Raw genomic sequence first — 57,671 nt, 5'->3', positions numbered from 1 at the left:
ACGCATGGTTCAAGAAGACGTTTCTTCTTTAAGCAAAGTATTCTTTAAACCGAAATGTCTGAGTGAATAGAAAAATATCGTGGTATGCGCAGAAGCTACGCATACCACGATATTTTTGTAAGCCGATGAGCCAAACGTATATAAGAGTTCGCCTCATTGTGAGGATCTCGGGCAAACCTCAGATATCCATGTATGTTCTTTTTTAGGATGCGTTTATGCGGTACATCTTCGATTCATAAGGACGTAATGTTTGACGCATATCGTCCTCATAGTTTGAAAGTACTAATTCGCCTTGATCTAGTAGCTCATATTCACGAGTGAGCTGTTGATCGGTGAAATTCGAGATAACAAGTAGCTTAGAACCATCTTGTGCATGACGCTCATAGGCATAAACCTGAGCATCCTCAACATCAAGAGGAATAAAATCTGCATACACAAGAAGGTCTTTGAGCTCACCACGACGTAGCTGAATGAGCTTTTGATAGTGATAGAACAGAGAATCACTATCAGCAAGAGCTTCTGCTGCGTTAATGTTCTGGTAATTAGGGTTAAGTTTAATCCACGGTTCTACGGCGCTAAAGCCTGCGTTATCGCTTGCATCCCATTGCACGGGGGTTCTCGCGTTATCTCGTCCTTTAGCGTAGATGAGTTCCATACACGCGTCGTGACTAAGGTTGCCACGTTCTACGACCATATCTTCGTAGAGATTCAACGAATCGAGATCTCGATAGTCGTTAATCTCTTCAAATTGGACGTTTGTCATACCGAACTCTTCCCCCTGATAGATATAGGGGGTGCCCTGCATACCGTGAAGAGTTGTCGCTAACATTTTGCCTGAGAGCACACGCCACTGTGGTGAATCATCACCGAAGCGAGAAATCAGTCGAGGCTGGTCATGGTTATTCCAGTACAATGATCCCCAAGCTCGTCCTTGTAATGTGGTCTGCCACGTATTAAGAACTTCTTTAAGGTCAACGAGATCGTAGGGTTTGATAGACCACTTGCCCATACCGGTGGCGGGGTCTGTATCTACACCCATATGCTCAAAATGGAAAATCATGTTGAGCTCTTCAGTATCAAATCCCGCAAATTGTACGGCGTCTTCTGCTGAGGTTTGAGACATCTCTCCGACGGTCATTACATCATAGTTCGCTGCGGTTTTGAGATTAAGTTCGTGCATCCACTGGTGCACTTTGGTACCGTTTTTGACCACGAACGGGATAGATGAACCATGCTTATCGAAGTCAATATTGGGGTCATCTGGTAGCCCCTCTGGTTTAGAGATGATGTTGATAGCGTCGAGGCGGAAACCGTCGAGTCCTTTATCGAGCCACCAGTTAATCATGGTGTAGATTTCTTCACGAACCTTTTCATTCTCCCAGTTCAAGTCGGGCTGTTTCTTGGAGAAGATGTGTAGATACCATTGATCGGTGTGTTCATCGTATTCCCAAGCGCGCCCCCCAAATTCTGAGCCCCAGTTGTTTGGAGGTAGTGGGTTGCCGTCTTCGTCAACACCTGAAGAGTCACGCCAATAGTAGTAATCACGGTAGGGGTTCTCTCGGCTAGAGCGAGATTGCTTAAACCACTCGTGTTCATCGGAGGTGTGGTTGACGACAATATCTAAGAGAATCTTAATACCGAGGCTATGGGCGGTCTCAACGAGAGTATCAAAATCTTCCATCGTGCCAAACTCATCCATAATGCCCTGATAATCGGAGATGTCATACCCCATGTCATCGTTGGGGGAAGAAAATATCGGGCAAAGCCAGATGACGTTAATTCCTAGTTGTGCAAGGTATGGAAGGCGTTGTGTGATACCGGGAAGATCGCCGATACCGTCATGATTAGAGTCTTGGAAAGAACGTGGCCAAATCTGGTATACGACAGCTTCTTTCCACCAAGTACGTGCTGCTGAACTCATGGAGAACTCCTTAAGAATAAGTGGGTGATGGTTGGGGGACTATGGAACATGTTGAATGTTAGAGAGCTATCTCTACGAGAACTCCAGAATGATCAGAGATAGCTTCTGGAGTGTTATCGGCAAAGACTACTCGGTGGCGTAATACTGGAGCGTTCAATCCCTTGGTCAGGATGAAATCAATACGTTTAGCCTCCGTCGAATTTTCCCATCCTGCAATATTTTTATGAACGGTGTATTCTCCGTCAACGTGTTTTGCCTGAGTGTAAGTATCGGCCCACCCCGCCTCGAGCATTTGTGCGTATCCTTCTGCGGGGATACCTGCATCATTATTAAAATCTCCGGCGAGGATGATGGGGCTATGATGGGCTAAGGCTTGAAGTTGTTGGTTAAGTGCATCAAAATCGTGGCGGAAGAGCTGTTTTCCTTCTCTTTCCCACCAATTCATGTGTGTACTAGCGAACCAGAAGTCTTGTTGATTGATATTGATACATGCTGCTAGAGCGCAACGACGGTACACATTTTTATAGTCGTATTGCGGGTCGCTCATGTGCACGGTGTGCAGTGTATTGAAGGGGTGTTTGCTCAGGAGCGCTACACCTTCGTCGTAGATTCCCCATCCTTCGTGGGACTCTGCCCAGCTCCAGTAATAGGTTCTTCCGTCTTCTTGGAGGAATTGTGCCAGCAAGAGTGCAAAATTATCAAAGGTGATAGGGCGTTCTGTGAGTGGGCGATATAAATGGTCTGTCTCAACAAAAGGTGCTTTGATGAGCTGGTTGACCTCTTGTAACGCGATAATGTCGATATCTTCTGACAAGATGAAGTCTGCGAGGACTCGTATCTTGTGGAGTTGATGAAGTTCTAGCCAGCTATGTGTATTAAGCGTCAAAATCTTCAAGAGCTAAAACCTTTGGTGTGTTTGGGTACGGTCTTATGAAAAATCCTAAAAGTACTTTTGACGAAAAGCGATAGTTTTTATAACTCAGCGAGAGGAACTTTTTCCATCTCATGGAATTTCTTTCCAGTTTCTGAAAAACGTACCAGAAGTGCTTCTTCTCTCAAAGAAGTATGTTTTTAGCGTACTAATACACATATAGTGTGGTGTAAAACAAACACATCCATTACATATACATTCAATTACGGTGAAAGGGATTCTCTAATGATGGAGAAAATCCAGAGGTTCGGCTCGGCAATGCTTGCCCCCGTCCTCCTCTTTGCTTTTGCTGGTCTTGTCGTTGGCATCGCAATTATCTGCAAGAATGAGCAACTTCTTGGCTCAATCGCTGCTGAAGGCACTGGCTGGTACAACTTCTGGTCTGTATGGGAGTCTGGCGCATGGACCGTCTTCAACCAGATGGAACTACTCTTCGTCTTGGGTCTGCCCATCGCATTAGCAAAGACCGCTAATGCTCGTGCAGTACTTGAAGCTGCGATGGTATACCTGACCTTCAATTACTTCATCGCAACAATTCTTTCTATTTGGGGCCCTGCGTTCAACGTTGATTATGATGTTGATCTTTCCCAAGGTGCAGCTGGCACTGGATTGAAGATGATTGCCGGTATTAAGACTCTCGATACTGGTATCTTCGGCGCTATTATCATTTCTGCTATTGTCGTGTGGCTTCACAACCGTTATTTCGACACTAAGCTCCCCGACTTCCTCGGTATTTTCCAAGGAACACAATGGGTATATGCTCTTGGCTTCTTCTTGATGATGCCGGTAGCCTTAGTGTTCTGCCTTATCTGGCCTTCCGTTCAGCATGCAATTGGTTCTATGCAAGGGTTCTTCCTGAGCACCGGCGTCTTTGGTGTTTGGCTATACACCTTCCTTGAGCGTATCTTGATTCCTACGGGCTTGCACCACTTCATTTATACCCCCTTTATTTTTGGCCCAGCAGTGGTTCCTGACGGAATTATCAAGCACTGGGTAGCCCACCTTAACGAGTACTCCCAGTCTTCTGCACCGTTGAATGAACTTTTCCCCGGTGGCGGATTTGCACTTCACGGTAACTCGAAAGTCTTTGCTCCTATCGGTATTGCTGCCGCATTCTACGTCACAGCACGTAAAGAGAAGAGAAAAGAACTCATGACGCTATTGGTTCCTGTCTGCCTCACCGCGATGCTTATCGGCATTACAGAGCCTCTAGAATTTACCTTCTTGTTCCTTGCTCCTCCTCTGTTCTTGGTACACGCAATTCTTGCGGCGACCATGTCTGCAACCATGTACTTCTTCGGACTATCCGGCAACATGGGCGGCGGCTTAATCGACTTTGTCTTCCAGAACTGGGTTCCCTTGTGGGCAAATCACTGGCCAACCTATGTTGCTCAAATCGTGATTGGTCTGTGCTTCACCGCGTTGTACTTCTTCATCTTCCGTTTCTTGATTATCAAGTTCAATTTCAAGACTCCTGGCCGTGAAGAAGACGGAAAAGAAGCTAAGTTGTATTCTAAAGCTGAGTACCGCCAAGCGAAGAAAGAAGGAACTCTTAAAGCTTCTGCTGAAGAATCAACGGTAGCTGTTACTACTGATTCTTATACTCAACGTGCAACAGACTTCTTAGCACTCTTAGGCGGGGCTTCAAACATCACTTCCGTCAACAACTGTGCTACGCGTCTGCGCGTTTCGGTAGAGAACCCAGAACTTGTAGGTTCTGAAGCAGATTTCAAATCTGCTGGTGCCCTTGGCCTTGTCAATAAGGGTAAAGCCTTACAGGTTATTGTTGGGATGGATGTCCCACAGGTTCGAGACCGTTTCGAAACCATGGTGAACGAACCATCATAAAGAGAACACGTCATATGACATTCTCTTGAGATGAGGAAGGCTCCTGAACCGAATACACATGTATTATCTAGAGATAGGTACATCATCTTTCGGCTCAGGAGCCTTCGTGGATCTTCAGACAATAGTTAACGCGCATCAGCATCACCTCAGCAATACTGAACGTGAAATTCTTGCCTTCATGTTAACGCATGAAGAATTTGTTGCAGAGTCGACTATTAACTCTTTAGCGCATCGTACGTATACGTCTACTTCGAGTATTATTCGGCTGACCAAAAAACTGAACTTCTCAGGTTTTACAGAGCTAAAGTATTTCATCAAAAACTCGTTGAATACGGCCTCTGAACGTCCTGTAGACTTTGTGAGCTCCGGCGTTGAAGACATTATGAAGACTCTTGAAACACTTCAAAACACCGATTTAGAAGATATTTTGAGCCATATTCATCGTGCCCGTACCGTGTATTGTTTTGGTACCGGATACGCTCAACGAAACGCTATTCAAGAGTTTTCTAAATCTTTATTAGTATGCGGAAAATTTGCGCATGTTATTCCTGCTAAAAATGAATTTGCTGGAAGTATTTCGAGTATGACCACCGACGACCTCGTCATTGTGGTATCGCTCTCTGGTAATACGGAATCTGTACAAGAAACAATCAATGCTCTTTCCTCACGCAAGATTCCGATGCTTGCAATTACAGCTCAAAGTCTGAACTACATTTCATCTCATGCAACCTATTCTTTGCGCTATGAAGCAACTCCCACTCATATTGGTGACCATAGCAAACACCCCTATCATTCTTTTGTTGCGTTGAGCGTTCTACTAGACTATATCGTTCGGCAATACATGAATTTCTTAGACACAGAGGATCAATAGTGAATAGTATTCTGTACCGGCTTAACGACCCCGACTCCACCAAAAAATACTTATTTTGGTATTGGATTATTTCTCCACTGTGCTATTTTCTATACACTTTTTTACTCAGCTCCCAAACTCAATTACCGTTAGAAGAAGTTCTTAACGCGCCGTTGATTGCGGTAACTTTTCTTATCGCCTGTATGACTATCCTCTTAGCAGGCCTCCTTAACCTCATCAAAGATGAGGGGGACTATGTTGAACGTAACTTTGGTATTTTTGCAATGGTTCAGCAACTTCTCGTAGGAAACCTCTTGGGTGTTTTCTTAGCATTTTTCTTCACTCGTTCTCGTTGGGGTGCTCTTCCTGCAGCATGTTCTACACCTCAACGATGGATTCTTTGGGCAGGCATGGCATTGATTTCTGTTTTGACAGTTTTGGTGATGATTTCTTATTGGAACTTGTCGATGGCTTAACTCCTGAGGGCCTTGACCCGTATGATGGATAACTAGAGTAAAACCGCACCCTAAACAGTATCGAAAGAGCTTTCATTCGTGAACGAACAATCAGCTACCCCTCAACCGGCTCAATCTTGGGAATCTGCCGGTAGTAGCGCCTTAGGAACCTCTGCACCCTCAGTGAGTGAACAACTTGAGAACGTCGTAGAGATTCTCGACTATGAAAAAGGGTTAGAAACGTGGAACCGCCAAATGGACCTTTACACCGGTCCAGATGCACTCCTTGACTTTAATCAGATTGATTATGTCCATATCGACATTACTGATGCTAACCCCTCAGGCTTAGCTCAGCTGATGATGGGGCGTAAAACACGACTTTCTACGATTATTCGTGATAAAAACAAACGTGAATCTGCTATGCGTGCAGCTCAAGCTTTACGTAGTAAAATCTTTGAGCTTGAAAACCAGCACGGGCTTTCTGCTGGTTATTTTGCTGCAGGTACTGCTTCCTGGCTTTCTCGAGATGTTCACCATGCTCAAGGTGCACCAGAAAAACGTTTTATTGCGCCAGTTCTTTTGACTCCTATTGTCATCACACCTCACCCAACCAGTGAAGATTTTGAAATCCGTCTATCGGGATCAGCGAAATTAAACCCTGCTATGGTGCGTCAAATCCATAAAGAATACGGTATTGACCTTGGTTCTATGGATGTTGCGCAATTAGCAAACTCTATGTCAAAACTTGACCCGGAACCTGTGATTGACCGTATGCGCACCAGCACCGGCCACGTTCCTGGAATGTTGATTGAGTCAAAATATCTTATTTCTACATTTGCTGACATCAAGGAAAATGCGGCAGAACTTCCGGAAGACTCTTTCACACCTCTTGTTCGTAAACTGGCAAAACTTGCGTTAGAGCCTGAAGACACTACACGCCCAGAAGTCTTTGTTAACAATTCTGCAGCTCCCCTTGATCAGAGAGCACCCCATAGCGAGATGTTAGCTTTTGACGCTGATTCCTCGGCCCAAGAAATTATTGACTTGGCGCGTTCTGGACATTCTCTGGTTGTTACAGCACCATCTGGTACCGAGCCGCTACAGATGGCAACCAATATTGCTACAACTCTTATCCACGACGGTAAATCTGTTCTAGTTGTGGGGGAGCGTAGTTCAACCGTTGAAAACTTTGCGTCACTTCTGAAAAATATTGGCCTTGACCAATTCACTTTTGATCTTTTGAAGGAACATTCTTCAGAAGAGTTGCGAGAACTTCTGGTACAAGCCATTATTCGCAATGAGAACGCAGCTTGCCCGAATATGAGCGATGTGTACGAGCGACTCGTTTCCTCTCGCAATAAACTTATTTCTCACACAAACTCCCTCAAATTTACGGAATCACGTTGGGGTTGTTCAGTGTACGATGCGTTGCAGACCCTTGCCGCTTTAATGACGCAAAATCCTGCACCTACTACGACGGTTCGCTTCAACCGTCACGTCATGGATGCACTCTCTCATCGCGCAAAAATTACGGAGAAAATAGAACGTTTTGCGCAACTACGCGCGTTCCGTCCTTCTACTTTGCTGTCTTCTTGGCATCGGGCAAAACTCTATGATCAAGAAGAATGTAAAGCTGCGCACCGTCTCGTAAAATCTTTGATAGATTCTCTGCAATCAATGCACGCGAAGATGAGCCAGCTAAGCGAACAAACCGGTTTGCGCATGGGAGAAAGCTACCATGAATGGGACGCTCAACTTCAACTCCTAGAACGCATTCGTCAGACTCTTACAAAGTTTCGTGTAGATGTTTATGACCGCCCAGTGACTGACCTTATTGCTGCTACCGCAAGCAGCGCATGGCGTCGTGAACACGGTATAGAAATGAGCAGTATTCAACGCTCTCGTCTTCGCAAAGCGGCGAAAGAATATATTGTTCCTGGCGTGCATATTAACGACCTACACGAGAATCTTCTCATCGTTCAACAAGAACGAGAAGAATGGATTGCACGTGCTGTTTCTCCTCGTGAACCACAGGTTCCTGCGAACCTAACACGTTTACAAGAACAACTTGCGGAGTTAGCAGATGAGTTCTCGGGTCTTGCCATCGTTCTAGAAGACCACCCCGACGGAAATGACTTTTTAAACACTGAATATAGTGTTCTTCTTGAACGTCTGACCATGCTAGACGCCGACGAGGAGCTACTATATACCTTGCCTGAACGCGAAGAAATTCGCCGTGAACTCTACGAACTGGGCCTAGAAGAATTTCTTGCAGACCTCCTCAAACGCCAAGTTCCAGCAGAACATGTTAGTGCAGAACTTGAACTTGCTTGGTGGCAGAGCGCTCTTGAAAAAATGTTGGATAGCGATGAGATTGAAATTCTTGATGGCGATAGCTTGAGAATTCTTGAAGAAGAGTTCCGTACCGCTGATCAAGCTCATATTGCGGCAACTCCGGCGCGACTAGGTTCTTCTATCCGAGATATTTGGAATAATCGTATTGCTGCAGATCCTGATGCTGCAGCGTATCTGAAGAGCCAGCTTCGTGGACATCACTTTGATTTTGATGCGGTTCTCAAACATTCCAGTACGCTCGTTCATGCCCTGTACCCATTATGGACGTCGAGCCCGTTTGCACTGACTCGCAGACTTGCTAATACGGTGCGTTTTGATGCGGTGATTCTTCTTGACGCAGAATCGACCCCATTAGCAGCAAACCTTCCGGCTATCATTAGGACCGAACAGGTTATTGCTATTGGGGACCCCCACAGCGGTTTCCCTGCACCGTTCATGGTTTCTGCTGTGGCAAAGAATGCTCCCTTGGAGAAGAACCCAAAAATTGAGAGTACTTATAATGCGCTTTCGAAGATTCTCCCTGCACGGACTTTAGCTCTTCTTTCTGAGCGGACTGTTGATCCGGCAGTATTCAGCTACTTGAATGATAATTTTTATTCTGGTGCTTTGAACTTCTACCCTTGGGGTGAAGAAATATCTGAGGACATTCCTGCCTTCATCGCTGAGTATATTGACGCTACTGGAAAGATTAGTGATAACTCAAATCTTGATTCTCCTGCTGTTGAGGTTGATAGCGTCGCTAAACGTGTCCTTGAACATGCGTATAAGAACCCTAATCAGTCTTTGGCAGTGGTGACAGCGAGTACTCGTCATGCGCGTCGTATTGCCGAAGCTGTGCGTTCTTTGCTCGTTCAATATCCGCAGATGCTACCTTTCTTCAACAACGCCCAGCACGGTGAACCATTCCGTGTTGTAGATTTGTCGAGAGCTTCAGGACTTGAACGTGACGTTGTTATTTTCTCTCTCGGTACGGGCAAAGGTCATAACGGGGTTGTGAACCATAAACTTGGTCAGCTTTCTGAACCTCATGGTCGTGAATATTTTGTACTAGGGATGACTCGTGCACGTCACCTGACCCGTTTAATGTCCTGCGTTTCTATCGAAGATCTCGATCCGGCATTGCTTGAGTATGGGGCTTTAGATCTCTATAAGATGTTGCGGGAGCACGAAAACTGGCAGAAGATTCGTCACGAAGAGCAGACTGCAACTATTACCGATAGAATCCCTCAGAATGAGTTTCTCCGTAACGCCGATATTGAGGCAATTGATATGGGGGACTGGTTACTGAATGATATGGTACGTCGTTTAGGAAACCGTGGTGTACATTTGCGTGAGCATGGAACGCAAGGTATTTCGTTGGTTGCTTATTCTGAGCATGAGTCGTTGATGGCAGGTTCTACACCTAGCCCTCGCCGCCGTAAGAGCGGAAACTCTCAAGAGGCTGTTGCGTTGAATTTTCCTCTTGCTGCTTGTTCTGATGGTTCTGACGAGTTTGCTAGCATGAGCGTTCGAGAACGAACTCGTCTTCTGCCAGATCGTTTAGCTCGTACTGGATGGAACTATATGACGTTGTGGACTATAGAAGTTTTCTCAGACCCTCATGCGGTGGCTGAACGGATGTGCCGGTATCTTGGTGTAGAGGACGAATAATATTTTTATGGCGGAGCAGTATTCTTCAACTCCTAAAAAACGGCGTGGGCACCGTCGGGTGGTCTCTGGTGACCCTTCGTACGGTGAAGAGCCCACAATATTAGGTGTTCTGAAATCGGCTGAGGAAACCCAGGATGTTTCTTCTGAAGAAGATTCTCGTGCCCAGTGGTTGAAAGAACAACGTCCTCCTCACCACGATTTTAGGTCGTCTATCTAAGATGTGGGGAGAGACAACGCTCACATCACGTTGTCCCTCCCCACATCTTATATTTTTAGGAACTGCTCTTATCGTTAGTATAAAAACCTGAGCCTTTGAAGACTACTCCTACTGTTCCATATTTTTTCCGTAGCTGTTCAGCCTTGCATTGAGGGCAGGTCGTGAGTGGTTTGTCTGTGAACGATTGGTGTTCTTCAAAAAGGTATTCGCAGTTTTTGCACTGGTATTGATAAACCGGCATGGGGTTCTCCTCAAAATAGTCTATGTGTCGTGGAATATTCTACTGCACGGATAATTTGTGAAGACCATTTTCGGTGAGGGCATGGAACAACTTTGCGTCCCATGGCTCTGCTGGGACAGAGGGGAGTATCTCCCAAGAATAGGTTGTTCCGTAGTTCTTTTCTGGTGTGGGGTCCTGTTCTAGGAGCCTGTCATAGTATCCTCCACCTTGTCCGAGGCGACGCCCGTCTGCTCCTATAGCTAGCGCAGGTATAAGTCGTAGCTGTGCATCATAGAAAGCCTGTGATGTTTGATATGGAGGAGATGGCTCTGATATTCCTAAAGCATTGGTGCGTAGGGTGCTTTGAGGTGTCCACGGAGCCCATAGGAGAGCTTTCTGTGGTGTTGTTATCGGGACAATAATAGTGTGCCCGCGGTTATTTAGGGTTTTTAAACCTTGAATGATAGGTGGTTCTGTGGGCAAAGGTAAAAAAGCTGCAATGATTGAGTTTTGTGGTAAGGCCAAACTTTCAACGAGTTTGTTGAGATGATGATCTAATTTTTTTTGAGCTTCGTGACGTGTCGAAAAATTTCGGCGTTGTTCCCTGAGTTTTGAGCGTAGTTCTGCTTTGTGTGCAGCTAAGTGGTGTTGTTGAAAAGGCATATTCATAATGTGAAGAAAGAACAAATGATAGAAAATATCTATCCCATCATAAAGATATTCTTGTCCTCATTGTTAGGTTCATGTGATGAAATAGTTTTAACGTTTTGTCGCCATTTTTTCTCTCGTCATTTTCTGCAAGAGACGACGGTCTTAGAGTATTGTTGTATTTATGACTGACCCGAAAAAAACTATCACAAAGGCAGTAATACCTGCAGCCGGTCTAGGCACTCGCTTCCTTCCCGCAACTAAAGCAACTCCTAAGGAGATGCTTCCTGTAGTAGATCGCCCTGCAATTCAATATGTTGTTGAAGAGGCTGTTAAAGCTGGGCTTAACGATGTTTTGATGATTACAGGACGTAACAAGCGAGCGTTAGAGGACCATTTTGACCGTGTTCCGACCCTTGAAATTCAGCTCGCTGAGCAAGGCAAGGATAGCTTGCTGAAAACTGTTCTTGATTCTAATGACCTTGGAGAATTGCACTATGTTCGCCAAGGCGATCCGAAAGGCCTAGGGCATGCAGTGTTGCGTGCTAAAGTCCACGTCGGAGACGAACCTTTTGCAGTTCTTCTGGGTGATGACCTCATCGACGAAAAAGAAGATTTACTATCTGAAATGGTTCGAGTGCAGCAGAAGACTGGGGGATCTGTTGTTGCACTAATGGAAGTTCCACGTGAACAGATTTCTGCATATGGTGCTGCCGCTATTGAGCAGGTAGAAGGCGAAGATTTCTTCAAGGTTTCTGAACTTGTTGAGAAACCTTCTGCCGAAGACGCACCCTCAAACTATGCTGTCATTGGTCGGTATGTTCTAAGCCCTAAGGTGTTTGAAGTTCTTGAGAATACTGCACCTGGTCGTGGCAACGAAATTCAGCTTACCGATGCTTTGCAGACTCTCGCTGCAGATGAATCTGAAGGCGTCTACGGTGTTGTCTTCAAAGGACGTCGTTTCGATACTGGCGATAAGCTCAGCTATCTTAAAGCGAATGTTATTCTTGCTTCCGAACGTGAAGACCTCGGTGCAGATCTTCTCGGCTGGCTCAAAGACTTCGTCAAAAATAAATAAAAATACATTTTAGTGCTGTTGGGGAACGTGTATTACACGTTCCCCAGCGGTTATATAACGTATTCTTAGTATCTACGTAAAAAGTTTTAGAACCATTTATCTCGTCGGTGTAACACGTGATAGCTGGTCTGTTGAGGTGGACTATGGAGCTTAGTGGTTTGGGCGCAACCAGCGCCTTAGTCATTCTTGCAGTACTGCTTATTTTTGCGGTGCCTCGTATGCTGAACAGAAAAGCTCTGACAACGATGATTTCTGCAGAACGCTATGCTCACGATGTATGCCTTGATGCAACCTCACAGCCGTCTCCAACATTAACTTCTGCACCTCGGACCCCAACTGAAAGTGCATCAACCTACACTTTGCGTTATGGGCGCATTATCATTTTTGTGATGGCTGTAGCTTTCTTCCTCTTTTCTCTAGGAGAAGCCCTTCTCGCCCTCCTGGGAAGTGGATCGTGGCTCATCGGAGGAATCTCCTTCTTCTGTTCTTTGAGCTGTATCTCAACGTTGAGATTCTTCGCCATACGAGACGCTCAAAAACGTAGAAAACAACGTACACAATCTTCGGCAGTTAGCTCTCCTGTTATTTTGGAGAAGAGAAAACCTGCTGTTTCTCCTGCGGCAAAGTGCAGTTCTTCTACACCGGCAGCAACAGCTGCTTCACCGTCACCACGACGGGTAAAGCCTGTCTCTCGTCAAGGCCAAAAACCTAGCGTGTACGCTGCGAAATCTTTACGTTATCTACGCACTCAAGACACCTCGAAACGTCCTCAGCTTGAGGGCACTGCACACGGTATTTTGGTTGATAAAGAAAAACTAGACCCACCTTTTGAACCAGCGGTTTCTTCGTGGGAGCCAACACCAACACCCATTCCTACGTACTTGCAAGTTCCTGTTGTCCAACGGGAACAGCCACAACCGTTCAAGAAACCTTCATATCCTAAAAGCCAGACACAGTCCTTGGCACGAGCTCAGCAACTGCGCGGAGCTACAGAGACCTTAGACGAGATTCTTAAACGGCGTAGAGCCTAATATTTTGAACCAACACCCGCTATGATTTTGATAGTGGGTGTTGTCCGTTATAGACAAGAAAATAACGGTGCTATTCCTTACTTTTAACTTCCCCTGACTCAGGAGTCTATGATCCGATGGCAACTCATCATTTAGAAGTAGAACGTAAATATGAGCTGGCTGACCCCCAAGCAGATATTGCTCCTATCGATTGGAATGTTCTGGAAAATCTTGAGGTCTCTGAAAGTATCACCGAGCACCTCGAAGCAACATATTTTGACACTCAAGACGCTGACTTAGGTCGTAATATGGTCGCTTTACGTCGCCGTCTTGGCGGATACGACCAGGGATGGCATATTAAATTTGACGACCGTGCTGGAGCCCGCCACGAAATAGGGTTCTCACTACTGGCAGACCACCAGCGTATGCCTGCCGCTGTCAATAAGTTTGTGCGTGCCGTGACATTGGGTGATGACTTATACGAGACAGTCTCTCTTGCGACAGAACGTGAACGTACAGTATTGGTGGACGCTGAGGGAACTAAAGTTGCCGAAATCTGCAAAGACAAAGTCCGTGCACTAGATTTTTCGACGGATATTGAACGTTCTTGGACAGAATGGGAAGTTGAACTACTTGATTCGGGGCTTGTCAGCCCCGCAGATATTTTTACTGCTTGTGAAGTTATCTTCACCAATCTAGGTATCACTCTTTCAAAATCTACTGCAAAGATTGCTCGTGCACTGGGTAAAGATGAATGTTTTGAAGCGAGACGTCAAGGTCTAGAAGGTTGTGCCTCTACAAAGAACACGACAGCCTCTTCTGCAGCGAAGAAGAAGTCTAAGAAGAAAACGTCTCGGCCGAAGAGTTCTCAGAAATTTTTACGTCAGATTCTTCACTCTTTAACCTCAGACTTGATGATTTGGGAAATGAAACTGCGTTCTGATGCACCTGATGCAGTGCACGGTATGAGAAAGAGTGCTCGCCAAGTTGAGGCGATTTTGCGCTATGCAGTGTTGCCCTATATCAGTGATGATACGTCTTGCCAAAAAGTTCAAGACGATATTCGTTATCTGAAGCATCTGATGGGAGGTCTTGCCTCTGCGCGGGATATTGAGATTTTGACAACCTTTATGTGGTCTGTTGACACTCGCCCGGGGCTTATTAGTGAGACCGCACGTCGGGAGCTTGACGAATACCTGAGCTCCGATAGCGAGGTTGCGTCAAAGGCTTTAATTCGTGTTCTTGACTCTCCAGAGTATCTTCAGCTGAGAAAAGATTTAGTGTACTTGATGAATAATCTCAAAGCTCTTGTGCAGCTTCCTGAAGATTCTGACGAATATACTCGTAAAGTTGCTCAGCACTTGCGGAAAGCTCTTCGTGCATATGTCGGTAAAGAGTATCGTCATATATGGAAGCCTTCAGTAGATGAGGTGGTTTCTGCTGAGCAGAGCGATACGTTACTTTTCAAGATTCGACGTGCTGGTCAAGGAGCAAAGTACTGTTTGGATGCTTTTGAATCTGCTGGGATGCCACTCAATACTTCTGAGCAGAAATTATGGCGCATGTGTGATGGCTTCTATGATTCTTTGTCGATTCTTTCTGATGAAAAAGTCATTGCAACGTGGCTAGAGGTTGCTTTGCGTCGTGCGACTCGTCGTCAGAATGATCGTCTTGCTATCGGGTATTTATTAGGTGGCTGTGATGCTCGTATTGTTCAGCTTCGTGCAAAGGAACTTTCTCGTATTCCTGAGTTGATGTTGGAGCTGAAGAAACTGAAATTTAAGAAGAAGTCCTGATTTTTCTTCCTCCTATCGGGAGGGGGGGGAGGTTCTTCACCCTGTGAGCCGTTGAAAAACTACCTGATGCGTATATTTTCTGGTGTTGTTTTCAACGGCTCATTTTGCATGTTAAGACAGTTAAAAAAGAAGTGCCTAGTCAAGTATTTCTACTTGACTAGGCACTTGCATCACACACAGGAAGAAAAGTCTTCGAAACCATATTGTTGATTGCTTCCCACAAGCTCTCAACTATTTGGTAATAAAAATATAACCTAATTGAATAGTGCTTGGCTAGTCTTTTGAAGAAAAAATTTATATTACCTAAAAAAGAACAAAGGCTACCCTAAGTTTTGAGGGTAAAAATGCGCTCAAAGGGCAAGAAACTAGTGAGCTACTGAGAAAATCCTCATAGTCATATGATGTTCGAACGCGGTACCCTCAAAACCGGATAAACTAATAGCCGTGATTGAATGGATACAAAGCCTACAATGGCACTGGGCGCTCCTCTTCTTCTGGATTGTGGGGATTATTCGAACGAGCCTAGTTTTCATGCTTGGCTGGATTACCTCCGCCGGTAGTGCTAAGTTGGCACGTATCCGGCACCTGATGCAAACCCCAATGTACCTTCGTGCGCAACACTTCATCAACCGTTGGGGAGTACTTGCCGTTCCCTTATGCTTCTTAACTCTTGGTTTTCAAACTGCCGTCATTCTCACCACGGGCTTTACTCGCATGAGCTTGAAACGATGGATTCCTGCCATGCTCGTAGGAACTTTAATGTGGGCTTGTATCTATTCCACCGTTGGTATGGCTGTCATCTGGGCTTGGATTCAACAACCAACTGTTCTTATCACAGCAATCATTCTTTTGATAGCTCTCTCACTGTTCATCTATCTTGGTAAGCGTACTCTTCATAACCGCTCAAGACATGCTAATTTGTAAGCTATGACAGCCCACACTAGCGAGAACCACACAGAAACTGGTTCATACGCTCATGAACAGCAACTCGAACTGCTCGCTCACCTCAAAGACCAAGAACACCCTCTAGAGCTCAAAGACGAAGGGCAAGAGCTTCGTATCGGGTACGTACCAGGAATTATGCCTGGCAAGTGGTTTTCTCGATGGCAAGAACGATACGGAAAACTCTGCCCTCTCAAAGAACTTGCGCTAAAGGAAGACGCTACACGGGAAAGCCTAGAAGGTGAGCCTCCATTGGCTCATATGGTGTTGACGCGCGTAGCAGCTCACCAAAACCCCTTCGAAAAAGACCAATTCCATGCCATCACACTCTACTGCGAAAAAAACGTGGTAGTTCTTCCCACTGACCATGTTTTGACCCTGTTGGAAGAAATCCCCATTGCAGAACTTGCAGAAGAAACTCTCCTACAACAGGCACACACCGTCCCTGAATGGGAAGAAATCTCTGAACCTTATCGGCCGCAGACAGAACAAAAACTACCATTGATGAGAAACACCTCCGATGCGATTGAACTCGTTGCAGCAGGGCTTGGACTTCTCATCGTCCCCATGAGTATTGCGCGTCTGCACCATCGTAAAGACCTCACCTACCGTGTGATTCCAGATATCAAAGAAACACCTGTACAACTAGTCTGGAAACGCTACAACCGCGAAGACCACGAAGAACAAATTATCCAAGACTTTGTGGGAATTACACGAGGACGAAAAGAAAACTCTGCTCGCAGTAGCCAAAGCGTGGCTGCTCAAGCAGAACAAAAACGACGTGAAAAAGCCCGTGAAAAACACAAAAAACGTGTAGCAAATGCTAAAAGAGAACAACAAGACCGTAAAAAACGACGCCAACGACGCAGACCATAACCAACCTGATACGTCGTGAGAATATGAAAATCACTCGTTGTTTCGCGGCACTGATTAGAAGATGGGGTTGAACAGAAAACTTTCTGCTCAACCCCATCATGATTCTTGTGACAACCTAAAACAAAGAACGACACTACTCTTGAGGAGATACCTCGCCCACTGCTGAATCCTGTGCAGGGGAGGTGCTATGTACCACTGAATGCTGAGGCAGAGGAATCTGCGCACCATATTCGTCAAGAGCCTTCTTCAACTCAAGACGCAAAATACGTCCAACACGCCACTGCTCACCCGGAGCTGTCTTCATCGAAAAACGCAAGGTCAAAGCTTCACCGCTGAGAGATTCCACACCCAAAAATTGAAGACTGCCAAGAACACTCTCCGATACCTCGTCCGAAGATAATGCCGTTTGCACCCGAGACACTAGGAACGTACTGAGTTCCTCAACATCAGCAGTATAAGGAACGGGGACATCAATATTTGTCTGAGCCCATCCCTGAGAAGAATTCCCGACGCGAAGAATCTCACCATTACGAACATGCCATAGCACTCCGCTGGTATCACGAACTGACGTAACTCGTAAACCTACAGACTCCACGGTGCCAGAGGCCTCACCTAAATCAACCCAATCACCAATCCCGAGCTGATCTTCAGCGACGATAAAAATACCTGACAAATAATCCTTCACCAAAGACTGTGCCCCAAAGGATAATGCCACACCGACCACACCGGCAGAGGCAAGCACTGGCGCAATATTAAAACCTAGTTCAGCAATAATCATCACGAGCGCAACAGCACAAATCACAATAGAAGACACCGAACGCAGTACCGAACCAACTGTTTGAGCACGCTGGCGTTGACGTGAACGAGCAATAGAATCGTCCTCTTCCCAACGTAATGTGGGAAGAGCGACCTTTGCACTCTTCTCATGCTCAGTGCGGATAACCCGTACTCGTGTACCTCGGGCAAGAGAACGAGTCAGCTGACGAATCAACAACTCCAAAACACTACGGACTACAACTGCAAAAAGAATAATCAACAAAATCCGTAAAGGATGACTCAACCAAAACTCTACAGAACCGATAGAATCCCACCACACTAAAGAAAACAGCCATATAAACATCACTGCACCACTCCTCTCGTCATCTACAACAAAATCATCTCTTCTCTACCCTAACTGAGGAAGAAACCAAGAAAAAATGTCTTGTCACACAACCAACCAGATAGGATAGAAACTATGCCTATCGTCATGGAAACTCGACCAGCAGCATACGCTGTCATCATTGAACAAGGAAAAATTCTGCTCACCAGATTCCTCCCAGAAAACGCGCCCGAACGTGCCGCGTGGACACTGCCAGGCGGTGGAATGGAACCAGCAGAACAACCCGAACACACCGTACGTCGAGAAGTCCTTGAAGAAACCGGATACCTCATCGAAACCGATACAATACTAGGCGTCCATGCACTCCACCTTCCCCTCGAAAAACACCAGAAAATGCCTTTTTGTGCATTGAGAACGGTCTACCGTGCACACATTATCTCAGGAGAGCTAACACACGAAACCAACGGCAGCAGCGACCAAGCTCGTTGGATACCCATCGAAGAACTCGATAACATTCCCAAACTCTCCCTCCTCGAAGACGTCGCCCGTATGATGGGATACCGTAATATCACAGATTGGGTACAACAGCACCAAACCAAAACCCAACTTTCTGACGAAAGGAGCACCGCACATGAAAGCTAAAGCCCCGTGGCTAGCCACACTCGCCACCTGCGCTATCGCCTTAAGCGGGTGTTCAACCCCTACAAAAATTACGGCAGACCCCTCCGCACCAACCTACGGAAAAATCCGTATCTCTACTGGAATCTCAGAAGAAACCGCACTCATCGCCACCATATATTCTCAAGCACTACAAGAAGCTGGGTACACAACTGAACTTGTAGACACCGGTACTGACAGAGCCGGATACCTCAAAGCGATGGAACAAGAACAGACCCCAGAACCAACACCAGAAAACAACGAAGACATCCCCTATAACGACCCCAGCACCGTAGACATCACACCGGACTACTCAGGAAACTTACTCCTCTACCTCACTAACGACGGAAAATTTAGCCCCGCCTATATCCAGCAAGAACGCCAAAAAATATCAGAAGAAAACCCCAACGCCATGTACACCTACGGTTGGGGCGAAAATGATCAAGCTGCCGGAGAAGAATCTGTACCCACCGCACAAGAATACGACCCGAACCTTGACCAACTCACACCACAAAACAACGAGACACCATCCCAAAGCACCCCAACACCAACACCTACCCCCACAGGACTCAACGCTAAAGGGCTAAGCGATAACGAAATCATCAACGCCATCAAACAAGTGTTACCATTCGGGCTGAGCACCCTCAAACCTGCCTCAGCTCAAAACCGTGACGCCCTCGTCATCACCAAAGCAACCGCCGCAAAATACCAACTCAAATCCCTAGCTGACATCGCTCAACACTGCAAAGAGCTCACCCTCGGAGCACCAGAAAGCTTTAAACACCGCTCCTACGGTCTGCAGGCGCTAGAACGCTACTACCACTGCGTTCCTAAAAACTTCCGACCCATCAACAGCCAAGAAAAACTCTCAGAAGAACTCGCATCAGATAACGTCCATATTGCAGACATATTCTCCGCCTCAGCAACAATTGAAGACAACGCCTACACCGTTTTAGAAGACCCTGCTGGTATCTTTATCTCACAACAGATAGTTCCTATTGTTAGAGCAGAAGAACTACCTCAAAGCGCACGAGAAGCAATTGATTCAGTGTCATCTCGACTTAGCTCCACAGATCTCACAGAATTCAACCGACTCACTTCCGGACAAGGCGCAATCAGCAACGAAGACGTTGCAAAATTCTGGTTAAAAACATCAAGAGAGTAATCTAAGCAACATGAAAACTTATCAACAATCTCAAAAACTCAATAACGTCCTATACGACATCCGCGGCCCCCTCCTCGAAGAAGCAACAGCCATGGAAGCTGAAGGACACCGAATCCTCAAACTCAACATCGGCAACCCCGCACCCTTCGGATTCGAAGCACCCGACGCCATCATGCGTGACATTATTCAACACCTACCCGTCACCCAAGGATACTCCGACTCACGAGGCCTCTACTCAGCACGAACCGCCATCGTCCAGTACTACCAAAACGAAGGAATCCTCAACCTAGACCCCGACGACGTCTACCTCGGCAATGGCGTCTCCGAACTCATCCCCATGACGCTACAAGCACTTTGTAATGATGGAGACGAAATTCTTATTCCTTCGCCGGACTACCCACTATGGACAGCATCCACTGCGCTCGCAGGAGGAACCCCTCGACATTACCTTTGCGATGAACAAAATGGTTGGGAACCAGATATTGAAGATATCCGCTCAAAAATTACAGAAAAAACTCGCGGTATCGTCGTCATCAACCCGAATAACCCCACCGGTGCCGTGTACTCCGAAAATGTTCTATCCCAAATTGTTGATATTGCCCGCGAGTACGGTCTTGTTATTTTTGCTGATGAAATTTACGAGAAAATTATCTACGATGACGCAAAAATGGTGCACATGGCGTCCCTCACCAAAGACGATGTTCTCTGCCTGACATTCTCCGGCTTATCAAAAGCCTATCGCGTAGCGGGGTATCGTTCTGGGTGGGTTGCGATTACCGGACCCAAATGGGCTGCAGAAAGCTACCTTGAAGGTATTAAACTTCTGGCTTCAATGCGTCTATGCGCTAACGTGCCTGCACAGCACGCTGTACAAACAGCATTAGGCGGGTACCAATCTATTAATGATTTGATACTTCCAGGTGGCAGACTCAAAGAACAACGTGACCTCTCATACCGTCTGCTCAACGACATGGATGGGGTGAGCTGTCAACCTGCTCAAGGCGCTCTCTATCTATTCCCCAAACTAGATATCGAGAAATTCAATATTTCTAATGACGAAAAATTTGCTCTTGACCTGCTTAAAGAGTCAAAGATTCTTATTAGTCAGGGAACAGCTTTTAACTGGTCTAAACCAGATCATTTCCGTTTAGTGTTCTTACCTGATACGCAAACACTAGCAACAGCGTTGGAGAAACTCGGAAACTTCTTAGCAGATTACCGACAGTAGAAAATACTAGGTAAGAGAACTATCAGGTGGTGGGGTGCAGAACGCTAGGTTCTGTACCCCACCACCTGATGTTTATATCCCAAAGTGCGTTGATTTATGATTCGGAAGAACTCTGTTCTAAGCGTTCTTGTCGTGCAGCGTTAAGGCGTTGATGTGCTCCGTCTAACCATGCTTCACAACGGTTTGCAAGCTCTTCTCCTCGCTCCCATAGCGCAATGATTTCTTCAAGGCTAGAAGTTCCAGATTCCATCGCCGTCACGACGTTCATTAATTCTGAACGAGCTTGCTCATACGAAAGGTCTTCTACCGGGACGTTGGAAATAGATGATGTAAATGTAATGTTTTCTGAAGATTTAGGGGTCATGATGTTCTCCTTCGAGAGAGTCAAAATATGGGAGTTTTATCGGCTAATTATTTTTTTGAGTTAGCGTCACCGAGAATTTGTGATTGGACAGAACCTTGTGCAAAGCGAAGGGTGACGATATCTGCCTCGTGTAGGTCTTGTGCGTTCGTCACAAGTTTCCCCGAAGAGTTTTGAACCAAAGCGTATCCACGTTCAAGCGTCTGCTGTGGAGATAACGCTTGAACACGTGAACGCAATTGTGAAAGAACCTCACGCGAACGTAATAACAGCGAGTGAGTTGTTGTAAAACTCCGATTACGTAGGTGCTGTAGTTCCTCCTCATAACGTAGAAGAGTGGTTTGGGGAGATACTAAGACGGGGCGTGAACGCACCTGCGCCAGATGATATTTTTCTGTCTCAATCTTTTGGTACGCCATCCGCATTAACGACGCTTGAAGCTGCGTAATATAGAGACGTTCTTGAGTCATATCAGGAACAATACGTTTCGCGGCATCCGTCGGTGTAGATGCACGAAGGTCCGCGACTTCATCAAGAATAGGGTTATCCGCTTCATGCCCGATAGCGGAGACAACTGGTGTTTGTGCCCGATAGACGGCTCGAATCAGAGCTTCTTCAGAAAACGGTAAGAGGTCTTCCATCGCGCCACCACCACGAGCAATGACGATCACATCCACATCTTCTAAAGCATCAAGTTCTTCAAGTGCTTGTGTGACTTGGTGTAGTGCTTGTGCTCCTTGTACCGCGACTTCTCGTATCTCGAATTGTACTGCCGGCCACCGTAAACGAGCATTACGTATCACGTCTTTGCAAGCGTCAGAGTCTCGTCCCGTAATGAGACCAACACGTTGAGGCAGAAAAGGTAGGGGCTTTTTGTGCGCAGGGTCGAAAAGACCCTCGTCCGCCAAAGACTTTCGCAGATTTTCTAACTGCTCAAGAAGCGTTCCTCTGCCCACTGTGCGAATATCACTAGCGCGCATGGACAGGCGCCCTGTCTTCTCCCAGAAGCTAGGCTCTAAACGAACGACTACTCGCTGTCCGTGCTTGAGCGGTGAAGATAACCCTGTAAGTACTGAAGAATACAACAATACTGGAATAGATTTTTCCTGTTCCACATCGCGTAACGTCAAATAGGTGACTCGACCGCGGGGATTCAGCTCGATGATTTGTCCTTCAACCCATGTTGCTGGGCACCGATGAATATAACCGGCAAGTTTTTGGGAATAATGATGTACCGGCCAAGGGTTATACTCATCAGTTTGAGCGCCGTATTCTGGAAGTGGGCGGTTCTTCGTACGTTCCTCAGCAGCCGGAATCAGCTGCGGAGTTAAAGAAATATCCATATAGGTAGTCTCCCACGAGTTGAGAGTCTTCTTCTAGTCCACCAAATATTTTCTTGCTCAACGGCACCGCAGTATAGTGATGAGAAAGAATGTAGAAGGGGCACCTATGAGAAATCATCAATACCAGCACACATCTAACGGTGAAGACGACGCTACTATACAACTCATAGGGGATGACGCTCCGACGCAAAAACTTGTGTTGGATGAGACTGCCCAAGACTACGGAAAATCTGTCGATGGTAATTGGCATATTTCGGGTTCACCGTCTGCATCTGCTGATCATCAGACACCTTACCTTGAGGATAATAGCTACAGCTGGTGGTTGATGGTTCGTCGTACTATCGCAGTACTTTGTGCACTATGTTCTATCGTTCTAGGCGCTGCTGGCGGTGTTGGATATTGGGCAGAACAAAACATTATTTCAGAGCAAGGGTTTAGTTCTTTAGCGAGTCCATTAGGGCAAGACTCGTCCTTTCAAAAAGCGCTATCTGACGCTGTTGTTGCGGACATTATGAAAGACCAGACCGTCAAAAATTATCTTGGAGAAGGTCAAGAAGAAGGTTTTTTCGGCTCCATCAAAAACTGGTTGCGTGAACGCGTCAAAGAGAATATCCAAAAGGCTGCTCAGTCGGTGACTTCGCAAGAATCCTACCAACATATGTGGAACGATATTGTCACTCGTACCCACCGTTATAACGTAGGGGAAGAACATCAGAATATTGCCCTTGATATTGACCCCGTCTATGAGCAGGTCAACAGCCAACTAGTCCAATTCTTAGGCGATAAACTCAGTATTTTTCACCCCGGCGAGCACCTAATTGTTCTTGATAGCTCCCACTCACAAACCGCAGAATACCTCCACCAGATAAAACACTTTGCCCAGCAATGGAAACTATATTGCGGGCTTAGCGCCTTGTCGTTGCTTGTAGGAGTTATCCTCTGGGGTAGGAACCGAAGCATCTACGCGGGGTGCATCTTTTTAACACTGAGCGCAATATCTTGGTGCTCGAGCATATTTTTAGGCACAAAACCTCTAGCGCAGGCAGATGAAGCAGTTTCTTCCGAAGTAGGTAAAATTTTTGTGCAAAGGTTCAGCAGCATCATAACTGACTCTGCTACGAACTATGTGAACTCGTTAACTATTCCTCTGATGGTCATCGGAATAGTACTAATTTTGCTGGGTGTGGCATTTTCCATAGTTTCGCTAGGTGCGAGAGAGCGCACAGCAGGTGTCAGAATATAGTGGAAACACGTAACATAGTATCTATGTCCACAACACAGGTTGATTCAACAGTTTCTCTCGGGTTGCCTCAAATGCCCCGTACCCGCCGAACTCGTGAAGAGATAGAGGCTGCAGCACCTATCAAAGGGGAGAAGAAAGTTCTTCTTGCTGCACCCCGCGGGTATTGCGCAGGCGTCGATCGTGCCGTCATCGCGGTCGAAAAAGCTCTCGACCATTACGGTGCCCCCGTCTATGTTCGTAAACAAATCGTACATAACCGTCACGTAGTGGAAACACTCGAAGAACAAGGCGCAATCTTCGTAGACGACGTGGACGAAGTACCCGAAGGAGCCGTCACCGTATTCTCTGCCCACGGTGTGTCCCCAGCAGTCGTCAACGCCGCCGCAGAACGTGAACTAAACACCATCGACGCCACCTGCCCCCTCGTCAACAAAGTACACCGTGAAGCAATACGCTTTGCAAAACAAGACTACGATATTCTGCTCATCGGACATACCGGACACGAAGAAGTCGAAGGCACCGCCGGCGAAGCACCTGAACACATCCAGATTGTGAACTCACCCGACGAAGTCGATAAAGTCACTGTCCGAGACCCCAATAAAGTTGTGTGGCTATCACAAACAACACTATCGGTTGACGAAACGTTAGAGACCGTAGCACGTTTACGTGAGCGCTTCCCCTCCTTACAAGACCCACCATCCGACGACATTTGCTACGCAACCTCAAACCGTCAAGGCGCCATTAAAGAAATTGCACCCCAAGCCGACCTCGTTATTGTGGTTGGTAGTGCAAACTCGTCAAACTCCGTTCGACTCAAAGAAGTAGCACTAGAATACGGTGCAAAAAAAGCTGAACGCGTTGATTTCGCCCATCAAGTAGACGAAAGCTGGTTTGAAGGCGTGGCAACCATTGGACTAACTTCCGGCGCATCCGTCCCAGAAGTCCTCGTGCGAGAAGTCCTCGCCCTCTTACAAGACTACGGTTATCACAAAGTCGAAGAAATCGAGACAGCTAAAGAAGACATTCTTTTCTCCTTGCCCAAAGAACTTCGTGCCGCACTAAAAAATGACGAGAACGCTGGGCGACAACTTGGCGGACGTGGAGCTAAACCCACCCGCTAAACCTACCAACCCCATTAGCGGGATTTTCAAACCCCTCAGACGCTTTTAGCTATTCCACGAATCATAGTCAAAAGGCTCATCTGAGGGGTTTGTGCGTTGCGGGAAAACACGAGAAGAAGCATTCGGCGTCATATTGCGTGGGGTAGGGCGTTCAATCATCACAGCCGGCGAATCATCTTCATCCTCAGCAGAAGAAGCTTCCCACGAGGAGTCATGCCCTACAAATTCTGGTGCGCCAAGAGGCTTGGCAAAAGAATCTAAAGGGTCATTGCGCAGAGAAGATGAAATAGACGACGAATCTAAATCAGCAATTTTACGGGCCGTCACAAAAACGCGGGTCTCTAAAGAACCAACCAAAGAATTATACGATTCAACAGCCTTATTCAACGACCTGCCCATACCCTGTAGATGTGCGCTCGCGGTGCCAAGACGTTCATAAAGTTCTTGAGAGAGCGATAGAAGTTCTTTGGCATTGTCGGTCAGAGTTTCTTGACGCCACGAGAAAGAAATAGCTTTTAGACAAGATAACAACGATACGGGGGAGACCAGAGCAATATTTTTTGCGTAAGCGTCATCTAATAGTGAACTATCTGCTTGTAACGCGGCAGATAGCGCAGACTCTAACGGGATGAAACAGAGCACAAGCTCCGGAGAAGACGAAAAGCCTGTCCAATACTTCTTACGAGCAAGAGTGTCGATATGGGCACGAACTTCTTTGACGTGTTGAGCAAGAGCCTGCTGTGCAAGGTTCTCATCGTCACCGGCTTCTTGAGCTTTAAGATAAGCATTAAGCGGGGTCTTCGCATCTAAGATAATAATCTTTTCCCCGGGAAGATGAATTAACATATCAGGCCGGATGACGCGTTCTTGTTCATGAGAAGGCGTAATCGTTGCGCTCACTTGCTCTTGAAAAGAAACATGTCTAGTCATACCAGCGGCTTCAACAACTCGACGGAGCTGCGTCTCACCCCAAACGCCGCGTGCGCTAGATGAACGTAACGCACTAGATAGCCCCTGTGTGACGGTGCGTAGATTCTCTTGTACTTGGGCTGAGGCTTTGAGCGCTTCAGACACTGCACCGTATTGTTCTGAACGTTGTGACTCCATCGCTCGAACAGAACGTTCCATCGTGGCAAGTTGCACTTTGACCGGTGCTAGAGCTTGAAGGACATCAGCGTCTTCTCGTGAACGTTCTTGTAGCGCCTGAACTTGTTGAGTGAGGTATTGTTGCGTTTTTTCTGAGGCTGTGAGCTGGGCGTTAAGACGGGCATTATGCTCTCGCAACGATGAGATAGACCCTGATTTGAGGTATCCAAGATACCAGCCTAAGAAAAGTCCAAGGATAAAAACAAGGGTAAGAGCAAGAGGGAACGTCGCATCAGTCATAACTACTAGTCTAGTGTTTTTCTATCGACGTTAGCTATTGGTGATGGACGTTCCCGTACGCTGTGTTTATGTGTAGTGTGTGGTAATCCACCCGCGTTCTTGTGCCATCTGAGAGGCTTGGTGTCGGTTAGCTGCCCCAAGTTTTGCAATAGCAGAAGACAGATGATTGCGGGTGGTACCTTCGCTGAGGTGAACTATTGCGGCAATAGCCTGAATAGAATCACCGCGATGAGCGACGCTGAGTACCTCTTGTTCGCGTGATGTCAACGGGTTATTGCCGACGATACAAGACTGCGCAGCAAGATGAGGGTCGATAATCTTTTCTCCAGCGTGCACGGCACGAATGTGCTGTGCCAATTTTTCAGCTGGAGTGTCTTTGACGATGAACCCGCGCGCATCATTCTCTAACGCCCTTTGTAAATATCCGGGGCGAGAGAACGTCGTAATGATGAGGGACTTTGTAGAACTATGGCCCTGTGCAAGTTTTTCGAGTACATCAAACCCGCTGCTACGCGGCATCTCAAGGTCAAGTAGAAGAACATCAGGTTGCTCCTCTTCTACTAGAGTCAGCGCTTCAAAACCATCAGATGCTAACCCGACAACCGTCAAATCATCATGTAATTCTAGAAGTGTGCGCAGCGCTTCACGGATGAGCTGTTGATCGTCAGCAATAACAATTCGTATCATCACGCTCTCCTTAGAACAGATACTGGGCAGTGCATCTAGTTTGATGCACCAGACATATCAACAAATACGCGTGTACCAGGGCGCAGCGGATAATCGGTGGCATTGGTAATAGATACTACGCCACCGGATTCTGCTACACGCTCTTTGATACCCAGTATTCCATGACCATCGGTAGCCTTCGCAATACCGACCCCGTCATCAATAATTTCTAGGGTCTTCTCCGTGACACGAACTGTCACTGTAGAAGCCTTGGCATGACGCAAAATATTGGTTGAGGCTTCTCTGAGCACCCACCCGAAGAGTATGTCATAACGCTGGTCTGCCGTAGATTTTTCGGGTAACTGAAGCTGAATATCACAATGAGAGAACAAAACTTTGAGATCTTCTAACTCTCCAGATAGCCCAGGGGTTTTAAGACGAGTAACCGTTGACCGTAATTGCGCTAGAGCGGTGCTGGTGAGCTCTTTAATATTTTCGAGTTCTTCACGGGCCTTTTGGGTGTCGTTATTGAGGAAGGCTGATATGAGTTGTGTTTTGAGATTAATCGTGGTGAGAGTCTGCCCTAACGAATCGTGTAAGTCTCGGGCGATACGAGATTGCTCTTTCTCAACGGTCAGTTGAGTTTTTCGTTCTTGATGCTTTGTCCCTACGACATCGGCAATCCCAGCACAATAGATAGCAAAAACACCAATCATCGGGCCAATTGCTACAGGCCAAGAATCAGGGGAAACCATGATGATGAGTCCAACAAAAAATACGCTAAGGACTAACGAGACACCCATTGCAACCGTTAACGGAGCCAAAAACATCCACAATGCAACAAAATAAGGGAAGCTCGTGAACATCTCAACACCAAATATCCACGCCAAGGCGCTAATAGGCAGAAAAAGTAAAAGCGAACCATAAATGAGGGGAACGATGGTGGTCGATGAACGCTTTGGATGTTTACCGATAACCACAAAATTGCCAAGATAGATTCCGGCAAAAATCAGGAGCAAACCCCATCCAATAATATGTTCAAAAGGGGTAGACGCTATATGAAAAAGGACGGCTATCGGAAAACCTAGAAAAATAAGGCTAGGAAGAGGCGTTAAAATTTTTTGAGTAATTTTTTGTGTTTTCATGCAATTATCATCTCGTTTTAGGGCGGCACTCAACCAGTGTCATACCACCGAAGTATTCCATGACAAATGTCAGGGTGAGAGACCCTACCTCGAACTTTCGGCTCTCATGGCAGGCTATTGCTACACTGGAAAAGATTTTACGCTCAACGTCTTACTCATAACCCTTATTGAAGGACAATTCCATGCCCTACCTCTTTCTCTTTCTTGCCATTGGTGCCGAACTCATCGCAACCTCACTGCTCAAAACTACCGAAGGATTTACTCGCCTACTGCCCACATTAGGGTGCTTGAGCTTATACGGACTATCATTCTTTGGGCTATCACACGCGGTCAAAGATATCCCTGTAGGTGTTGCCTACGCAATGTGGAGCGGGCTAGGCACAGCTGCCATCGTTGGTATCGGTGCAGTGTTCCTCGGTGAGCCTCTGAGCGTCGTTAAAGTTATTGGTGTTGGGCTCATTATTGCTGGTGTGCTGATTCTTAACCTCTCAGGTGCTGCCAGCCACTAACAAGGAACGCTAAAGAGCGAGTAGACTTATGAGCAAGACTCCAACAATTTTCACAAGATAAAGGTATTAGTGTGGCTTTAACTATTGGCATCGTAGGTTTGCCCAACGTCGGCAAATCAACTCTTTTCAACGCGCTCACCAAGAACACTGTTCTTGCAGCGAACTACCCCTTTGCAACTATCGAACCAAACATCGGTGTTGTTAACCTTCCCGACCCCCGCCTGAACCGTCTAGCCGAAATTTTTGGTTCAGAACGTATCCTGCCCGCAACCGTATCCTTTGTGGACATTGCCGGTATTGTGCGTGGTGCATCTGAAGGCGAAGGTCTCGGTAACCAGTTCCTTGCCAATATTCGTGACGCACAGGCTATTGCACAAGTTGTGCGCGCCTTCGACGACCCCGACGTCATTCACGTAGACGGTAAAGTTGACCCAGCCTCCGATATGGAAACGATTAACACTGAGCTGATTCTTGCTGATTTGCAGACCCTCGAAAACGCGATTCCACGTTTGGAAAAAGCCGTCAAAATTAAAAAAGGCGACCCCGCCCAGCTCGAAGAATACCGTAAAGCTCAAAAAGTTCTTGAAGCGGGGGAGACCGTCATCTCTCAAGCAAAAACCGCAGGTATTGAACTGTCCTACCTCAAAGAACTCAACCTTCTGACCACTAAACCCTTCATCTACGTCTTTAACTCTGATGATGGTATCTTGCAATCAGCTGAGAAACAGCAAGAACTGCGTGACCTTGTTGCACCAGCTGAAGCAGTATTCTTGGACGCAAAACTCGAAGCTGACATGGTAGAGCTTGACGAAGAAGAAGCCCGCGAAATGCTCGAGATGAGCGGACAAGACGAATCTGGTCTCGACAAACTCGCTCGTGTCGGTTTCTCCACCCTTGGGTTACAAACATACCTTACTGCTGGCCCGAAAGAAGCCCGTGCGTGGACCATTAACCAAGGCGACACCGCACCACAGGCTGCCGGCGTCATTCACACTGACTTTGAACGCGGATTCATCAAAGCTGAAGTTGTATCTTTTGCTGACCTCGATGCAGCCGGCTCAATGCAAGAAGCCAAATCTCGTGGACAGGTACGTATGGAAGGCAAAGAATACGTGATGCACGATGGTGACGTTGTGGAGTTTAGGTTTAACGTCTAAGCCTGCAAAAATGTTGTTGTATGTCGTGGTGGCATTTTTGTTACTGTTCAAGGGTGGTACCAGTATGTGCTGGTACCACCCTTGAGCGATTAGACAGCGTCAGCCAGAGAAAAAGTTATAACCGCTATGTGAGCGCCTTATCCTTGGCAGGGACAACTCACAAAAATTATTAGCAAAATTTCGCTAGCTCTATCTGCTTTTCACAGAGCTGGGATACAAGGCACTTGTTATAGGTGCTGTGTGTCATGAAGAACATCATCACGTAAGTCAACTGATGCGGAGACTATCTCTAATCCTAGAAGATACCCATCGTTATCAACATCAATCGTTACTTGCGTTTGCACATTTGGTGTTTTGATGAGGGAAACTTATTGAACTGATTCTCTTGGCTAGTTCTCGTGTACGACGTATTCCGTTGAAGGTACGGTTTCGGTTTCCTAATTGGCAGTGGGCGTTGTATGTCTCCCATATATAGATCTTGGTATTTTGCGGTCTCGAACAGATGCAATGATGAGCGTCAACCCAGCCCTAGAGTAACTCAGTTTGAGGTGGTGTCCTCCAGGCTCTCAACGGTGGACTTCCGAACGTGGGTCTGCGTATGCGGAAAAGTAGGTGAAGGTTCTGGTGCGCCTGTTGATTACGGCTGTGGTGCCGAAAGAGAAAATTGATGGGCCTTTCAATGCTATCGACCGCGTTGCGAAAACCTCTGAACGGTGTACTTGCCCTTGTCTGGTTTGGTTTGAGCTAGCGCAGAACCAGCCACGGGCTTTGTCCGTGCAGAGGTATGAGCAATCGCGCAGAAGTTTCGATGCCTTGGCTGAGATGTTTGCTTCGTGTTTTGTTCGCCCATATCTTTTTCCTTTTATCTATGTTTGTCACAACGCGACTGTGTATTTGTGCAGTTGAACATTCCGAGAGTGAAATGAGACTGTAAAATCAAAATCGTTGTTCGTTTTGTTCTTGTACTTCCATGTGCAACGAATCTGTGAGTGAGTAAAGTGGTGGGCAACCTACTAAACAATTATAGAGGTGAAAAATGCCGAGCAGAATGAGTTCAATAATCTGGTTGGCTTGCATTGCCTGATGTTGAAAGGTTCCGACGATTTTGGTGAATTTATTGCGTCTATCATCATTTTTTGGGGAGGCTTGTGCAAGAACCTGACGCCGGAAATAAACGGATAACTATTAGCTTGTGCTCTATCGATGAATGGTCCAGATATGTTTTAGAGACTCGTGTTCGATTAGGCCGAATCTCGCTGATGAGTTGCTGATAGGTGGTATGCGGAAGAATTCTCCTCAAAGCTGTTGGCGAGCCTCCAAAACGGGTTCTTAACAACTTTGTCGACAAGCTCCGTTATACCGACCGAGGGAATAATAAAGGCAAGATTGGGCTTGGTTTAGGTAGCGTTATTTATGAAATCTTTATCTTTGTCAGCGATATCACCCTAGAGCGTTTGAAATTCCATTCAAACCACCCAAACTTACACCACCGTCGAGTATTCTGTATATTGATGAGACAATCAACCGGCTAGCCTTGTCTGGCTTTCTAGTCAGATGTTAAGACCTCGGACAGGCGAGTATCGTTGACAACATAAAAATACATGCCTGATATAACCGAACTGCAATCCCGCTGCAACCCAATCTGCTTTACTAAACAAGAAAGTCACGGCCGCTACGGCTTCCTTGAAAGCAACCATAACGAGGACATCATTGACATGGAGGAACCCTATGCCCAAGAATGCTACTATCAGCTACACCCCCCTGTGGAAACTACTTATCGACCGTGGCATAACCGAAACCCAATTCCAAGAATACGTAGGGCTCAGCACAGTAGCCATTGCCAAACTCGGATAAACTGGAAACATCGCTACCGGCGTCCTAACCCGAATCTGTAACGTACTCAACCGCGACATCGCCGACATTTGCGAGGTCGTCCCGAACGAACAGGAGATCGCACAATGATCCGAGATGCACGTGAACACAACGAAACCGTCACTCCGAACGACTTTGAGATCGAACGACTCCGCGCAGCGTTGCCCGAGTACTTCGATAGAGACGGGGCCTTCATGCTCGACCGGCTCCAAGAGAGCCTCAAGGAAGGCGATATCAGCATAACCAAAGAAGGCTACGAGCTGAAGTTCCTCGGCAAATCATATGCCAAGTACCTGACCTCCACCGAAACCGAGACCGTTGTCGTCCCAGACCTTGACCACAACAGCCAGCTGGAGAACAAGGACTCGGAGAACCTCTACATCGTCGGTGACAACCTCGATGCACTCAAGCATCTTCTCGGCTCATACGCAGGCCAGGTCAAATGCATCTATATCGATCCGCCCTACAACACGGGATCTGACGGGTTCGTCTACAACGACGACTTCGGATTCACCCCCGCGCAGCTCGTCGATAAGATCGGGCTCAGCGAAGATGAAGCGGAACGAGTCCTCGATCTCCAAGGAAAGGCCTCGCACTCGGCATGGCTCACCTTCATGTACCCGAGACTCCAACTGGCGAAAGAACTGCTCGCAGACGACGGTGTTATCTTCATCAGCATCGACGAGAACGAACAGCCAAACTTGAGCTTGATCGCTGATGAAGTTTTCGGCGAAATGAATTCGGTAGGGACGCTCGTATGGCGTTCAACTCCGGGTTCAAATACCGGAAATGATTTGAAGACCGTTACTGAGTATGTTGTTGTGTACAGTAAAAATAAATCTCTAAGCATGTTTCGTGGCGTATCTCCAGATGCCTCCGAATACAGACTCACCGATGACTACTATGCAGAACGTGGGGGCTACAAAGAAAATAAATTGGATCGACGAATGACGGGGAGCCACTACTCTGAAGCACTTAACTACCCAATTACAATGCCTGACGGGAGCCAGCTTTGGCCGGGCAATGGCGGTTCAAGGCAAGAACACTGGAACTGGCGGTGGAGTCGCGAAAAAGTCTCCTGGGGATTTGAGCACGACTTTCTTATTTGTAAGAAGCAGAAAAACGGCTGGTCCGTTTATTTCAAACAGTATCTGCTCGTAGATAACACCGACACTCCTATCGAGCGTTCCGTTCCCCCTCAGAATCTGATTGAGATTAATGGATTAACGGTTCAACATCTCGACGGAGTCAGTTCTGCCAGAGGCAATGCGGACGCAATGTCTGTAATGGGTGATAAATTCTTTGATTACCCAAAACCAGTCAACTTGATTAGACACTTAATGTCACTAGTGCAGCCTGATGGGCTCTTCTTGGATTTTTTCTCCGGGTCTGGAACTTCTGCTGAGGCTGTAATGCGTAACAATGCGTTTGATCATTCGACAAATAACTGGATTCTGGTTCAGCTACCAGAGAGAGTCACGCCCGACTCAAAGTCGAGTGCGTCACGATCAGCCTATGAAGCTGGATTTACAACTATTGATGGCATAGCGCGTGAACGTATTCATCGTGCGGCCGCGAAAATCAAGGAAGAGACTGGCGCGGATATTGATTATGGGTTCCGCCTGTATCGTTTGGAGGAACCATCTGGTAAGGTTTTGGATCAGCTTGAGCGTTTCGACCCAGCGGTTTCGGATGCGTTATTTGCTGGGGACTATGTGTCGAAGTTCGATCTGAAGGGGACACCTGGCCATGATACCGTCTTGGCAACATGGCTGGTGAAGGACGGCTACGGCTTAACGGCCTCCGCTAAGAAGGTGACACTGACCGACTATTCCCTCGACGTGTGTGGCGATTCTGGCTACGTCATTGACACTGGGCTAACGAGCGATGACGTGGTGACTCTCGTCCGCCTACTGGAGACTGGCGAACTGGGTTTGTCTCGGGTAGTGGTGTTCGGTTATTCGGTTGAGTTCTCGGTGATGCACGAGCTGAAGAAGAATTTGGCTGTGTTGAAGTCGGGCAAAAGCATTGACGTGATTGAGAGGTTCTAACTGATGCAGATTAGGCTTCAAACTCTTGACCATCAGCAGCGCGCGTTGGACGCAGCGACTGGGGTTTTCGCGGATGTTAATTTAAGTTTCGCATCTCCTTCAGAGGCGAATCCAATCTTCGACGTTGGTGATCCGCAGATCACGCATAATATCGCCCAACTACAGGCTGGGGCTGTTGATGGTGTGGCGGCTGTGCCGAAAGCGTGGTGTACCCGCACGGATGATGGCGTGCTAGGTGTAGATATCAAGATGGAAACCGGTACCGGTAAGACCTTGGTGTACACGCAGTTGATGTTCGAGTTGAATCGGCTGTACGGGTTCCACAAGTTCATCATTTTGGTGCCATCAACTCCGATTAAGGAAGGTACCCGCGCTTTTATCAAAGCCGATTATGCTCGCCAGTATTTCGACGACACGTATGGTGCTCGTTTCAAGCTGGATCTTGAGGTGCTTAATCCGCAGAAGTGTTCGAAGGGCCGCAAAATGTTTCCATCGGCAATATCGAATTTTGTGCAAGCCTCTCGGCTAGCTAAAGGCCGCATTAGCGCGTTGTTGATGACCGATGGCATGTTGCAGTCGAAAGCAACGATGGCGACGATTTATGACCAGTCGGTGCTGGGAATGTCGAGTCAGCCCTATGAGGCGCTGGCGATGACCCGCCCGGTTGTCATTATTGATGAGCCTCACAGATTCCGGCGTGAGAACAAGGCCTACCAAGTCCTACTTGAGCAGATTCAGCCTCAAGCAATTTTCCGGTTCGGTGCAACGTTCCCGAAGCTCGATAAGTCTGGAGCAACCGATTACAACAATCTCGTGTTCAACCTTGGATCGGTTGAGGCGTTTAATGAACAGCTTGTTAAGGGCGTGGCAATCCAATACCCGCAAGATGACGGTAGTGAGTCCGTACGTTTGAAGCTCACTGGAATGTCGCGCTCTAAACCTAAGAGCGCTACGTTCAACAACCTCGACACGGGCAGGTCCATCACACTAAGGGTTGGTGAATCTCTGGGTGATATCGATGGAGATTTCGCTGGGGTCACCGTTGAAGGTGTGGGAAAGACTGAGAACGCGCTGATCAAATCCGGTGTCATGTTATCGAACGGGCAGATTCTTGCCGCAGGTGATATTTTGGTTAGCCGCGTGTATTCAGAGACTTATCAGAGCTTGATGATGAAGCAAGCACTCGATAATCACTTCGAAGCCGAGTGGGAGAATTTCCGCCGCTCTACCAAAGTCAAAACTCTTACCTTGTTTTTCATCGACTCGATTGAGTCCTACCGTGGTGAAGACGGGCCAGGGCATCTACGTGAACGCTTCCACGAACTGCTCACCACCAAGCTGTCCGAGCAAATCGACAAGCATAAGAACGACACATCCACGGTCGGTAAAGAGTATGTCGCCTACCTGCGTGCGTCAGTAACGAACGTGACGGCGACGAACGGCGGTTATTTCTCGGCAGATAATTCTTCAAACGATGAGGCGATTCAAACCGAGGTCAATCAGATTCTGCGCGACAAGCAGTCATTACTGTCATTCACACATCCGGACGGCACGCCCAATACGATGCGGTTCATTTTCTCGAAGTGGACGCTACGCGAAGGCTGGGATAACCCGAATGTCTTCCAGATTGTGAAACTACGTTCCTCAGGCTCAGATATATCGAAGTTGCAAGAAGTCGGACGCGGCCTGCGCCTGCCAGTGGACGTGGACGGCACTCGCCTCGCACACGAGCAGTTCTACCTCACGTATTTAATCGATTACACCGAGGAGTCGTTTGCTAACTCGCTGATCGGTGAGATCAACTCCGACGTTTCCACGGCAACCCCGTCTGTGAAGGACCTCTTGCCCAAGGTCGCTGCAGAACTCAAAATTGCCGAAACAGACCTGTTTATTCTCTTGCTACAGGCAGGGTTTGTCGATACCGACAAGAACATCATTGAAGGTAAAGAATCTAAATTATTGGAAGCGTACCCGCAGTTTAATGTGGGCAAGCTCAAGCCCGATAAGGTCGTTACGAACAAGTCCAAAACCAAGGTGGGTATCCGCCCCGGACGCTATGCCGAGCTCAAAGACCTCTGGGAGGCTGTCAACGCCAAGTACTACCTGCGGCTCGAAGACCTCACCGAGGATGAAATCGCAGCCTGTATCGACGGCATTTTAGACTCGGGTATCTACACGGCACAAACCGGTCGGTTCACGCAAGAGACAATCGAGCGTAACGACGATGGTGAACTGATTGCAAAAATATCAACCAAGGCTGTGTTCTCCATCGATGACACACTCACCTACGGCGACTGGCTTAAAGGTGTCTATCTGCAAACCTATCTGCCACTCCAAGCAATCAATGCTGGACTTGTGCGCTACCACGCGAAGCATCCGCTACCGGAAGGATTCTTCAACAAGGCCACGCTGGCTAGGTTCGTCACCCAGTTCCACGAATGGATGCAACACGAGTTCATCAACCGATTCTCCTACACACGCATCGACGCGCCACTGGGAGCCACAGCACTGACCGAGCCGGATGGACAACCGCTGCGAGACATAGTTCAAGGCAACATCGGTATCTACCGTGACGCCAGTGCGAACGTGCCAGATAAGTTCCTCTACGACACGTTCGTCTACGATTCACCGAAAGAAAAAGACAACATCCAAGACTCCGACGCGCTCGACGAAGTCATCGTCTACGGCAAGATTCCCAGGCGGTCCATTCGCGTGCCTGTCTATTTCGGTGGCACCACAAGCCCAGACTTCATGTACGTACTCAAAGGTACAGACGGCAATCTGTCGCTAAACTTTGTCATCGAAACCAAGGACGTCAACGCCCAATCCGACCTACGCGAGTCAGAGAAACTCCGGTTCAAGGCAGCCAAGAAGTTCTTCGAATCCATCAGCGACGAGAACATCAATGTCCAATTCGCATCACAGCTCAAGCACGACGACATCGTCGCGCTTATCAAACATGTGGTGGCGTCGTGATTACGAAAGTTCATATTCGAGGCTACCGAAAGTTCAAAGAGCTAACTCTCAACCCCCACCAGGAAATGAACATCATTGTGGGTGCAAATGAAGCGGGCAAGTCCACTCTTCTTGAAGCTATCACGATGGCACTCACTGGCAAGTTCGAAGGTGTGGCCGCAAGTGAGGCGCTCAACCCCTACTGGTTCAACATGGAACTTGTCGATGCTTTCTTCAACGCACTCTCGAATACGAAGGCTGGAGATTCGCTTCCTGCGATTCCAGAGTTCCGTATCGATATACATCTTGAGGTTCCAGATGGGGAATTCCAGAAGATGCGAGGCATTCACAACCTGCTAAAGGAAGATAGCGTCGGTCTCTCCATTCACGCATATCCTGACCCCGATTATTCGGAAGAGATCGAGCAGTATTTTCGAGAAGAGAATTGTCCCCATATCCTCCCAGTTGAGTACTACCGTCTCGATTGGCGAGATTTTGCCGACCAAGTTGTCTATCGACGTCCCAAGGAACTAGGGGTTGCTGTTATCGACCCGCGCACGATTCGCTCAAATCGGGGCATGGACTATTACACGCGTCAGATTGTCGAAGAACGTCTTGATCCTAAAGTGCGCAACCACGTCTCAGTTGAACACCGTAAGATGAGGGCTTCTCTGGGCGATGGTTTGTTAACAGTGCTTGACGGAGCATTGGGCACGAACTTTTCCGCATTGCGCCACTTAAAGCTTGGTATTCAAGTTGACCAGTCGCGCTCATCATCATGGGCAAACACCCTGGTACCTGCGATAGACAAGGTTCCATTTTCTCAGTCTGGAAAAGGAACGCAGGCTATAGCCAAAACGGTTCTTGCGATGGGAAAGTCGTCTGAGTCTTCCGCTTATCTACTGGTAGAAGAACCGGAGAACCACCTCAGCCATACAAGCTTGCGTGAACTGCTTTCTTACATTTCAGCAGCACGTAAGGGACGGCAGGTACTCGTTACCACACACAGCTCATACGTCCTCAACCGCCTTGGCCTAGACCAGCTCGTTCTCCTACACGAGGGCACTGCGCACGCATTCCAAGAACTGAGTGACGGCACATCAGAGTACTTCAAGAAACTTTCTGGATTCGATACGTTACGACTCGTCCTAGCGAAAAAGGCCGTACTGGTTGAAGGACCTTCCGACGAGATCGTTTTCAACAGATTCTTTCTTGATAAATACGGAGCTGAACCTCTCGACTACGGAGTGGACGTCATATCAATCGGTGGGGTCTCGTTCCGTCGAGGATTTGAACTAGCTTCAGTACTGAATCGGACACTCGTAGCGCTACGCGACAACGATGGCAAGACCCCGGAACACTGGCAGGATAAGATTAAGGACTTCACGAAGCCCAACGAACGCGAGCTCTTTGTTGGCCAACCCAATTTGGGGAAGACGCTCGAGCATCAGATTATGTCGGCGAATAGTAAAGATACTCTTCGAACGGTCCTTGGACTGGACAACAACACAGACCTATTGGATTGGATGTCAACGAACAAGACAGCTACAGCGCTCAAAATTGCGACTTCGCCGGAAAAGCTGAATCCTCCAAAATACATCGTAGATGCAATCAACTCGCTTCAAAGCATCGTGATCAGGACAAGAGAATTATCATGATTCATAACTTCGTTCACGCTTGTGCTGGAGCAGGGAAAACAGAGCTCATCGTCCGAAGATGCGCTAATATGGCGAATCAAAAGAGACGACTGGTCATCACACTCACCGACTCGGGGCAAGAAGAACTCGTTTCGCGACTTTCCGTCGCGTGTAGCCAGTCTCAAATGCCAGACGTCATGGGTTGGTACGCATTCATGATCAGACACTACGTCCGACCATATCTCCCCATCCTATTCCCGGGCGTACGCCCTACGGGATTTATTTTCGACCGTGATATGCACCCCAAAGACCACTTCAAATTAGGAGGGATTCGGCGCTATTTCTCCTCGAGTGGGTCGATATACAAAGAAACATTACCCGAGCTTGCAGTCAATGTCGCCGAAGCTATGCAAGGTGCAGTCGAAAAACGGCTAGGCCGCATCTACGACGAAATAATCATTGACGAAGTGCAAGACATCAGCCGAAAAAGCCTCGACGTCATCAAGCGATTCCTGAAACAAGCGACACCGCACCTAATCTTGGTCGGTGATGTCAGGCAGTCCCTGCTTGATAGCGATCAAACATCATCGAAAAACCGAAACGCGGATCGTCTTGGACTCATCAACTGGTACCGGAAGTACGAATCGGCGGGTCTCCTTGAATTCAAAGAGCTATGTAACACATGGCGATCAAACCAGAGAATTGCTGACTTCTCAGACCGTATTTTTCCCACTGAACTAGGGTTCGCACGAACGAACTCCCAAAACTTGGCGGTAACTGGACATGATGGTGTCTTTCTCGTGCACGAACAACACCTTGCAGCCTATCTCGAAAATTATCATCCGATGCCTCTGCGCAGTAGTAAAGCATCTGGCAAACACCTCACTGATCTGGAATTCAAGAACATAGGAACAGTTAAGGGGCTCACCTACGAACGGGTAATCATCGTTCCGACCAAGCCCATGCTCAAACTGATTGCAGACGGCACGCCTTTGGCAGACAAGAGCGCTTGCCTCTTCTACGTTGGAGTTACAAGAGCAAGAGCATCGGTCGCCATAATCGTCAACGACAAAACTCTGATGCGAAGGCTACGAGAAAATCCATTCATTCCAATTAGCACCTGGAATCCTGAATCCTCCGAGCAATAGTTGATGTAACAATTCGACGCTTTCCCATACCTTTTGAAGCTCTTCACTTGACACAGAAAGATGGGTGCACAAACTCGTCCGATTACCGCCCAATACACACCGCCAAAGCAAGTCGTGGAAGGGCGACTCATATGACCGCGAGTGCCGCACCATCGCTGACTGAGTGTTTCGCGTGTTACCGCGCTATTTCAACTCGCAAGTGCGTACTCGCGCATACTATTGATTTTGTATCAAGGTCTTATCCAACGTTTTTGATAGCACCACGTCCACGAATAATGGGTGATATTCCCCTATGCTAGGGTCAATCATTGGCCAATCTGCATCAAGAGAATCACCTTCACGAGTGATGATGTTAGCTAGACGAATACCCCGCATAATCAAGTCCATACGGGGGAGGGGGAGCGCATAAGCCGTTTTCTGTAATTCTTGCGTAATACTGGACTGAGTCAGAATCACCATTACGGTGAGTAACCGCCTCACCAATGTGTCACAAGAGGGAGGCATATTCTCTGGCGGGATCATACACCTGAATACCATCATGTCCAGCCAAATGATAACCTACGATTTCAGCCATCACCGATGCCGCCTGGTGAGGGCTATAAAACTCGCCAGCTGACTTGCCAGCGTTCGCCGCGAAATGAGAAATCAAATATTCGTGGACATAACCAAGCACATCATAGTTTTGGTGACCATCTGTAGGAATCTCTCACGATACGGATAAGCTCACGCAGCTTTTTATCCTGAGTATTTGCATCCGTGCCCAACTTTGGTACAGTGGCTGCTAAAGGCGAGAAAATCTCATGGAAAATAGACCTGTAAGCTGGGTGAACTTGGCTATCAAAAGCCTGTTCGGTGTCGACGACCCAAGAAGGCTTCAAATCATTAAGGTTTTCTTCTCAGATGGAAGATAATTCGAGATAGGCGATGAAATACCCTAGTTCTTCTTGAGACTCTGAGTAATGCGCCTCCCCTTATCCCCAGATAGCTGCACCTCAAGCGATTCACGGCTAAGCCCGTTATTCACAAAAAGCTCAACCTCACGACCAGAGAGGAACTTGTAAAACGTCAGACTAAGAATCAAGTCCTTGTAATCGTTAGCGTCTAAGGACCCGCTCATCTTATTAGCGGCTTTCCAAATTTGTGAAGCGAGTTGCTGCTTATCCATATGAATAATTCCTTTATTCTTTATGCGGTGGTGCTCAATCAGGATGTACCATCCAAGAACTCTAGCGTAGCTGCCGATCAAAAGTGCTCAGATGAGATGGTGTTGTTCTAGAGAATAGTGGCGTGTTGAGGGGTTTGTTCTGAGTGATTTTTAGTTGATGAAGAAAATTTATTTACTTTTTATCACAACTAAATATGTTTAGTTGCAAGAGGTGTGTGTCAAAGAATGAGCATGTCAGAAGGTGTTTTATTGGTATAGTAATGTGCAACACGCCTTGTGGGTTGAGGTTAGGCAAACCTGAAAAACAGTTGATAATATGAAGCCATCTTGCTTTGACGCCTAACAAAACTAAGGAGTTTCTATGCGTCGCTTTCTGGCTACAACCTTTGCCACTGCCCTTTTCGCAACCGGAGTAGTCGGTTGCTCTGGGGCCGCTGACACCACTACGGCTGCTCCCAGTGAAGATAAGAGCAATACCAAAGTTCTCAACCTCTATTCCTCACGTCACTATGATGCAGACAAAGAAGTCTACAAAATGTTTGAGGAAGAGACCGGAATTAAACTCAACGTCGTTGAAGGCAAATCTGGTGAACTCATCGAACGAGTCACTCGAGAAGCTAACAACCCTGAAGCTGATGTTTTCTTGACCGTTGGTGCAGAATCTATCTCACAGCTCAATGACGCAGGAGTCATCGCAGACTCCACCTCTGAGACCATTGCAAACAACATCCCCGAAAAATATCGTGGGGAAAACTGGATGGGTATTGTCTCCCGTGCACGTGTCATTGCCTATAACAAAGACACCGTTGACCCTTCAACCATCAAAACCTATGAGGACATCACTAAACCAGAGTGGAAGGGTAAAGTTCTGGCACGCTCCTCATCCTCTTCATATAACCAAGCTCTTCTAGCAAGCTTCGTTGCTCTTGATGGTCAGGAAAAGGCTACTGAATGGGCGCAAGGCGTTGTCGATAACTTCGCACGCGAACCTAAAGGTAACGACCGTGACCAAGCTAAAGCAGTTGCAGCAGGTGAAGGCGATCTTGCTATCATGAACTCTTACTATTGGGCTCTGATGAACCGTTCATCTGACCCCGAGGTTGTTAAAGTGACCGAAAAAGTAGGCATGATCTTCCCTGAGAAGACTCACCTCAACCTTTCTTATGCTTCCGTACTTAAGGGAGCTAAGAATAAGGACAATGCTATTAAGTTCCTTGAATTCCTATCTTCTGAAAAGACTCAAGAGTTTATTGCACAAGAGAACGGTGAGTTCCCTCTGAATCCTAAGACTGGTCTTCCTGAGCCACAGAAATCTTGGGGCGAGTTCACCACTCAAGACTTAGACTTCTCAACCTTTGGTAAGGATAAGCCTGAAGCAACCCGCATCTTTGATCAGGTTGGCTGGAAGTAAACACCATTCACTGTGATGTGCCGGGTACCTTAAACGGTGCCCGGCACATCTGTTATTGTCTTGAACCTTGTTGAAAGGACAGCTAACTGTGAAAGCCCGTATTGGATGGCTCGCCGGAAGTAGCCTCATCGTATGTGTGATGGCGCTGCCGATTCTTGGTGTGCTCATGGGGCTTTTCTCGCCTGTTAACGATACTTGGCGGCATATTCAACAGTATCTACTTGCTGATTACCTTATCGAAACTGCTCTTTTAACTATCAGCAGTGTTTTATGTGGGATTATTTTAGCTAGTGCTTTGGCGTGGTTTGTGACAGCCTACCAATTCCCTGGGCGTAAGTTCTTATCGGTAGCGTTGGTGATGCCGTTAGCTATCCCGCCTTATATTGGGGGGTACACTTATGTATCGCTGACGGGGTACACCGGTCCGATACAGATCTTCTTCCGAGAACATTTAGGGTGGACCCCTCCACCGGGCTTTTTGGATATCCAAAATATCTATGGCGCAATTTTTGTTTTTACACTTTTTCTGTACCCATACATTTATTTGGTGGTCAGAAGTTTTCTTGACCGTCAAGCCGGTCAGCTACTCGAAGCGTCTCGTATGTTGGGTGCTTCAAGAACTCGCACGTATTTTCGGGTCATTTTGCCGTTGACTCGTAACGCTGTTGTTGCCGGTGCGACGCTGATGGCGTTTGAAGTGTTGAGCGATTATGGTGTGGTGTCTCATTTTGGGTTGAATGTTTTTACGACCGCAATTTTTAAGGCTTGGCTTGGTTTTAATGATGTTGCTTCGGGTCTTAAACTTGCTGCTATTCTTCTGATTGTGGTGACCTCTGTGAGCATGGGGGAGAAGGCTCTTCGTGGGCGGCGTTCTTATGCGTATGCTTCTGCTCAGGTCACACCTATTCAGGCTGTTGCTCTTGACGGGTGGCGCAAGATTGTTGTTCCTGCACTGTGTTGGGGAACTTTCATTGTTGCCTTAGTGATTCCTGTTGGGCAGATGGTGTATTGGGCTGTTTTATCGTGGGATAATATTCGTCGGAGCGGAATTGTCGAAGCTTTTAGCGCCACCTTGAGTGTTGCTTTTGTGGGTGCACTGCTGACCACCTTATGCGCGGTGATTGTGGCTGAACATCAACGTATATGGCCTACACGGTTTTCAAAGTTGATGGCTCGCATCACTGTCGTTGGGTATTCTATTCCTTCAACGGTTATCGCCTTATCTATTCTGTCTCTCATTTTTTGGGTCGCAAATGCGTGGGGACTTCCTCTGACGTTAAACCCAGCAATGATTGTGTTAGCTTATCTGATTCGCTATCTTGCGGTGTCGATGCAACCGATAGAATCTGGTTTTGAACGTATTGGCACACGTTTTACTGAAGCGTCTCGATGTTTGGGGCACGGGCCAACCAAAACATTGGTTCGTGTTGACCTTCCAATGATGAAAACTGCGTTATATGGTGCTTTTCTTTTAGCGTTTATTGACATGGTTAAAGAGCTTCCTATTGTGTTAATTCTTCGACCGTATAATTTTTCGACGCTCTCAACGACGGTGTTTCAATATGCTAATGATGAGCAGATTCCAGAATCAGCGTTGGCAAGTCTTCTCATTATTGGTTTGGCGTTTATACCTGTTCTTTTACTGGTGGCACGTGGCTCATCTACGGACAAGAAAGATAAGACTTTACGATGACAACCATCAAACTCACTAATATTGTTTTTTCGTACCTTGGTTCACGCATCCGTCAGCTAGATGGTTTTAGTGTAGAGATTCCTTCTGGGGAGTGTACTGCTCTTTTGGGTCCTAGTGGCTGTGCGAAAACAACGGTGTTGCGTCTGATTGCAGGACTTGAAAAACCAGATTCTGGGGTTATCAGAATGGGGGATAGGGTGCTCTCTGATACGAGGTGTTTTGTGGAGGCTGAGCATCGTAATATTGGCATGATTTTTCAGGATTATGCGTTGTTCCCTCATATGACGGTTGAGAAAAATATTGCTTATGGTTTGATAGGTGTCCCTCGTTCAGTACGTAAAGAGCGTGTTGATGAGGTGCTGCAGTTAGTTGGTATGGGCGGCTACCAGAATCGTTATCCTTATCAGTTATCTGGCGGGCAGCAGCAACGTGTTGCTGTAGCTAGAGCATTAGCGCCGAAACCTGAGGTGCTTTTGTTGGATGAGCCGTTTTCTCATCTAGATACTCATTTGAGGCAGAACGTGAGAGAAGAGATTAAATCGCTTTTGCAGGCTGCGAAAGTAACTTCGGTGTTGGTAACTCATGATCATGACGATGCTGAAACGTTAGCTGAGAATATTGTTCAGATGAAAACAATGCGATAGCTTTTAGTCGTTGGGGTATTGCTGATGCACTGTGGGTGAGTATACGTCATATACCTTCTGCTTCTCTGTGTAGTATTTAGTAAAACACTGAAAATTTTATAACTTATGTTAGGCTTGCCTAAGTTCTGTAAAATGAGTTGAGAAGAGCCTTTCATGCTTTCTGTTTTAGACTTTTTAGTCCATGAGAACTTGGTGATTATAGGTTTCGCCGTCATCGTTCCCTTGGTCTTTATATTGCGTCGTTCTATTCGTTCTCACGCAGTTTTGTATTATCTGGGAATCACCGTCATCACCTTTATTGTTTCGGGTCTGTGGATTCACTGGGCACTAACCGATAGCTACCCTGTAGATGAGTGGTGGTGGCCTTTTATGAGTCAGATGAAGCGTGGCTCGGTTGGCTTCGTATTCTTCACTATTGTGATGTTCCAAGGTGTTATCAAACCATGGAATAAGGCAACGAGAGAGCTATATGCTATCCGTGGCGAACTTTCTATCTTTGCGTGCATCACCTCATTCTGCCATCTTCTGCTCTATGGTTTGAGCTGGCTCATTGACCACGGCGAAGCAGAAGTTCCTTATGACATTCTTTTCTGGACATCACTCCTACTGCTCATTGTTGGACTGCCGCTGTTTATTACGTCCTTCAAAAAGATTCGTTTCTCTATGAAGGCTGCGAACTGGCAGAAGCTCCATAAAGCATCGTATTTCTTCTACTTCTTGCTGTATGCAAACGTGATTTTTGTGTTTATTCGACGATTCCTTGTGTTCTCTGACCGGTTGCATGAACCCGAGAACCTGCCGTGGCTGATTGATACGTATGTTTCTCTTGCCATTTACACTGCCCTCTTCGTGACGTATACGGTGCTACGCATTCGTACGGACAGGAATAAGCGCGAGCGTGCCCGTGTACGTGAGCTTAAACGTAAAGCACACGAAGAAGGCCGCGTGCTTGAAGCTATTAGCTAGGGTGTTCGTATCATCTTAGAAGAGGTTTCTCTACCATGTCGATGGTGGGCTGGGGCTTTGACCGGAACTGGTCAAAGCCCCAATTTTTGTTTGGCGTGAACTTGTTATCCCTAAAGAACATTTCTGCTTCTGCTGTCTTCGCCTGCGTAATCTTGTGTATTTTTATGCTGTAGTTCTGTTCTAAATCTTTCATATTACAGTTTTCTTCGTATCCTTGTAATGAAGAGCTTTCTGTTTGATAGTCATTTGAGGAGTAGAAATATGCTTTTACAGGAGCTAAAGAGTATGTGCAGGGAAGTTGTGGATCCTCATACTCGTTCTTTGGTGAGAGAGATTATTCAATGTTACGAGATTGAGGCTTATACTGCAGGTTTAGAGTTACTGCGGGTAGCAATCCTGACCGATATTATGAATAAACAGTTAGTACTCTGGAGAGTAGAACAGTCTCGCGATGACAAAAAGATGCCTTATGAAAATCTTTTATATCAGTATTTAAGCAAAAAAGAAGAAGAGGATTCAAATAAAAAAGGAAAAGAGAACGTTACAGACCCATTGTCTAATGAAAAAGATCTTATTATGGGTAAATCTAAAAGTGTCGTTGATTATCCTTTTAGTAAATCATCAATTATAGATTTTAAACCTACTTTCACATACCCCAGTATATTTTCTAAAGTATGTGAAAGTAGGTGTGAAAATAAAATACAAAAGATTCTTAAAAAGATTGAAATACACTTAAATAGTGATGATTCTATAAAATGTATCTTTGTAAAATTATTATCAGATAGTGTAAAAATATTATTTTCTTATAATTTGCTTGAAGAAGATTTTCGAAAAAGTATTGTGAAGTCTGTTGATGGTAAAGATTGGCCGGGGGCTGAGGTGTTTGGTCAAGAACTTGAATCGCTATTGAATAAATCTCCTGATTGTAGGTATTGTTACCAAAAAGACATAGTTTATTATGTGGTTTCTTCCAGTGCCTCTGGATCTCTTGTTAGACATGATCTTACTAATGATTTTAAACCAAATCAAGAACAAACTAAGAAAAATATTTTTATCCGGTCGACAGAAATCATTAAATATTTAAAAAGCAAAGGATGCGAGAAAATGTATCTACAGGAATTTGAACGCGCTGTTTCAGGCTGGATAAATGTTTCGGACCCAGAAAAAGGTTGTATAGATGGGTATTTTCATGATGAGAAAGTGTTGGATCATATATCAAATATCTATGGTCCTTCTTTGTTGATCGAAAAGTGCAATAAAGTATTGGAGAGTACATCTGAGGAGTCTAAAAAAGAGAGAATTAGGAAAAGTTTAGATTATCTGGAGCAAAAATATTATAATTCGCCTAAAGAAGACATTTAATTATTTTATAAATTTTATATGTGTTTTAGATAGGAGTAAGTTTTGAAAGACTTAGAATCTATAATTTATGGAACTCATAATGAGGAAACTCGAAAATTGGTGCGTGAAGTTGTTGAGTGTTATCAGGTTGGTGCTTATCGAGCTAGCTTGGTTTCTCTGTGGGTTGCAGTGATACTTGATATAAAAAATAAGCTTAATGAGTTAAAACCTCAAGAAAATTCGAAGAATGAATTTAGAGATCCTTCTGAGGATGAGGGTGATCTTGTTAAACAAGCTCTCAAACAGAAAATTATATCAATGTATGAATGCGCTGAATTACAGCGAATTAAGAATGATAGAAATTTTTGTGCTCATCTTGGAATTGCTGATGAATATAGTGCGTCGTTATTTGTTCCGGAGCAGGAAAAAGTTCGAGCTCATTTGGTTGCAGCAGACCGCATATTGTTCTCTCAGCCTCCTCTAAGTGGGCGCATTATTTTGTACAAGCTTGATGAACAGCTAAAACAGGGTGGTAATCTTGATAAATACTCTGAGGAGGAATTTTATAGCGAGTATTTTGAGGATAAATCCGATTCACTTAAATATCAGATAATTAGGAAGCTGTGTCAAAAAATTATCGACACTCCTCCAAAGGAAACATCTTCTAATGGTATACATAAAAAGCTTAAATTTTGTATAGCAAAGAAAGGTGGAATAAATCAAGAAAAATTATGGGAGCACCTTTTTTCTGATGAATATACTTCGCTAAATACGTTTAGTAATACTAACTTATTAAAATTTGTTAGTTTATTCAGTGGGTGTAAATCATTGTGGAAGACTTTGGATTATAATGATAAAGGTCTGCTCATTAATCGTATCTCTTCCATAATAAGAGAGCGATTTAGAGATCCTTTGAATAATTCTTCTAACATTGATTATCGTTATTTTTTTGATTGTCTTTATTTAGAAAGTGTTGAAGAGGAAAATTCTCTTCTGAGTGTTGTCAAAAGATATCTAGAAGAGTGTGAAAATGTACACCAAGATATTAAAAAATATGTTATCGATAATGACAAAAAGTGTATTAGTGATAACTTGGTGATATTTATGTTCAAGATTTTTGATGAAGAAGCTTCTACAGATAATCTAGATTTAGATAGTATGACTCGATTTATTCAAGAAATCGTGGGTGTGGAGAAAGTCTCTGACTGTATCAAACATGATGCTTTATCTAGATTATTGAAATCTTTTAAATATGTTAATAATTACGATGATGCTAAGGAAATATGGAAGTCCTTGGAAGAGTTTGGTAATCGTTTTAAGGTAGAAGATGTTAAAAAGCTTGAAGAAGCAGTTAAAAGAGAAAAAGGTACTTACAGAAACCAGATACTTGGAACCCGCCAATCGTGTACATCAGCTCGAAAAATCTACAATTCAGGGGAGAAAACAGCTGAATGGTGTGAAGCATGGCTGTCATTTACGAAAACTGCCTCTGAAGATTGTAAACAGGACGGCATTCCTTTTGTGATTAGTGAACGTGCTGAAGAATTTGAGAAATTCAACGAAGCTATTAAAGCTGACCTGTGAAATCCTGCTAGAAAACGTAGAAGAGGCGGGGGATAGTATCTAAAGGCTAGGCAATAATAAAATGCTAGTATGGAGATACTATGTGGGGGCTTTGACCAAACTGGTCGACCCCCCCACATTCGCGTTATAATGTACTGTTTTGGAATCTATGGGATAATGGGGCGAACACAGATTAACGAATGACAGGAGACAGTCATGTCCGCCGCACCCGCATGCCCAGAATGCACCGAAGAATATAGCTACGAGCAAGGCACCCTATGGGTCTGCCCCATGTGTGGACACGAGTGGTCTGCCGAAGAAAGCACCGAAGAATCTACCGAACAGGTTGCTAAAATTCTTGACGCTGTTGGTAACGAACTCTCAGATGGCGACGCTGTGACCATTGTTAAAGGTCTCAAAGTCAAAGGTGGCGCCGATATTAAAAGCGGTACGAAAGTCAAGAGCATCCGTCTTCTTGAAAGCCCCGTGAACGGTCACGATATCGAAGCAAAAGTTCCAGGCGCAGGGCAGATGTACCTCAAATCTCAGTTCGTCAAAAAATCAAACTAGAATTTTTCTAGAACTCCGATAAAAATGACGGTAGTGAAGCACCCCCACAATAAAAAGGGGTGCTTTACTACCGTCATCTTTATATCTTCAGTGTTTAAGGAATACAGTTCTCATGAAAACGGCGGTAGAGGGCAACCCCTAGCCACGGTGTCAAAAGAGCCAATACAAAAACGATTCCCATCGTATTAAACGTGCTTACTGTGGCATGAGCTTCGGTCGTCTGCTGTACAACACTTTCATTGAGAGCTTGCACGATAGAATAATCTACTGTCTGGGCAGTTACTTCAGCTGCTTGAGATGGTGTCAAAAATGTTGCGAACAATGTTAGGAAAAGAACAATAATCCCTAACGTCCTTTTCTGAGCGTTCATCATATTCCCCTAAAAATATGGATGAGTATTCTGTTATATTCCCTAATATCTAGAATAAAAGAAAAAATCCTCAAACGGAATACTCATGCTCAAATGAGGTGCGTAGAGTTACTTCTTGACGGTAGCTCATGAACGGTATAATAAGCGGTGCTAAAGAAGATTTTAATCGACAGAAAAACACTATGCTTGCTCAATTCATGACCATCTTTATGGCATTTTTTGCCATCATGAACCCACTGTCAAATTTGCCAGTGTTCATTAGCCTTGTTCAAGGAGACAACACTAAAACACGTAATTCGGTGGCGGCCCGTTCACTACTTTTTGCTTTCTCTATTATCGTGGTGTTTTCACTTTCTGGAAAGCTCATATTTGAAGAATTCGGTATCGGGTTGCCCGCTCTACGGATTGTCGGAGGCATACTCGTCTTCTTGATTGGTTACCACATGCTACAAGGGAACCATTCTTCTTTTGCTCACCCAAGCCAATCTGATCAGGAAGCGAGCAAAGAGCAGATGCTATCAGTGGCAATATCGCCTCTTGGTATGCCGTTACTTGCTGGACCTGGAACTATTGCCACTGCAATGAACTATTCTGCTCAAGGAAATTCAACTGATATCCCCATCACCTTGGCTGCCTTTGGGCTCTTGTGTGTGGTGACGTATCTTTGCTTCCGCTACGGTAGCGGTATCGTAAAATTCTTAGGTCAAAATGGTCTGAATATTATGACCCGTTTAATGGGGCTTCTATTAGGTGTTATCGGAATGCAGATGCTCATTGCCGGCATGCTCGGCGCTTTCCCAGGGCTTGCGCACTAACCTCAACACCTTCTACCAACAGGACTCTCTGGGGCGGCAACCTTCTTTACAAGGTTGCCGCCCCAGAGCCTTTACCCCTATGACAGCTCAGCGCCTACCTCACCTTTAGGGCACTCGATGTGTCCACTCAGTCGTGCCGTACTTTTCATCAACAAGTTTTTGGGCTTGTTCACGTTCTTGGGTCGTAAGCTCACCCATTGTTGCCCCATAGCGAGAAGCGAACACCGCTTTCATGGTCTGAATAATTTCTTCACGAGTAGCACCCGTCTGCCGGCGTAGCGGGTCTACACGTTTCTTTGCCGAACGTACACCCTTATCAGAGATTTTTGCCTTACCAATACGCAAAACTTCAAGCATTTTATCGGCGTCAATATCGTAGCTCATCGTGACATGATGCAGGATAATGCCGTGGCTTCGCTTCTGGGCTGCACCACCAATCTTTCCAGCATCAGAGGTGATGTCATTAATAGGCTGATACCAAGCATTCACCCCGTGCTCCGCTAACGCCTGAAGCACCCACTGATCAAGAAACTCATACGACTCTTCATAAGAAAGACCTGCTACAAGAGATTCTGGTGCATAGATGGAATAGGTGATGCAGTTTCCACCTTCCATAAACATGGCACCGCCACCGGTTGCACGACGTACTACCTGCACATGATGTTCTTTGATACCTTCGGGGTGCAACTCATTCTGATATGACTGAAATGCACCAATGACGGTTGCGCAATCATCCCAATGCCAAAAACGTAGGGTCGGTTTGCGTCGGCCCTGTCGAACTTCTTCGAGAAGATACTCGTCTAAAGCAACGTTAAGCGGAGTGGGGAGAACACCTGGGTCAATTATTTCCCACTCAAAGTCAGAAAAGATTTTTGCTTCAGCTAATGCTCGACGCACCGCAAAGGCAATATCGTAACAGCTCACTCCATGCATCTGAGCGTTTGGATACCCTTCAAATGCTGTCTCAAGACGACCGCTAATTTCTTCCACGCTTGCTCGTACCGGTATCCCTACAAGTGCAGGAGAAACAGTGAGGAATGCCTCATCAGGTTCGATAAAGAAATCTCCTGATATCTGTGCTTTGGTCACTTCTGCGCCGTCAGTGCAAAGGTCTGCAACGACGAGTTTTCCGCCGGGGACTTTATGTTCGTAGTGATAAGTTTTGCTCATACTTCTAGCTTAGAGAGCTTTGAGTCTCTTAGGTAGACCTAAGTTCATTTAAGACGTGCTCTTCTATACAAGCTATATAACTCTTATCGGTTTCTGATCAGAAGAAAAGCAGCCAAGAGAGAAATACCTTCTTAGAAAAATATGACGCTTTGAGAGATACTTTTGCTATTTTCCTTGCTGTTTATCAGGTACGTGATAAAGAATAGAGTCATGGCAGAAACAAAACTAAAAGGTAATACCGTCCACACCGTTGGTGAACTTCCCGCAGTTGGCGCACATGCGCCAGCATTCTCTGTTGTTGGGGCAGATCTCTCTGAGATTACTAGTGCAGACTTCGAAGGTAAGAACATCGTTCTTAATATCTTCCCGTCTGTTGATACTGGTGTATGCGCTCAGTCTGTACGCACCTTCAACAAAGAAGTTGCCTCCTTAGAAAACACCGTTGTAATCTGCGTTTCTAAAGACCTTCCCTTCGCACTAGGTCGCTTCTGCGGTGCAGAAGGCATCGAAAACGTGGTAGCAACTTCAGATTTCCGTTCCACTTTTGGGCAAGATTACGGTGTCCTTCTTGAAGACGGCCCGCTTGCTGGTCTACTAGCTCGTTCCGTCGTTGTCCTCGACCCTCAAGGCGTTGTTCTTCACTCACAACTTGTTGAAGAAATTCACGACGAACCAAACTATGAAGCAGCGCTCGCTGTCCTCAAAGCATAAGAAAATATTCCCTCACCTATAATGCTCGTAGGGTGGTTGTGCAAATCATCTGCACAACCACCCTACGACGTTAACGTCTTAACTCCTTTTGAATCTTTTAGACGAAAACAAGATTTGCCAGAAGGACACACACGACCGTTCCGCTGACCATTGACGCCACCATGTTACGGGTGCTCACATGAACAATAATTGTGACAACAGCTCCTAAAAGATACGGGAGAAAACTCTCAGAAGAAGAATAGTCAATATGGTAGAGCGCGTAGACGGCTAATAAAATCATCGCTCCTGAAGGTATCCAACGACTGAGATGGTCAATAAGAGGTGAATCTTTAAGCGCATTTTTAATGGCGAAGGGAACTGCCCGTAATACAAAAGTTACTGCGCTAGCTACTAAAACGGCCAGTAGCATATATTCAACGCTAGGCATGATGGTGAGCCTTCTTCTCTGCAAATTCGAGAGCAAAATATCGCAAAATCAGTAAGAGAACATACAACAAAAGAGCAGCTGTGAGCATCGAAGTCGGGAAGAAAACAATCGCTACTAAAGCAGAGAACAATGCGAGGACTGCGCATACCCGATCGTGTGTTGCTCGATAAGAATCTATTGCAAGAATGATAAAAAGTGCTGTCATCACAAAATCAACACCTTTAATATGGGAGAGGAAACTCGCCCCGATAACAGCGCCCATAGCGCTGCCTGCCGTCCAACACACATGAAGCATTGCTTGCATCCATAAAATGCTAGATGAACGTAGCTTTGTTGCATCTTTTCCTGCGGTCAGAGCGAATATTTCGTCGGTTAGAGCATATATCGAATATGTTTTTGCGAGTTTTCCTTTGACCTGATGTAGAGGAAAAGATAGACCATAGATAAGATGCCGTGCGTTGACAAGAAAAGTATTGGCGGCAATAGAAAGTAGCGGTGCGTGCGAGGCAATCATTCCTACTAACAAGAATTCAACAGAGCCTGCAAAAACACAGAAAGAAATCACCGGAGCAAGCCACCATGGAAGATGTAAAGAGGTGAGGAGAATTCCTAACCCCATGCCCATAATAACGAATCCTCCCCAGATGATTCCGGTGAGTCTGAACGCTTCTTGAAAGCTAGTTTCGTGGGGGAATGTCTGCTGATAAGCTCCGTGAATAGGAGGTGTCTCATCTTCTGCAGGCTGAGATGACGTAGTGTTATCGGGCATATAGATATTCTAGAGAGGTTCTACCGAAACTGGAATAGAATGCTACCAGCTAATGTTGTATTTGACAGGAGATCCTAGTCTGTATGTTTTCCCCAGTGAGGAGATAAAAATGAGTGAACCAGAAAATACTAAAACCAATACTCCTGCCCGTGAACAGGACCCAAACTATCGTGCTGTTCAGGTTGAACGCTTAGGGGTTTCTCACTACCGTGCAATCAATGCGCAGGGTGCAACTCTTGAGTTCGGACGAGGAGAGGGGCTGCTTAGCCCCGTGGACTTGCTATTAGCTGCTATTGCTGGGTGCGCGTCCATTGATGTTGATGTGGTGACTTCTCGACACACTGAACCAGAGGTTTTTAAGGTGACTCCTTCTGCAATGCGTGTTGAAGAAAACGGTGCCGTTCGTCTTGAGAACGTTCAGGTAGCTTTTGATCTTGCTTTTCCTGAAGACCAAGGTGGCAAGAAAGCTGCTTCCTTGGTTGAACGGCTTTTGCAGTTATCTCATGAGAAAGATTGCACGGTCTCTCGTACTGTTCAGCACGAGACTTCAGTAAAGTTTGTGTGTAAAGATACTCAAAAATAAGTAGAGCTATCAGCTTTTAACATATGGGCTGAAGAACCGGCAGTGTGTTACACATTGCCGGTTCTTTTCTGTGGTGTGTGAAAGCTTTTTTATGGTTTTCTATGGGTTTCGTGCTGAGGATTACGCAAATATACCCCTGTTTTTAAAGACCATAACTGGTAATCTGAAAAATAACTTAAGGTACATAAGATTTTCTTATGTACCTTTGATGCACATTTCCCCTCACAACGTTAAAGGCAAAACTATGTCCGAAACCAAACACGAGTTGCCCACCTCAGAAAAGCAACTCAAACGCGGCCTACAAAGCCGCCACATGCAAATGATCGCCATCGGCGGCGCCATCGGAACCGGACTATTCGTAGCCTCCGGCGAAACCATCGCCACAGCAGGTCCCGGCGGTGCTATCGTCGCCTACTCACTCATCGGACTCATGGTATTGCTCCTCATGCAATCCCTCGGCGAAATGTCCGCACACCTACCAGTACCAGGCTCCTTCCAAACCTACGCCGCACGCTTCGTCTCACCCTCCTTCGGGTTCGCCATGGGCTGGAACTACTGGTTCAACTGGGCCATCACCGTCGCCGCAGAACTCGTCGCAGCCGGTATCGTCATGAACTTCTGGCTACCAGGAGTACCGGGATGGGTTTGGGCAGCAACCTTCCTCATCCTACTGACAGCCCTTAACGCACTCTCCTCCAGAGCTTACGGAGAAGGGGAATTCTGGCTAGCAACCATCAAAGTCATTACCGTCATCGTCTTCCTCATTGCCGGCGTTGCCATGATTTTCGGAATTATCGGAGGAACTTCCCCAGGATTCCATAACTGGACAAACGGAGAAGCCCCCTTCGTCGGCGGATGGCTCTCCATCATCTCCATCTTCATGGTTGCAGGATTCTCCTTCCAAGGCACCGAAATGGTTGGCGTCGCAGCAGGAGAAGCCGAGAACCCCAGCCGAGACGTCCCCAAAGCCATTAAATCTGTTTTTTGGCGTATCATGCTGTTCTACATCGGCGCGATTATCGTCATCGGATTCCTCATCTCCTACACCGACCCAAACCTCCTACGTACTGACGCAACAGACATCGCATACTCACCATTCACCCTTGTCTTTGAACGTACCGGCATTGCCTTTGCGGCAGGACTCATGAACGCTGTAATCCTCACCGCTGTTCTCTCCGCCGGAAACTCAGGACTCTACGTCTCCTCACGCATGCTCTACGCACTTGCCATCGAGAAAAAAGCCCCTCAAATCTTCGCAAAGGTCAACAGCCGCGGCGTACCAATGCCCGCTTTGCTCGCCACCGCCGCCGTTGGAATCTTCGGTTTTCTCACCGCTATTATCGGTGAAGGCTCCGCCTACACCTGGCTTATTAACATCTCAGGCCTTTCCGGATTCATTTGCTGGGTCGGTATCGCTATCAGCCACTACCGTTTCCGCCGTGCCTACATTGCACAAGGAAAAGACCTCGCCGACCTTCCCTACACCGCTCCGCTATTCCCGCTAGGTCCTATCGTCGCTTTCGTCATGTGCGTTATCGTTATCCTCGGACAAAACTACCAAGCAGTATTCAACGGACAGCTCCTTGAAGTAACCAGCGCATATATCGGTTTGCCAATCTTTATTGCCGTCTGGCTCATCCACAAAATGGTCACTAAATCTACCATGATTCCGCTAGAAGATGTCGACGTATCCGGCCTACGCGTAGACAAAAGAAAACACTAACCCTCTAAAATAGAGAAAAGTCCTGGACAGCATTTGCTGACCAGGACTTTTCTATTATCTCAAACTAGCTCTCTGAAGATGCTGTTGTGATAGAACCCGTACGCGGGTGGAACTTCTCAATAAAAGACTTATAACCAGCTTCTGCAAGAGTAGAACCTGCACCGTCATAAAGATTCACCACAGTATCAGCACCCAACTCTTTAAGCTCTTTAATCTCATCAGCATATTGAGACACCGCCACAAAAGCACAATGTGAATGAGCCTCAATCGCATGACGCATTGCATCAACGTTGGTGCCGTGAACGGGCATCGCAAGAATCACAAGATGTACCTGTGGGTTGTCCGTAACGCGCTCCCAAAACTTCTCATCGGTTGCATCAGCCTCAATCACGTTATAGCCCTGCTCTGCAAGGGCGCTCACACGAGGCTCCGAGGTATCAACCCCAGCAACTGGCAATTGATAGTTCTGAACTAAATCATCGTAGGTCGCACGACCAATCTTGCCCATACCAAAAATAACAGCTTGAACATCACCCAACTCAACGGGGCGTTCTTCAGGGTGGCGTCGATGAACAGGCACCGGCGGAACCAACGCCGCAAGACGAGACGGCAACGAAGAACCACGCATATTTAATATGGTTCCGAGAACAAAACTCAACGATACTGCTAATGAGAAAGTAATAGTCCACGATGGGTCAAGTAAACCAGCGCTGGTACTCATCGCAATCACAATAATGCAGAACTCACTAAAATTAGTCAGCGTCAATGAGGTTAATACTGACGTACGTGGAGAAAGACCCGCCCACCGCAAAATTGCTGTATATGCCACAGTGTTGATAGGGAGCAGGAACAACAGCAAGAACGCAAATAATGACTGGCTCAACGACGGTACACCGGCAAGTCCGGTGGAGACAAAGAAACCAACAAGCATGAGCTCTTTCAACGAGAACAGAATACGTGAAAGCTCATTAGACTTCGGGTGAGAAGCAATCAGCATCCCCATCACAAGAGCACCTAAATCGCCTTTGACACCAACCATGTCAAAAAGCCAATACCCCGGAACAAACGCCAGAACAATACCGTACAGAACGAGCAGCTCACCATGCCCCATCTGCGCAAGACCTTTTTTGAAAAGCCACGAAGCAGGAACTAAGAAAACTAGTCCTAAAGCCCACCACGTCGGTGAATGCTCACCAGAAACAGCCACAAATAACACGGCAAAAAGATCCTGAACAACGAGGATACCTAATGCCGTGCGCCCATATAAAGAACGCGTTTCAGAACGTTCCTCAAGAGTCTTTGCCACAAGCACTGTAGAGCTAAACGAGAGTGCAAAACCTAAAATAGCTGCTTGCTCTAGAGGGATAACTTCATGAACACCTAAGCCCAAAGCAGTCAGAAAAAGAATGAAAGATGCACCACACACCGTGGTAATGACAAGATGAACAGCACTAGTGAGCCAAACTTCAGTTCTAAAAAGTAAACGAGGGTCTAACTTCAAACCAATGGTGAAGAGCATAAGAGTCACACCCAAATCACCAAGTTTCGAGATAGCCTCTACTGGTTCGTACCCTAGAATGTTCAGAATAATTCCGCTCAATAAAAAACCGAGCATCGGGGGAAGTCTTAGGAATTTAGCTCCTACTCCACAAAGGACAGGAAGAACAAGGTAGGGAACAAAATCGCTCATGGGCGGCTCCTTATATTAGGGGTTAGAGTGCGTATTGAATAGGTAACTTTCCGTCCTCAACTGCGCTGTGCAAACGGTGAAAATCTTGGGTGCAAATTTGTGCATAGGCGTGGGCAAAACGCCCCATATGCACATCAAATATTTTATCGGCCTCACAATATACCGCGATATCGTCAATATGACGTGACTGCGCATGCGCTCGCGCCAGAAGCGATGCGCACACTTTCGCTGTCTGTTTAAGACCTTCAGCGTCTAATGCAGAAATATTGATAGAACCTTTCATATCTCTGAACTGACGCACATAATAATCGGTGGTTGTTCCTTGTCGAGTCGGAACATCAGTAATCCACCCGAGGAATGCATCTGATTGTGATTGCATCACTCTCTGTCCGGCGACAACGCGGAAGCCGTTACCCATGGGGCGGTCAGGAAAGCCAAGAGATTCTGAGGTCTGCTCAATTTTTCCGTACGTGTGCAACACCGTATCTTGTGCTTCTTTAACTTGGATGAAGAGGGGATT

The 57,671-nt window shown here is 46.4% G+C and carries 53 protein-coding genes; 33 read left to right on the top strand and 20 right to left on the bottom strand.

Features of this window, described 5'->3' with window-relative positions; translation table 11 throughout:
• Positions 1-202 precede the first annotated feature (202 nt).
• Positions 203-1,921 (bottom strand): alpha-glucosidase, encoded by a 1,719-nt coding sequence (locus ACN08Z_RS01605; RefSeq protein ID WP_419102888.1) that lies wholly within the window; start codon positions 1,919-1,921, stop codon positions 203-205.
• A 58-nt stretch (positions 1,922-1,979) separates the two neighbouring features.
• Complete coding sequence (locus ACN08Z_RS01600) at positions 1,980-2,816, bottom strand: endonuclease/exonuclease/phosphatase family protein (protein WP_419102887.1); 837 nt, start codon at positions 2,814-2,816, stop codon at positions 1,980-1,982.
• Between the two features lie 261 nt (positions 2,817-3,077).
• Between ACN08Z_RS01600 and ACN08Z_RS01595 the strand changes: the two genes are divergently transcribed.
• The 5 genes from ACN08Z_RS01595 (at position 3,078) to ACN08Z_RS01575 (ending at position 10,227) form a co-directional block, all read left to right on the top strand.
• The gene (locus ACN08Z_RS01595; RefSeq protein WP_419102886.1) at positions 3,078-4,700 is read left to right on the top strand and encodes an alpha-glucoside-specific PTS transporter subunit IIBC; all 1,623 of its coding nucleotides are present in this window, start codon (positions 3,078-3,080) and stop codon (positions 4,698-4,700) included.
• Between the two features lie 106 nt (positions 4,701-4,806).
• Positions 4,807-5,571 (top strand): MurR/RpiR family transcriptional regulator, encoded by a 765-nt coding sequence (locus ACN08Z_RS01590; protein WP_419102885.1) that lies wholly within the window; start codon positions 4,807-4,809, stop codon positions 5,569-5,571.
• Complete coding sequence (locus ACN08Z_RS01585; protein WP_419102884.1) at positions 5,571-6,026, top strand: hypothetical protein; 456 nt, start codon at positions 5,571-5,573, stop codon at positions 6,024-6,026. Before ACN08Z_RS01590 ends, ACN08Z_RS01585 begins: the two co-directional genes overlap by 1 nt.
• A 78-nt stretch (positions 6,027-6,104) precedes the next feature.
• On the top strand, positions 6,105-10,010 hold the full coding sequence (locus ACN08Z_RS01580; protein ID WP_419102883.1) for a DNA helicase: 3,906 nt from the start codon (positions 6,105-6,107) through the stop codon (positions 10,008-10,010).
• Between the two features lie 7 nt (positions 10,011-10,017).
• On the top strand, positions 10,018-10,227 hold the full coding sequence (locus ACN08Z_RS01575) for a hypothetical protein (RefSeq protein ID WP_419102882.1): 210 nt from the start codon (positions 10,018-10,020) through the stop codon (positions 10,225-10,227).
• A gap of 55 nt (positions 10,228-10,282) precedes the next feature.
• Here the strand turns inward: ACN08Z_RS01575 and ACN08Z_RS01570 are convergent, their stop codons facing one another.
• Together ACN08Z_RS01570 and ACN08Z_RS01565 are read right to left on the bottom strand one after the other, a co-directional pair.
• A complete protein-coding gene (locus tag ACN08Z_RS01570) occupies positions 10,283-10,468 on the bottom strand; it encodes an FmdB family zinc ribbon protein (protein ID WP_419102881.1) in 186 nt (61 codons plus the stop codon).
• A 39-nt stretch (positions 10,469-10,507) separates the two neighbouring features.
• Entirely contained in the window at positions 10,508-11,110 is a 603-nt protein-coding gene (locus tag ACN08Z_RS01565; RefSeq protein WP_419102880.1) for a 5-formyltetrahydrofolate cyclo-ligase, read from the bottom strand.
• Between the two features lie 169 nt (positions 11,111-11,279).
• Here ACN08Z_RS01565 and galU point away from each other — a divergent pair, with 169 nt between their 5' ends.
• The 5 genes from galU to ACN08Z_RS01540 all read left to right on the top strand — a co-directional run bounded on the left by galU (position 11,280) and on the right by ACN08Z_RS01540 (position 16,797).
• On the top strand, positions 11,280-12,173 hold the full coding sequence (galU, locus tag ACN08Z_RS01560; RefSeq protein WP_419102879.1) for a UTP--glucose-1-phosphate uridylyltransferase GalU: 894 nt from the start codon (positions 11,280-11,282) through the stop codon (positions 12,171-12,173).
• A gap of 143 nt (positions 12,174-12,316) precedes the next feature.
• A complete protein-coding gene (locus ACN08Z_RS01555; RefSeq protein WP_419102878.1) occupies positions 12,317-13,204 on the top strand; it encodes a hypothetical protein in 888 nt (295 codons plus the stop codon).
• Between the two features lie 116 nt (positions 13,205-13,320).
• Complete coding sequence (locus ACN08Z_RS01550) at positions 13,321-14,979, top strand: CYTH domain-containing protein (protein ID WP_419102877.1); 1,659 nt, start codon at positions 13,321-13,323, stop codon at positions 14,977-14,979.
• 444 nt (positions 14,980-15,423) lie between these two features.
• Complete coding sequence (locus ACN08Z_RS01545; RefSeq protein ID WP_419102876.1) at positions 15,424-15,903, top strand: DedA family protein; 480 nt, start codon at positions 15,424-15,426, stop codon at positions 15,901-15,903.
• Positions 15,904-15,906: 3 nt separating this feature from the next.
• Positions 15,907-16,797: a LysR family transcriptional regulator substrate-binding protein gene (locus ACN08Z_RS01540; RefSeq protein WP_419102875.1), complete on the top strand. Its 891-nt coding sequence runs from the start codon at positions 15,907-15,909 to the stop codon at positions 16,795-16,797.
• 133 nt (positions 16,798-16,930) lie between these two features.
• Here ACN08Z_RS01540 and ACN08Z_RS01535 read toward each other — a convergent pair whose 3' ends face one another.
• Complete coding sequence (locus ACN08Z_RS01535) at positions 16,931-17,917, bottom strand: mechanosensitive ion channel family protein (protein ID WP_419102874.1); 987 nt, start codon at positions 17,915-17,917, stop codon at positions 16,931-16,933.
• A gap of 114 nt (positions 17,918-18,031) precedes the next feature.
• Between ACN08Z_RS01535 and ACN08Z_RS01530 the strand changes: the two genes are divergently transcribed.
• The 3 genes from ACN08Z_RS01530 to ACN08Z_RS01520 are packed head-to-tail and all read left to right on the top strand — an operon-like array spanning position 18,032 to position 20,946.
• Positions 18,032-18,538, top strand: a complete 507-nt coding sequence (locus tag ACN08Z_RS01530; protein WP_419102873.1) for an NUDIX hydrolase — start codon at positions 18,032-18,034, stop codon at positions 18,536-18,538.
• Complete coding sequence (locus ACN08Z_RS01525) at positions 18,528-19,718, top strand: glycine betaine ABC transporter substrate-binding protein (protein WP_419102872.1); 1,191 nt, start codon at positions 18,528-18,530, stop codon at positions 19,716-19,718. Before ACN08Z_RS01530 ends, ACN08Z_RS01525 begins: the two co-directional genes overlap by 11 nt.
• Before the next feature lie 10 nt (positions 19,719-19,728).
• Complete coding sequence (locus ACN08Z_RS01520; protein WP_419102871.1) at positions 19,729-20,946, top strand: pyridoxal phosphate-dependent aminotransferase; 1,218 nt, start codon at positions 19,729-19,731, stop codon at positions 20,944-20,946.
• Positions 20,947-21,040: 94 nt separating this feature from the next.
• Here ACN08Z_RS01520 and ACN08Z_RS01515 read toward each other — a convergent pair whose 3' ends face one another.
• Both ACN08Z_RS01515 and xseA read right to left on the bottom strand, forming a co-directional pair.
• Positions 21,041-21,310 (bottom strand): exodeoxyribonuclease VII small subunit, encoded by a 270-nt coding sequence (locus tag ACN08Z_RS01515; protein WP_419102870.1) that lies wholly within the window; start codon positions 21,308-21,310, stop codon positions 21,041-21,043.
• 47 nt (positions 21,311-21,357) lie between these two features.
• The gene (gene xseA / locus ACN08Z_RS01510; RefSeq protein WP_419102869.1) at positions 21,358-22,650 is read right to left on the bottom strand and encodes an exodeoxyribonuclease VII large subunit; all 1,293 of its coding nucleotides are present in this window, start codon (positions 22,648-22,650) and stop codon (positions 21,358-21,360) included.
• A 106-nt stretch (positions 22,651-22,756) separates the two neighbouring features.
• Between xseA and ACN08Z_RS01505 the strand changes: the two genes are divergently transcribed.
• Positions 22,757-23,893, top strand: coding sequence for a hypothetical protein (locus tag ACN08Z_RS01505; protein WP_419102868.1), 1,137 nt, complete (start codon positions 22,757-22,759; stop codon positions 23,891-23,893).
• A 23-nt stretch (positions 23,894-23,916) separates the two neighbouring features.
• On the top strand, positions 23,917-25,014 hold the full coding sequence (locus ACN08Z_RS01500) for a 4-hydroxy-3-methylbut-2-enyl diphosphate reductase (protein WP_419102867.1): 1,098 nt from the start codon (positions 23,917-23,919) through the stop codon (positions 25,012-25,014).
• 45 nt (positions 25,015-25,059) lie between these two features.
• On the opposite strand, the gene ACN08Z_RS01495 is transcribed toward ACN08Z_RS01500, so the two are convergent.
• The 3 genes from ACN08Z_RS01495 to ACN08Z_RS01485 all read right to left on the bottom strand — a co-directional run bounded on the left by ACN08Z_RS01495 (position 25,060) and on the right by ACN08Z_RS01485 (position 28,211).
• The gene (locus tag ACN08Z_RS01495; protein WP_419102866.1) at positions 25,060-26,400 is read right to left on the bottom strand and encodes a DNA recombination protein RmuC; all 1,341 of its coding nucleotides are present in this window, start codon (positions 26,398-26,400) and stop codon (positions 25,060-25,062) included.
• A gap of 66 nt (positions 26,401-26,466) precedes the next feature.
• Positions 26,467-27,087, bottom strand: a complete 621-nt coding sequence (locus tag ACN08Z_RS01490; protein ID WP_419102960.1) for a response regulator transcription factor — start codon at positions 27,085-27,087, stop codon at positions 26,467-26,469.
• A gap of 35 nt (positions 27,088-27,122) precedes the next feature.
• Positions 27,123-28,211, bottom strand: a complete 1,089-nt coding sequence (locus tag ACN08Z_RS01485; protein WP_419102865.1) for a sensor histidine kinase — start codon at positions 28,209-28,211, stop codon at positions 27,123-27,125.
• Positions 28,212-28,393: 182 nt separating this feature from the next.
• Here ACN08Z_RS01485 and ACN08Z_RS01480 point away from each other — a divergent pair, with 182 nt between their 5' ends.
• Both ACN08Z_RS01480 and ychF read left to right on the top strand, forming a co-directional pair.
• Positions 28,394-28,720 carry a DMT family transporter gene (locus tag ACN08Z_RS01480; RefSeq protein WP_419102864.1) on the top strand — a complete coding sequence of 109 codons (327 nt, stop codon included), beginning with the start codon at positions 28,394-28,396 and terminating at the stop codon, positions 28,718-28,720.
• A 71-nt stretch (positions 28,721-28,791) separates the two neighbouring features.
• The gene (gene ychF / locus ACN08Z_RS01475) at positions 28,792-29,877 is read left to right on the top strand and encodes a redox-regulated ATPase YchF (protein WP_419100786.1); all 1,086 of its coding nucleotides are present in this window, start codon (positions 28,792-28,794) and stop codon (positions 29,875-29,877) included.
• A 682-nt stretch (positions 29,878-30,559) separates the two neighbouring features.
• Here the strand turns inward: ychF and ACN08Z_RS01470 are convergent.
• Positions 30,560-30,727 (bottom strand): hypothetical protein, encoded by a 168-nt coding sequence (locus ACN08Z_RS01470; protein ID WP_419102863.1) that lies wholly within the window; start codon positions 30,725-30,727, stop codon positions 30,560-30,562.
• An 878-nt stretch (positions 30,728-31,605) separates the two neighbouring features.
• Between ACN08Z_RS01470 and ACN08Z_RS01465 the strand changes: the two genes are divergently transcribed.
• The 5 genes from ACN08Z_RS01465 to ACN08Z_RS01445 all read left to right on the top strand — a co-directional run bounded on the left by ACN08Z_RS01465 (position 31,606) and on the right by ACN08Z_RS01445 (position 39,540).
• Positions 31,606-31,731: a helix-turn-helix domain-containing protein gene (locus ACN08Z_RS01465; RefSeq protein ID WP_419102862.1), complete on the top strand. Its 126-nt coding sequence runs from the start codon at positions 31,606-31,608 to the stop codon at positions 31,729-31,731.
• A gap of 104 nt (positions 31,732-31,835) precedes the next feature.
• Positions 31,836-33,800 carry a DNA methyltransferase gene (locus ACN08Z_RS01460; RefSeq protein WP_419102861.1) on the top strand — a complete coding sequence of 655 codons (1,965 nt, stop codon included), beginning with the start codon at positions 31,836-31,838 and terminating at the stop codon, positions 33,798-33,800.
• Between the two features lie 3 nt (positions 33,801-33,803).
• Positions 33,804-36,776 carry a type III restriction-modification system endonuclease gene (locus ACN08Z_RS01455; protein ID WP_419102860.1) on the top strand — a complete coding sequence of 991 codons (2,973 nt, stop codon included), beginning with the start codon at positions 33,804-33,806 and terminating at the stop codon, positions 36,774-36,776.
• A complete protein-coding gene (locus ACN08Z_RS01450; RefSeq protein WP_419102859.1) occupies positions 36,773-38,413 on the top strand; it encodes an ATP-dependent nuclease in 1,641 nt (546 codons plus the stop codon). The genes ACN08Z_RS01455 and ACN08Z_RS01450 overlap by 4 nt, the downstream gene beginning before the upstream one ends.
• On the top strand, positions 38,410-39,540 hold the full coding sequence (locus ACN08Z_RS01445) for an AAA family ATPase (protein WP_419102858.1): 1,131 nt from the start codon (positions 38,410-38,412) through the stop codon (positions 39,538-39,540). Before ACN08Z_RS01450 ends, ACN08Z_RS01445 begins: the two co-directional genes overlap by 4 nt.
• A gap of 216 nt (positions 39,541-39,756) precedes the next feature.
• Here the strand turns inward: ACN08Z_RS01445 and ACN08Z_RS01440 are convergent, their stop codons facing one another.
• From ACN08Z_RS01440 to ACN08Z_RS01430, 3 genes are all read right to left on the bottom strand, one after another.
• Positions 39,757-40,044 carry a hypothetical protein gene (locus ACN08Z_RS01440; RefSeq protein ID WP_419102857.1) on the bottom strand — a complete coding sequence of 96 codons (288 nt, stop codon included), beginning with the start codon at positions 40,042-40,044 and terminating at the stop codon, positions 39,757-39,759.
• Entirely contained in the window at positions 40,028-40,213 is a 186-nt protein-coding gene (locus ACN08Z_RS01435) for an N-6 DNA methylase (RefSeq protein ID WP_419102856.1), read from the bottom strand. The genes ACN08Z_RS01440 and ACN08Z_RS01435 overlap by 17 nt, the downstream gene beginning before the upstream one ends.
• Positions 40,214-40,474: 261 nt before the next feature.
• The gene (locus tag ACN08Z_RS01430) at positions 40,475-40,705 is read right to left on the bottom strand and encodes a type I restriction-modification system subunit M N-terminal domain-containing protein (protein ID WP_419102855.1); all 231 of its coding nucleotides are present in this window, start codon (positions 40,703-40,705) and stop codon (positions 40,475-40,477) included.
• A gap of 361 nt (positions 40,706-41,066) precedes the next feature.
• On the opposite strand from ACN08Z_RS01430, the gene ACN08Z_RS01425 reads away from it, so the two are divergent.
• The 7 genes from ACN08Z_RS01425 (at position 41,067) to ACN08Z_RS01395 (ending at position 48,893) form a co-directional block, all read left to right on the top strand.
• Positions 41,067-42,116 (top strand): extracellular solute-binding protein, encoded by a 1,050-nt coding sequence (locus tag ACN08Z_RS01425; protein WP_419102854.1) that lies wholly within the window; start codon positions 41,067-41,069, stop codon positions 42,114-42,116.
• Between the two features lie 88 nt (positions 42,117-42,204).
• The gene (locus ACN08Z_RS01420) at positions 42,205-43,809 is read left to right on the top strand and encodes an ABC transporter permease (RefSeq protein ID WP_419102853.1); all 1,605 of its coding nucleotides are present in this window, start codon (positions 42,205-42,207) and stop codon (positions 43,807-43,809) included.
• On the top strand, positions 43,806-44,453 hold the full coding sequence (locus ACN08Z_RS01415) for an ABC transporter ATP-binding protein (protein WP_419102852.1): 648 nt from the start codon (positions 43,806-43,808) through the stop codon (positions 44,451-44,453). The genes ACN08Z_RS01420 and ACN08Z_RS01415 overlap by 4 nt, the downstream gene beginning before the upstream one ends.
• A gap of 153 nt (positions 44,454-44,606) precedes the next feature.
• Positions 44,607-45,419, top strand: a complete 813-nt coding sequence (locus ACN08Z_RS01410) for a hypothetical protein (protein WP_419102851.1) — start codon at positions 44,607-44,609, stop codon at positions 45,417-45,419.
• Between the two features lie 261 nt (positions 45,420-45,680).
• Positions 45,681-46,781 carry a hypothetical protein gene (locus ACN08Z_RS01405; protein WP_419102850.1) on the top strand — a complete coding sequence of 367 codons (1,101 nt, stop codon included), beginning with the start codon at positions 45,681-45,683 and terminating at the stop codon, positions 46,779-46,781.
• Positions 46,782-46,823: 42 nt separating this feature from the next.
• Positions 46,824-48,344: a hypothetical protein gene (locus tag ACN08Z_RS01400; protein ID WP_419102849.1), complete on the top strand. Its 1,521-nt coding sequence runs from the start codon at positions 46,824-46,826 to the stop codon at positions 48,342-48,344.
• Positions 48,345-48,539: 195 nt separating this feature from the next.
• Positions 48,540-48,893 carry a zinc ribbon domain-containing protein YjdM gene (locus tag ACN08Z_RS01395; RefSeq protein WP_419102848.1) on the top strand — a complete coding sequence of 118 codons (354 nt, stop codon included), beginning with the start codon at positions 48,540-48,542 and terminating at the stop codon, positions 48,891-48,893.
• A gap of 94 nt (positions 48,894-48,987) precedes the next feature.
• Here ACN08Z_RS01395 and ACN08Z_RS01390 read toward each other — a convergent pair whose 3' ends face one another.
• Positions 48,988-49,263 (bottom strand): hypothetical protein, encoded by a 276-nt coding sequence (locus ACN08Z_RS01390; RefSeq protein ID WP_419102847.1) that lies wholly within the window; start codon positions 49,261-49,263, stop codon positions 48,988-48,990.
• 182 nt (positions 49,264-49,445) lie between these two features.
• Here ACN08Z_RS01390 and ACN08Z_RS01385 point away from each other — a divergent pair, with 182 nt between their 5' ends.
• The gene (locus tag ACN08Z_RS01385) at positions 49,446-50,078 is read left to right on the top strand and encodes a MarC family protein (RefSeq protein WP_419102846.1); all 633 of its coding nucleotides are present in this window, start codon (positions 49,446-49,448) and stop codon (positions 50,076-50,078) included.
• Positions 50,079-50,183: 105 nt separating this feature from the next.
• On the opposite strand, the gene ACN08Z_RS01380 is transcribed toward ACN08Z_RS01385, so the two are convergent.
• On the bottom strand, positions 50,184-51,248 hold the full coding sequence (locus ACN08Z_RS01380) for a lipoate--protein ligase family protein (RefSeq protein WP_419102845.1): 1,065 nt from the start codon (positions 51,246-51,248) through the stop codon (positions 50,184-50,186).
• 210 nt (positions 51,249-51,458) lie between these two features.
• On the opposite strand from ACN08Z_RS01380, the gene tpx reads away from it, so the two are divergent.
• On the top strand, positions 51,459-51,959 hold the full coding sequence (tpx, locus tag ACN08Z_RS01375) for a thiol peroxidase (protein WP_419102844.1): 501 nt from the start codon (positions 51,459-51,461) through the stop codon (positions 51,957-51,959).
• A gap of 97 nt (positions 51,960-52,056) precedes the next feature.
• On the opposite strand, the gene ACN08Z_RS01370 is transcribed toward tpx, so the two are convergent.
• Together ACN08Z_RS01370 and ACN08Z_RS01365 are read right to left on the bottom strand one after the other, a co-directional pair.
• Positions 52,057-52,386: a branched-chain amino acid transporter permease gene (locus tag ACN08Z_RS01370; protein WP_419102843.1), complete on the bottom strand. Its 330-nt coding sequence runs from the start codon at positions 52,384-52,386 to the stop codon at positions 52,057-52,059.
• The gene (locus ACN08Z_RS01365) at positions 52,379-53,155 is read right to left on the bottom strand and encodes an AzlC family ABC transporter permease (protein ID WP_419102842.1); all 777 of its coding nucleotides are present in this window, start codon (positions 53,153-53,155) and stop codon (positions 52,379-52,381) included. The genes ACN08Z_RS01370 and ACN08Z_RS01365 overlap by 8 nt, the downstream gene beginning before the upstream one ends.
• A 109-nt stretch (positions 53,156-53,264) precedes the next feature.
• On the opposite strand from ACN08Z_RS01365, the gene ACN08Z_RS01360 reads away from it, so the two are divergent.
• Positions 53,265-53,738 (top strand): OsmC family protein, encoded by a 474-nt coding sequence (locus tag ACN08Z_RS01360; protein WP_419102841.1) that lies wholly within the window; start codon positions 53,265-53,267, stop codon positions 53,736-53,738.
• Positions 53,739-53,982: 244 nt separating this feature from the next.
• Entirely contained in the window at positions 53,983-55,461 is a 1,479-nt protein-coding gene (locus ACN08Z_RS01355; protein ID WP_419102840.1) for an amino acid permease, read from the top strand.
• Positions 55,462-55,525: 64 nt separating this feature from the next.
• Here the strand turns inward: ACN08Z_RS01355 and ACN08Z_RS01350 are convergent, their stop codons facing one another.
• Both ACN08Z_RS01350 and ACN08Z_RS01345 read right to left on the bottom strand, forming a co-directional pair.
• Positions 55,526-57,151 (bottom strand): cation:proton antiporter, encoded by a 1,626-nt coding sequence (locus tag ACN08Z_RS01350; RefSeq protein WP_419102839.1) that lies wholly within the window; start codon positions 57,149-57,151, stop codon positions 55,526-55,528.
• Positions 57,152-57,173: 22 nt separating this feature from the next.
• The coding region (locus tag ACN08Z_RS01345) for a DUF2252 family protein (RefSeq protein ID WP_419102838.1) at positions 57,174-57,671 on the bottom strand (498 nt) is incomplete at its 5' end.

This window comes from Rothia sp. P7181 (assembly GCF_048513015.1).
Lineage (GTDB): Bacteria > Actinomycetota > Actinomycetes > Actinomycetales > Micrococcaceae > Rothia.
The sequence above is the reverse complement of the archived record's forward strand: the minus strand, read 5'-3'. Positions and strand labels throughout refer to the sequence as shown.

Excerpts from the sequence above, each read along its gene's own strand:
- ACN08Z_RS01455 (WP_419102860.1), top strand. The coding sequence starts at position 33,804 with ATGCAGATTAGGCTTCAAACTCTTGACCATCAGCAGCGCGCGTTGGAC.
- ACN08Z_RS01445 (WP_419102858.1), top strand. The coding sequence starts at position 38,410 with ATGATTCATAACTTCGTTCACGCTTGTGCTGGAGCAGGGAAAACAGAG.
- ACN08Z_RS01470 (WP_419102863.1), bottom strand. The coding sequence starts at position 30,727 with ATGGGCGAACAAAACACGAAGCAAACATCTCAGCCAAGGCATCGAAAC.
- ACN08Z_RS01485 (WP_419102865.1), bottom strand. The coding sequence starts at position 28,211 with ATGAAAACACAAAAAATTACTCAAAAAATTTTAACGCCTCTTCCTAGC.
- ACN08Z_RS01480 (WP_419102864.1), top strand. The coding sequence starts at position 28,394 with ATGCCCTACCTCTTTCTCTTTCTTGCCATTGGTGCCGAACTCATCGCA.
- ACN08Z_RS01385 (WP_419102846.1), top strand. The coding sequence starts at position 49,446 with ATGCTTGCTCAATTCATGACCATCTTTATGGCATTTTTTGCCATCATG.
- ACN08Z_RS01465 (WP_419102862.1), top strand. The coding sequence starts at position 31,606 with ATGCCCAAGAATGCTACTATCAGCTACACCCCCCTGTGGAAACTACTT.
- ACN08Z_RS01530 (WP_419102873.1), top strand. The coding sequence starts at position 18,032 with ATGCCTATCGTCATGGAAACTCGACCAGCAGCATACGCTGTCATCATT.
- ACN08Z_RS01525 (WP_419102872.1), top strand. The coding sequence starts at position 18,528 with ATGAAAGCTAAAGCCCCGTGGCTAGCCACACTCGCCACCTGCGCTATC.
- galU (WP_419102879.1), top strand. The coding sequence starts at position 11,280 with ATGACTGACCCGAAAAAAACTATCACAAAGGCAGTAATACCTGCAGCC.
- ACN08Z_RS01550 (WP_419102877.1), top strand. The coding sequence starts at position 13,321 with ATGGCAACTCATCATTTAGAAGTAGAACGTAAATATGAGCTGGCTGAC.
- ACN08Z_RS01520 (WP_419102871.1), top strand. The coding sequence starts at position 19,729 with ATGAAAACTTATCAACAATCTCAAAAACTCAATAACGTCCTATACGAC.
- ACN08Z_RS01540 (WP_419102875.1), top strand. The coding sequence starts at position 15,907 with ATGACAGCCCACACTAGCGAGAACCACACAGAAACTGGTTCATACGCT.
- ACN08Z_RS01490 (WP_419102960.1), bottom strand. The coding sequence starts at position 27,087 with ATGATACGAATTGTTATTGCTGACGATCAACAGCTCATCCGTGAAGCG.
- ACN08Z_RS01460 (WP_419102861.1), top strand. The coding sequence starts at position 31,836 with ATGATCCGAGATGCACGTGAACACAACGAAACCGTCACTCCGAACGAC.
- ACN08Z_RS01395 (WP_419102848.1), top strand. The coding sequence starts at position 48,540 with ATGTCCGCCGCACCCGCATGCCCAGAATGCACCGAAGAATATAGCTAC.
- ACN08Z_RS01380 (WP_419102845.1), bottom strand. The coding sequence starts at position 51,248 with ATGAGCAAAACTTATCACTACGAACATAAAGTCCCCGGCGGAAAACTC.
- ACN08Z_RS01355 (WP_419102840.1), top strand. The coding sequence starts at position 53,983 with ATGTCCGAAACCAAACACGAGTTGCCCACCTCAGAAAAGCAACTCAAA.
- ACN08Z_RS01390 (WP_419102847.1), bottom strand. The coding sequence starts at position 49,263 with ATGAACGCTCAGAAAAGGACGTTAGGGATTATTGTTCTTTTCCTAACA.
- ACN08Z_RS01605 (WP_419102888.1), bottom strand. The coding sequence starts at position 1,921 with ATGAGTTCAGCAGCACGTACTTGGTGGAAAGAAGCTGTCGTATACCAG.
- ACN08Z_RS01425 (WP_419102854.1), top strand. The coding sequence starts at position 41,067 with ATGCGTCGCTTTCTGGCTACAACCTTTGCCACTGCCCTTTTCGCAACC.
- ACN08Z_RS01570 (WP_419102881.1), bottom strand. The coding sequence starts at position 10,468 with ATGCCGGTTTATCAATACCAGTGCAAAAACTGCGAATACCTTTTTGAA.
- tpx (WP_419102844.1), top strand. The coding sequence starts at position 51,459 with ATGGCAGAAACAAAACTAAAAGGTAATACCGTCCACACCGTTGGTGAA.
- ACN08Z_RS01360 (WP_419102841.1), top strand. The coding sequence starts at position 53,265 with ATGAGTGAACCAGAAAATACTAAAACCAATACTCCTGCCCGTGAACAG.
- ACN08Z_RS01430 (WP_419102855.1), bottom strand. The coding sequence starts at position 40,705 with ATGGATAAGCAGCAACTCGCTTCACAAATTTGGAAAGCCGCTAATAAG.
- ACN08Z_RS01350 (WP_419102839.1), bottom strand. The coding sequence starts at position 57,151 with ATGAGCGATTTTGTTCCCTACCTTGTTCTTCCTGTCCTTTGTGGAGTA.
- ACN08Z_RS01535 (WP_419102874.1), bottom strand. The coding sequence starts at position 17,917 with ATGTTTATATGGCTGTTTTCTTTAGTGTGGTGGGATTCTATCGGTTCT.
- ACN08Z_RS01495 (WP_419102866.1), bottom strand. The coding sequence starts at position 26,400 with ATGACTGATGCGACGTTCCCTCTTGCTCTTACCCTTGTTTTTATCCTT.
- ACN08Z_RS01365 (WP_419102842.1), bottom strand. The coding sequence starts at position 53,155 with ATGCCCGATAACACTACGTCATCTCAGCCTGCAGAAGATGAGACACCT.
- ACN08Z_RS01515 (WP_419102870.1), bottom strand. The coding sequence starts at position 21,310 with ATGACCCCTAAATCTTCAGAAAACATTACATTTACATCATCTATTTCC.
- ACN08Z_RS01500 (WP_419102867.1), top strand. The coding sequence starts at position 23,917 with ATGTCCACAACACAGGTTGATTCAACAGTTTCTCTCGGGTTGCCTCAA.
- ACN08Z_RS01410 (WP_419102851.1), top strand. The coding sequence starts at position 44,607 with ATGCTTTCTGTTTTAGACTTTTTAGTCCATGAGAACTTGGTGATTATA.
- ACN08Z_RS01575 (WP_419102882.1), top strand. The coding sequence starts at position 10,018 with ATGGCGGAGCAGTATTCTTCAACTCCTAAAAAACGGCGTGGGCACCGT.
- ACN08Z_RS01555 (WP_419102878.1), top strand. The coding sequence starts at position 12,317 with ATGGAGCTTAGTGGTTTGGGCGCAACCAGCGCCTTAGTCATTCTTGCA.
- xseA (WP_419102869.1), bottom strand. The coding sequence starts at position 22,650 with ATGGATATTTCTTTAACTCCGCAGCTGATTCCGGCTGCTGAGGAACGT.
- ACN08Z_RS01405 (WP_419102850.1), top strand. The coding sequence starts at position 45,681 with ATGCTTTTACAGGAGCTAAAGAGTATGTGCAGGGAAGTTGTGGATCCT.
- ACN08Z_RS01595 (WP_419102886.1), top strand. The coding sequence starts at position 3,078 with ATGATGGAGAAAATCCAGAGGTTCGGCTCGGCAATGCTTGCCCCCGTC.
- ACN08Z_RS01440 (WP_419102857.1), bottom strand. The coding sequence starts at position 40,044 with ATGCCTCCCTCTTGTGACACATTGGTGAGGCGGTTACTCACCGTAATG.
- ACN08Z_RS01565 (WP_419102880.1), bottom strand. The coding sequence starts at position 11,110 with ATGCCTTTTCAACAACACCACTTAGCTGCACACAAAGCAGAACTACGC.
- ACN08Z_RS01415 (WP_419102852.1), top strand. The coding sequence starts at position 43,806 with ATGACAACCATCAAACTCACTAATATTGTTTTTTCGTACCTTGGTTCA.
- ACN08Z_RS01505 (WP_419102868.1), top strand. The coding sequence starts at position 22,757 with ATGAGAAATCATCAATACCAGCACACATCTAACGGTGAAGACGACGCT.
- ACN08Z_RS01370 (WP_419102843.1), bottom strand. The coding sequence starts at position 52,386 with ATGCCTAGCGTTGAATATATGCTACTGGCCGTTTTAGTAGCTAGCGCA.